The organism is Pseudomonas sp. MWU13-2517, from assembly GCF_023242545.1.
Taxonomy (GTDB): Bacteria; Pseudomonadota; Gammaproteobacteria; order Pseudomonadales; family Pseudomonadaceae; genus Aquipseudomonas.
Map to the genome: position 1 here is coordinate 1 of NZ_JALMFA010000018.1, position 55,675 is coordinate 55,675.

56 protein-coding genes and 2 pseudogenes (1 of these 58 cut by a window edge) are annotated in these 55,675 nt (G+C 60.1%); 31 read left to right on the top strand and 27 right to left on the bottom strand.

Annotated elements, in window-relative coordinates:
* Positions 1-193: 193 nt before the first annotated feature.
* From M5B97_RS23340 to xylA, 5 genes are all read right to left on the bottom strand, one after another.
* Positions 194-502, bottom strand: a complete 309-nt coding sequence (locus tag M5B97_RS23340; RefSeq protein ID WP_248732788.1) for a hypothetical protein — start codon at positions 500-502, stop codon at positions 194-196.
* 460 nt (positions 503-962) lie between these two features.
* Entirely contained in the window at positions 963-2,099 is a 1,137-nt protein-coding gene (locus M5B97_RS23345) for a sugar ABC transporter permease (RefSeq protein WP_248732789.1), read from the bottom strand.
* Complete coding sequence (xylG, locus tag M5B97_RS23350; RefSeq protein ID WP_248732790.1) at positions 2,100-3,644, bottom strand: D-xylose ABC transporter ATP-binding protein; 1,545 nt, start codon at positions 3,642-3,644, stop codon at positions 2,100-2,102.
* Positions 3,645-3,773: 129 nt separating this feature from the next.
* Positions 3,774-4,772 (bottom strand): D-xylose ABC transporter substrate-binding protein, encoded by a 999-nt coding sequence (xylF, locus tag M5B97_RS23355; RefSeq protein WP_248732791.1) that lies wholly within the window; start codon positions 4,770-4,772, stop codon positions 3,774-3,776.
* Between the two features lie 149 nt (positions 4,773-4,921).
* Positions 4,922-6,238: a xylose isomerase gene (gene xylA, locus M5B97_RS23360; protein ID WP_248732792.1), complete on the bottom strand. Its 1,317-nt coding sequence runs from the start codon at positions 6,236-6,238 to the stop codon at positions 4,922-4,924.
* Positions 6,239-6,377: 139 nt separating this feature from the next.
* On the opposite strand from xylA, the gene M5B97_RS23365 reads away from it, so the two are divergent.
* A complete protein-coding gene (locus tag M5B97_RS23365; RefSeq protein WP_248732793.1) occupies positions 6,378-7,553 on the top strand; it encodes a XylR family transcriptional regulator in 1,176 nt (391 codons plus the stop codon).
* On the opposite strand, the gene M5B97_RS23370 is transcribed toward M5B97_RS23365, so the two are convergent.
* From M5B97_RS23370 to M5B97_RS23380, 3 genes are all read right to left on the bottom strand, one after another.
* On the bottom strand, positions 7,550-8,815 hold the full coding sequence (locus tag M5B97_RS23370) for a carbohydrate porin (RefSeq protein ID WP_248732794.1): 1,266 nt from the start codon (positions 8,813-8,815) through the stop codon (positions 7,550-7,552). The genes M5B97_RS23365 and M5B97_RS23370 overlap by 4 nt on opposite strands.
* A gap of 56 nt (positions 8,816-8,871) precedes the next feature.
* A complete protein-coding gene (locus tag M5B97_RS23375; RefSeq protein WP_248732795.1) occupies positions 8,872-11,280 on the bottom strand; it encodes a glucose/quinate/shikimate family membrane-bound PQQ-dependent dehydrogenase in 2,409 nt (802 codons plus the stop codon).
* A 114-nt stretch (positions 11,281-11,394) separates the two neighbouring features.
* Positions 11,395-12,270 (bottom strand): bestrophin family ion channel, encoded by an 876-nt coding sequence (locus M5B97_RS23380; RefSeq protein ID WP_248732796.1) that lies wholly within the window; start codon positions 12,268-12,270, stop codon positions 11,395-11,397.
* A gap of 334 nt (positions 12,271-12,604) precedes the next feature.
* Between M5B97_RS23380 and M5B97_RS23385 the strand changes: the two genes are divergently transcribed.
* On the top strand, positions 12,605-13,456 hold the full coding sequence (locus M5B97_RS23385; protein WP_177421611.1) for a hypothetical protein: 852 nt from the start codon (positions 12,605-12,607) through the stop codon (positions 13,454-13,456).
* A gap of 2 nt (positions 13,457-13,458) precedes the next feature.
* Entirely contained in the window at positions 13,459-14,499 is a 1,041-nt protein-coding gene (locus M5B97_RS23390) for a GGDEF domain-containing protein (RefSeq protein ID WP_248732797.1), read from the top strand.
* Between the two features lie 2 nt (positions 14,500-14,501).
* Here M5B97_RS23390 and M5B97_RS23395 read toward each other — a convergent pair whose 3' ends face one another.
* The 3 genes and pseudogenes from M5B97_RS23395 to M5B97_RS23405 form a co-directional block, all read right to left on the bottom strand.
* Complete coding sequence (locus M5B97_RS23395; protein ID WP_248732798.1) at positions 14,502-15,104, bottom strand: glutathione S-transferase family protein; 603 nt, start codon at positions 15,102-15,104, stop codon at positions 14,502-14,504.
* Between the two features lie 30 nt (positions 15,105-15,134).
* On the bottom strand, positions 15,135-15,668 hold the full coding sequence (gene mug / locus M5B97_RS23400) for a G/U mismatch-specific DNA glycosylase (protein ID WP_248732799.1): 534 nt from the start codon (positions 15,666-15,668) through the stop codon (positions 15,135-15,137).
* Positions 15,665-15,844, bottom strand: a pseudogene (locus tag M5B97_RS23405) (LysR family transcriptional regulator); the annotation flags it as partial. The pseudogene M5B97_RS23405 and the gene mug, both read right to left, overlap by 4 nt.
* Positions 15,845-15,932: 88 nt before the next feature.
* Here M5B97_RS23405 and yghU point away from each other — a divergent pair.
* The gene (yghU, locus tag M5B97_RS23410; RefSeq protein WP_123717989.1) at positions 15,933-16,760 is read left to right on the top strand and encodes a glutathione-dependent disulfide-bond oxidoreductase; all 828 of its coding nucleotides are present in this window, start codon (positions 15,933-15,935) and stop codon (positions 16,758-16,760) included.
* Positions 16,761-16,848: 88 nt separating this feature from the next.
* Positions 16,849-17,811, top strand: a complete 963-nt coding sequence (locus M5B97_RS23415; protein WP_123717990.1) for a Dyp-type peroxidase — start codon at positions 16,849-16,851, stop codon at positions 17,809-17,811.
* 149 nt (positions 17,812-17,960) lie between these two features.
* Here M5B97_RS23415 and M5B97_RS23420 read toward each other — a convergent pair whose 3' ends face one another.
* Positions 17,961-18,833: an undecaprenyl-diphosphate phosphatase gene (locus M5B97_RS23420; protein ID WP_123717991.1), complete on the bottom strand. Its 873-nt coding sequence runs from the start codon at positions 18,831-18,833 to the stop codon at positions 17,961-17,963.
* Positions 18,834-19,207: 374 nt separating this feature from the next.
* On the opposite strand from M5B97_RS23420, the gene M5B97_RS23425 reads away from it, so the two are divergent.
* Complete coding sequence (locus M5B97_RS23425) at positions 19,208-19,714, top strand: GNAT family N-acetyltransferase (protein WP_248732800.1); 507 nt, start codon at positions 19,208-19,210, stop codon at positions 19,712-19,714.
* 29 nt (positions 19,715-19,743) lie between these two features.
* Here M5B97_RS23425 and M5B97_RS23430 read toward each other — a convergent pair whose 3' ends face one another.
* Positions 19,744-20,700, bottom strand: coding sequence for a GlxA family transcriptional regulator (locus M5B97_RS23430; RefSeq protein WP_123717993.1), 957 nt, complete (start codon positions 20,698-20,700; stop codon positions 19,744-19,746).
* 157 nt (positions 20,701-20,857) lie between these two features.
* On the opposite strand from M5B97_RS23430, the gene M5B97_RS23435 reads away from it, so the two are divergent.
* Both M5B97_RS23435 and M5B97_RS23440 read left to right on the top strand, forming a co-directional pair.
* Positions 20,858-21,535 (top strand): type 1 glutamine amidotransferase domain-containing protein, encoded by a 678-nt coding sequence (locus tag M5B97_RS23435; RefSeq protein WP_248732801.1) that lies wholly within the window; start codon positions 20,858-20,860, stop codon positions 21,533-21,535.
* Between the two features lie 80 nt (positions 21,536-21,615).
* A complete protein-coding gene (locus M5B97_RS23440; protein WP_248732802.1) occupies positions 21,616-22,740 on the top strand; it encodes an alkene reductase in 1,125 nt (374 codons plus the stop codon).
* Here M5B97_RS23440 and M5B97_RS23445 read toward each other — a convergent pair whose 3' ends face one another.
* Complete coding sequence (locus tag M5B97_RS23445; RefSeq protein ID WP_248732803.1) at positions 22,741-23,739, bottom strand: NAD(P)H-quinone oxidoreductase; 999 nt, start codon at positions 23,737-23,739, stop codon at positions 22,741-22,743.
* A 177-nt stretch (positions 23,740-23,916) separates the two neighbouring features.
* Here M5B97_RS23445 and M5B97_RS23450 point away from each other — a divergent pair, with 177 nt between their 5' ends.
* Positions 23,917-24,303 (top strand): DoxX family protein, encoded by a 387-nt coding sequence (locus M5B97_RS23450; RefSeq protein ID WP_123717997.1) that lies wholly within the window; start codon positions 23,917-23,919, stop codon positions 24,301-24,303.
* Between the two features lie 235 nt (positions 24,304-24,538).
* Here the strand turns inward: M5B97_RS23450 and M5B97_RS23455 are convergent, their stop codons facing one another.
* The 3 genes from M5B97_RS23455 to M5B97_RS23465 all read right to left on the bottom strand — a co-directional run bounded on the left by M5B97_RS23455 (position 24,539) and on the right by M5B97_RS23465 (position 26,593).
* The gene (locus tag M5B97_RS23455; RefSeq protein WP_248732804.1) at positions 24,539-25,357 is read right to left on the bottom strand and encodes an alpha/beta hydrolase; all 819 of its coding nucleotides are present in this window, start codon (positions 25,355-25,357) and stop codon (positions 24,539-24,541) included.
* A gap of 126 nt (positions 25,358-25,483) precedes the next feature.
* A complete protein-coding gene (locus tag M5B97_RS23460) occupies positions 25,484-25,621 on the bottom strand; it encodes a hypothetical protein (RefSeq protein ID WP_248732805.1) in 138 nt (45 codons plus the stop codon).
* A 15-nt stretch (positions 25,622-25,636) separates the two neighbouring features.
* Entirely contained in the window at positions 25,637-26,593 is a 957-nt protein-coding gene (locus M5B97_RS23465; protein ID WP_248732806.1) for a LysR substrate-binding domain-containing protein, read from the bottom strand.
* Positions 26,594-26,757: 164 nt separating this feature from the next.
* Here M5B97_RS23465 and M5B97_RS23470 point away from each other — a divergent pair, with 164 nt between their 5' ends.
* The 9 genes and pseudogenes from M5B97_RS23470 (at position 26,758) to M5B97_RS23510 (ending at position 35,566) form a co-directional block, all read left to right on the top strand.
* On the top strand, positions 26,758-27,807 hold the full coding sequence (locus tag M5B97_RS23470) for an aromatic ring-hydroxylating dioxygenase subunit alpha (RefSeq protein ID WP_248732807.1): 1,050 nt from the start codon (positions 26,758-26,760) through the stop codon (positions 27,805-27,807).
* Between the two features lie 4 nt (positions 27,808-27,811).
* Positions 27,812-28,936 (top strand): FAD-binding oxidoreductase, encoded by a 1,125-nt coding sequence (locus M5B97_RS23475; RefSeq protein ID WP_248732808.1) that lies wholly within the window; start codon positions 27,812-27,814, stop codon positions 28,934-28,936.
* A 137-nt stretch (positions 28,937-29,073) separates the two neighbouring features.
* The gene (locus M5B97_RS23480) at positions 29,074-29,925 is read left to right on the top strand and encodes a transporter substrate-binding domain-containing protein (RefSeq protein ID WP_248732809.1); all 852 of its coding nucleotides are present in this window, start codon (positions 29,074-29,076) and stop codon (positions 29,923-29,925) included.
* A 119-nt stretch (positions 29,926-30,044) separates the two neighbouring features.
* Positions 30,045-30,749 (top strand): ABC transporter permease subunit, encoded by a 705-nt coding sequence (locus tag M5B97_RS23485; RefSeq protein WP_248732810.1) that lies wholly within the window; start codon positions 30,045-30,047, stop codon positions 30,747-30,749.
* A 28-nt stretch (positions 30,750-30,777) separates the two neighbouring features.
* Positions 30,778-31,515 carry an ABC transporter permease subunit gene (locus M5B97_RS23490; RefSeq protein ID WP_248732811.1) on the top strand — a complete coding sequence of 246 codons (738 nt, stop codon included), beginning with the start codon at positions 30,778-30,780 and terminating at the stop codon, positions 31,513-31,515.
* Between the two features lie 4 nt (positions 31,516-31,519).
* Positions 31,520-32,296 (top strand): ATP-binding cassette domain-containing protein, encoded by a 777-nt coding sequence (locus M5B97_RS23495; protein WP_248732812.1) that lies wholly within the window; start codon positions 31,520-31,522, stop codon positions 32,294-32,296.
* A 103-nt stretch (positions 32,297-32,399) separates the two neighbouring features.
* A complete protein-coding gene (locus M5B97_RS23500; protein WP_248732813.1) occupies positions 32,400-33,947 on the top strand; it encodes a histidine ammonia-lyase in 1,548 nt (515 codons plus the stop codon).
* A 56-nt stretch (positions 33,948-34,003) separates the two neighbouring features.
* A pseudogene (locus M5B97_RS23505) lies at positions 34,004-35,115 on the top strand (S-(hydroxymethyl)glutathione dehydrogenase/class III alcohol dehydrogenase).
* A gap of 67 nt (positions 35,116-35,182) precedes the next feature.
* Positions 35,183-35,566 carry a VOC family protein gene (locus tag M5B97_RS23510; RefSeq protein ID WP_248732814.1) on the top strand — a complete coding sequence of 128 codons (384 nt, stop codon included), beginning with the start codon at positions 35,183-35,185 and terminating at the stop codon, positions 35,564-35,566.
* 127 nt (positions 35,567-35,693) lie between these two features.
* On the opposite strand, the gene M5B97_RS23515 is transcribed toward M5B97_RS23510, so the two are convergent.
* Complete coding sequence (locus M5B97_RS23515; RefSeq protein WP_248732815.1) at positions 35,694-36,056, bottom strand: helix-turn-helix domain-containing protein; 363 nt, start codon at positions 36,054-36,056, stop codon at positions 35,694-35,696.
* A 114-nt stretch (positions 36,057-36,170) separates the two neighbouring features.
* On the opposite strand from M5B97_RS23515, the gene M5B97_RS23520 reads away from it, so the two are divergent.
* Both M5B97_RS23520 and M5B97_RS23525 read left to right on the top strand, forming a co-directional pair.
* On the top strand, positions 36,171-36,905 hold the full coding sequence (locus M5B97_RS23520) for an SDR family oxidoreductase (RefSeq protein WP_248732816.1): 735 nt from the start codon (positions 36,171-36,173) through the stop codon (positions 36,903-36,905).
* A gap of 69 nt (positions 36,906-36,974) precedes the next feature.
* Entirely contained in the window at positions 36,975-37,574 is a 600-nt protein-coding gene (locus tag M5B97_RS23525; protein ID WP_248732817.1) for an NAD(P)-binding domain-containing protein, read from the top strand.
* Positions 37,575-37,643: 69 nt separating this feature from the next.
* Here the strand turns inward: M5B97_RS23525 and M5B97_RS27690 are convergent, their stop codons facing one another.
* Entirely contained in the window at positions 37,644-38,957 is a 1,314-nt protein-coding gene (locus tag M5B97_RS27690) for a PAS domain-containing methyl-accepting chemotaxis protein (protein ID WP_283101091.1), read from the bottom strand.
* 791 nt (positions 38,958-39,748) lie between these two features.
* Between M5B97_RS27690 and yiaY the strand changes: the two genes are divergently transcribed.
* Positions 39,749-40,897, top strand: a complete 1,149-nt coding sequence (yiaY, locus tag M5B97_RS23540; RefSeq protein WP_248732818.1) for an L-threonine dehydrogenase — start codon at positions 39,749-39,751, stop codon at positions 40,895-40,897.
* A gap of 148 nt (positions 40,898-41,045) precedes the next feature.
* Here yiaY and M5B97_RS23545 read toward each other — a convergent pair whose 3' ends face one another.
* A complete protein-coding gene (locus tag M5B97_RS23545) occupies positions 41,046-41,492 on the bottom strand; it encodes a GNAT family N-acetyltransferase (RefSeq protein WP_248732868.1) in 447 nt (148 codons plus the stop codon).
* Between the two features lie 355 nt (positions 41,493-41,847).
* On the opposite strand from M5B97_RS23545, the gene M5B97_RS23550 reads away from it, so the two are divergent.
* Together M5B97_RS23550 and M5B97_RS23555 are read left to right on the top strand one after the other, a co-directional pair.
* Positions 41,848-42,066, top strand: a complete 219-nt coding sequence (locus tag M5B97_RS23550) for a hypothetical protein (protein WP_248732819.1) — start codon at positions 41,848-41,850, stop codon at positions 42,064-42,066.
* A 184-nt stretch (positions 42,067-42,250) separates the two neighbouring features.
* Complete coding sequence (locus M5B97_RS23555; protein WP_248732820.1) at positions 42,251-42,967, top strand: class I SAM-dependent methyltransferase; 717 nt, start codon at positions 42,251-42,253, stop codon at positions 42,965-42,967.
* A 108-nt stretch (positions 42,968-43,075) separates the two neighbouring features.
* On the opposite strand, the gene M5B97_RS23560 is transcribed toward M5B97_RS23555, so the two are convergent.
* The 3 genes from M5B97_RS23560 to M5B97_RS23570 all read right to left on the bottom strand — a co-directional run bounded on the left by M5B97_RS23560 (position 43,076) and on the right by M5B97_RS23570 (position 46,162).
* On the bottom strand, positions 43,076-43,648 hold the full coding sequence (locus tag M5B97_RS23560; protein WP_123718028.1) for a DedA family protein: 573 nt from the start codon (positions 43,646-43,648) through the stop codon (positions 43,076-43,078).
* A 388-nt stretch (positions 43,649-44,036) separates the two neighbouring features.
* Positions 44,037-45,482, bottom strand: coding sequence for a phosphatidylserine decarboxylase family protein (locus tag M5B97_RS23565; RefSeq protein ID WP_248732821.1), 1,446 nt, complete (start codon positions 45,480-45,482; stop codon positions 44,037-44,039).
* 92 nt (positions 45,483-45,574) lie between these two features.
* Positions 45,575-46,162: a LuxR C-terminal-related transcriptional regulator gene (locus tag M5B97_RS23570; protein WP_134661178.1), complete on the bottom strand. Its 588-nt coding sequence runs from the start codon at positions 46,160-46,162 to the stop codon at positions 45,575-45,577.
* Between the two features lie 129 nt (positions 46,163-46,291).
* Between M5B97_RS23570 and M5B97_RS23575 the strand changes: the two genes are divergently transcribed.
* The 3 genes from M5B97_RS23575 to M5B97_RS23585 are packed head-to-tail and all read left to right on the top strand — an operon-like array spanning position 46,292 to position 50,370.
* Positions 46,292-47,470: an acetyl-CoA acetyltransferase gene (locus M5B97_RS23575; RefSeq protein WP_248732822.1), complete on the top strand. Its 1,179-nt coding sequence runs from the start codon at positions 46,292-46,294 to the stop codon at positions 47,468-47,470.
* Positions 47,471-47,473: 3 nt separating this feature from the next.
* Positions 47,474-49,006 carry an AMP-binding protein gene (locus M5B97_RS23580; protein ID WP_248732823.1) on the top strand — a complete coding sequence of 511 codons (1,533 nt, stop codon included), beginning with the start codon at positions 47,474-47,476 and terminating at the stop codon, positions 49,004-49,006.
* Between the two features lie 44 nt (positions 49,007-49,050).
* The gene (locus tag M5B97_RS23585; RefSeq protein WP_248732824.1) at positions 49,051-50,370 is read left to right on the top strand and encodes an MFS transporter; all 1,320 of its coding nucleotides are present in this window, start codon (positions 49,051-49,053) and stop codon (positions 50,368-50,370) included.
* A 77-nt stretch (positions 50,371-50,447) separates the two neighbouring features.
* On the opposite strand, the gene M5B97_RS23590 is transcribed toward M5B97_RS23585, so the two are convergent.
* Positions 50,448-50,759: a hypothetical protein gene (locus tag M5B97_RS23590; protein ID WP_134661174.1), complete on the bottom strand. Its 312-nt coding sequence runs from the start codon at positions 50,757-50,759 to the stop codon at positions 50,448-50,450.
* Positions 50,760-50,976: 217 nt separating this feature from the next.
* On the opposite strand from M5B97_RS23590, the gene M5B97_RS23595 reads away from it, so the two are divergent.
* From M5B97_RS23595 to M5B97_RS23605, 3 genes are read left to right on the top strand one after another with little or no spacing between them, the layout of a single operon-like run.
* A complete protein-coding gene (locus M5B97_RS23595) occupies positions 50,977-51,621 on the top strand; it encodes a secretin and TonB N-terminal domain-containing protein (RefSeq protein WP_248732869.1) in 645 nt (214 codons plus the stop codon).
* On the top strand, positions 51,618-52,163 hold the full coding sequence (locus M5B97_RS23600; protein WP_134661173.1) for an RNA polymerase sigma factor: 546 nt from the start codon (positions 51,618-51,620) through the stop codon (positions 52,161-52,163). The genes M5B97_RS23595 and M5B97_RS23600 overlap by 4 nt, the downstream gene beginning before the upstream one ends.
* Positions 52,164-52,201: 38 nt before the next feature.
* Positions 52,202-53,128, top strand: coding sequence for a FecR domain-containing protein (locus M5B97_RS23605; protein WP_248732825.1), 927 nt, complete (start codon positions 52,202-52,204; stop codon positions 53,126-53,128).
* A 31-nt stretch (positions 53,129-53,159) separates the two neighbouring features.
* On the opposite strand, the gene M5B97_RS23610 is transcribed toward M5B97_RS23605, so the two are convergent.
* Both M5B97_RS23610 and gspH read right to left on the bottom strand, forming a co-directional pair.
* Complete coding sequence (locus M5B97_RS23610) at positions 53,160-53,771, bottom strand: prepilin-type N-terminal cleavage/methylation domain-containing protein (protein ID WP_248732826.1); 612 nt, start codon at positions 53,769-53,771, stop codon at positions 53,160-53,162.
* Positions 53,768-54,220, bottom strand: a complete 453-nt coding sequence (gspH, locus tag M5B97_RS23615) for a type II secretion system minor pseudopilin GspH (RefSeq protein WP_248732827.1) — start codon at positions 54,218-54,220, stop codon at positions 53,768-53,770. The genes M5B97_RS23610 and gspH overlap by 4 nt, the downstream gene beginning before the upstream one ends.
* A gap of 93 nt (positions 54,221-54,313) precedes the next feature.
* Here gspH and M5B97_RS23620 point away from each other — a divergent pair, with 93 nt between their 5' ends.
* A complete protein-coding gene (locus M5B97_RS23620; protein WP_248732828.1) occupies positions 54,314-54,745 on the top strand; it encodes a type II secretion system protein N in 432 nt (143 codons plus the stop codon).
* Here the strand turns inward: M5B97_RS23620 and gspI are convergent.
* Entirely contained in the window at positions 54,732-55,097 is a 366-nt protein-coding gene (gspI, locus tag M5B97_RS23625) for a type II secretion system minor pseudopilin GspI (RefSeq protein ID WP_248732829.1), read from the bottom strand. The two genes, M5B97_RS23620 and gspI, sit on opposite strands and share 14 nt — an antisense overlap.
* Positions 55,098-55,245: 148 nt before the next feature.
* Here gspI and gspG point away from each other — a divergent pair, with 148 nt between their 5' ends.
* Positions 55,246-55,675: the 5' portion of a type II secretion system major pseudopilin GspG gene (gspG, locus tag M5B97_RS23630; RefSeq protein ID WP_134661167.1), read on the top strand. Its footprint extends 20 nt past the window's final position; the window shows 430 of its 450 coding nt (coding positions 1-430); it begins with the start codon at positions 55,246-55,248; its stop codon lies beyond the right edge, outside the window.

Here is a 55,675-nt window from a genome sequence, read left to right on the forward strand (position 1 = left end):
AGCATAGTCACTGTGGCGAGGGAGCTTGCTCCCGCTGGGTCGCGCAGCGGCCCCAGCTTTGGGCTTGAAAAGACTGGGCCTGCTACGCACTCCAACGGGAGCAAGCTCCCTCGCCACAGGTTACGCGTTGTCCGCTTTATCGTTTAACTGTCTGGAAAGCCACTCTCAGGAGTGGCTTTTTTACGCCTTTTTTTCAGGCAGGCGCCGTTGACGGCTTCAGGCATTCGATGGAGCGATCCACCGTGGTCCTGGCAATCTCCAGCAAATGCCACACCGCGAGGATCTTCGCCCGCTCGGGGTTTTCCAGCAGCTCGCCGCAGTCCAGCGCAGTCGCCGAAGCACTGTCGAGCAAACTGGCGGTGTAGAGCAGGGCGTCTTCGAAGCTCAGGTCGTCGTTGATGCAGTGAACGCCTTGGGTGGGCAGGTAGTGGTCGATAGCGCGGTTGAAGGCTGCGCGGGCTTTGGCGGGATCGAGAGGTGGGTCGGGTAGGACTTTGTTCATGGTGTAGTTCCTGTCTGAATATCAAGGAGCTGACACTTTTCGCGACTAAACGAAGGTGACGGCTGTACGCAGGTTAGTCGACCGGTCAGAACAGGAACCCGGCGCGCCCGAGGGCGCCCTGCGCACAGCCACCATAAAGCTTCATGGGGGCATGCGCCTGTTCCGAGTTCGGGCGACTAAACCCGATCACTGAATTGGCAGTGACGGACCGCAGACTAGCCACCGATTCCAACAGGCACAAGGCGGCAGGGATTGTCTAGGAAACGTCCCGCAATTAAAAGCGACCCGCCTTGCTGGCCCTTTACAAACCATGACCAACTGCCACTCACCCGCCGATCAAACAATCGAATGCGCTCGATGTAGCAGGGGGCTTACTCCCGATAGCGACGGATCAGCCAGGCAGGTTTCACTGGCCCATCACCCTCGAGGGCAAGCCCCTTTTCCAGAGGGGATTTGTAGTTCAGCGCCGACCCGCCCGCGTGCTCACATCCACCCAAACCGCCAGCACCAGGATGCTGCCCTTCACGATCATCTGCCAGTAGCTGTCCACATCCAGCATCGACATGCCGTTGTCCAGGCTGGTAATCACCAGCGCCCCGAGCAACGCGCCATACACGGTGCCCGACCCGCCGCGCATCGACGTGCCGCCGATAAAGCACGCGGCGATGGCGTCGAGTTCGCCCATGTTGCCCGCCGACGGTGAACCGGCCGCGAGGCGGGCGGTGTTGACCAGGCCGGCGAGGGCGCACATCACGCCCATGATGCCGAAGATCCACAGTTTGACGGCCTGCACGTTGATACCCGACAGGCGCGTGGCTTCCATGTTGCTGCCCACCGCGTATACGCGGCGGCCGAACACGGTCTGGCTGGTGACGTAGCTGAACACGCCGAGCAGCACCAGCAATAACAACACCGGCACCGGGATGCCGTCGTAGCTGTTGAGGGTTGTGACGAACCCGGCCAGCACGGCGCCGATCACCCCTACGCGCAACACGTCACGCACCAGGGAATGCGCCGCCAGACCATGCAATGCCCGGTTGCGCCGCTGCTTCCAGGTGAGGAACAAGGTCAGCGCAAACAGCAGCACACCCAGGCCGACACCCACCGCATGCGGTAAATACCCCTGGCCCACGTACACCAGGGATGGCGATACCGGCGCAATGGTCGTGCCGCCGGTAATCCCCAGCAGAATCCCGCGAAACGCCAGCATCCCGCCCAGGCCCACGATAAACGACGGGATGCGCAGGTAAGCGGTCATGTAACCGTTGGCCAACCCGATCATCAACCCGCACAACGCCACCATGCTCAGGTTGGCCAGCAGTGGGATGTGGTAGACCACGTCCAGAATCGCCGCGAGCCCGCCCAGCAGCCCCAGCAACGAACCCACCGATAAATCGATCTCGCCGCTGATAATCACCAGCACCATGCCGCATGCCAGGATCCCGGTGACCGACATTTGCCGCAGCAGGTTGGACAGGTTGCGCGGCGTCACGAAGCCGCCCTCGGTCTGCCAACTGAAGAACAGCCAGATAAACGCCACGGCGATAACCAGGGCAAGCATTTTGTAGCGGGTAAAAAGGTGTTTGACCTGATTCATCTACGCGGTCTTCCGATCATTATTGTGTTGGCTGAGCGCGGCGGCGAGCACCTGTTCCTGGGTAAGGCCGTCGTTGATGAAGTCCCCCCGCAGTTGGCCGTCGCCAATCACCAGCACGCGGTTGGACACGCCCAGCACTTCGGCCAGTTCCGAGGAGACCATGATGATCGACACGCCTTCGGCCGCCAGGGCGCCCATCAGTTTGTAGATCTCATACTTGGCCCCTACGTCCACCCCGCGCGTGGGTTCATCGAGGATCAGCACCTTGGGCTTGGCCATCAGCATCTTCGCCAGCACGGCTTTTTGCTGGTTGCCACCGGACAGGCTGGTGATCGATAACGACGGGCTGGCCGTCTTGAGGTGCAAGCGTGCGATCTGCTGGTCGATGCTGCCCAGCTCGGCCTCGGCGTTGATGCGCGTCAGGTGGGAGTAGGTTTCCAGCACCGTCAGGGTGATGTTCTGGCCTACCCCGAAATCCGGAATGATGCCTTGGCGCTTGCGGTCTTCGGGCACCATGCACAGCCCGGCGCGGATCGCCTTGAGCGGCGTGCGCGTGTCGATCACGGCGCCGTCCAGCCACACTTCGGCGTTGTAGCGGCCGGGGTAGGCACCGAACAGCGCCGACACCAGTTCCGTGCGCCCGGCGCCCACCAGCCCGGCGATGCCGAGGATTTCCCCGCGCCTGAGCACAAAGGAAATATCGTCGACGCGTTTGCGCTTGGGGTTGTCGACGTCATAACAGGTGACGTTGCGCGCCTCGAAAATCACCTCGCCCACCGCGTGGGGTTCTGTGGGGTAGAGGTTGTTCATCTCGCGGCCGACCATCTGGGTGATGATCTGCGGGATGTCCATGTCGGCCATGGCGGTGGTCGCGATGTGTTTGCCATCGCGGATCACGGCGATGGTGTCGCACACCGCCGCCACTTCATCAAGCTTGTGGGAGATGTACACGCACGCCACGCCCTTGGCTTTGAGGTCTCGGATGATATCGAGCAGCACCTCGATTTCCGAACGGGTCAGGGCCGAGGAGGGTTCGTCGAGGATCAGCAGGCGTGCCTGTTTGTTGAGGGCCTTGGCGATTTCCACCAGTTGCTGGTAACCGCCGCCGTACTGCGACACCGGCAGCGCCACATTCATGTCCGGCACCTTGAGCTCGCGCATCAGGGCTTCGGCGCGGTGGAGCATGGCCGGGTAGTTCATGCGCCCGCCGGGCAATGTCAGTTCATGACCCATGAAGATGTTTTCGGCCACCGACAGGTCAGGCACCAGGGTCAGCTCCTGGTGAATGATGACGATGCCGGCGGCCTCGGTTTCGCTGATCGACTGGGCCTTGAGCGGTTGCCCGTCCCAGAGGATTTCACCCTCCCAGGTGCCGTACGGGTAGACCGCCGACAACACCTTCATCAAGGTGGATTTACCGGCGCCGTTCTCACCGCACAGGCCGACACATTCCCCCGGCCGCACGTTGATATCGATACCGTTCAGGGCGGGGACACCGCCAAAGGTTTTGACGATGCCGCGCATTTGCAGCAGGTAATCGGACATGACCATGGCTCACACAAAGGACTGACGACGTTACTGGAGGAGCGAGCGTGCTCGCGAAAAACGTCAAGTCACCGCGTTTATCCAGGCTTTTCGCGTTTTCGTTGACGATCTTCGCCGGCAAGCCGGCGCCTACAGGCCGATCTGCGCTTTGGTATAGAACCCGTCTTTTTCCAGCACGTCGATATTGGCCTTGGTCAAGGGGGTGGGCGTGAGCAGGATGGTGTCGACCTTTTTGCTGCCGTTATCGTATTGCGAGCTGTAGGTCGGTTTTTCATTGCGCGCCAGCTGTACCGAGAGTTTGGCCGCTTCGGTGGCGATCAGCTTGAGCGGCTTGTACACGGTCATGGTCTGGGTGCCGTCGAGTACGCGCTTGACGGCGGCCAGGTCGGCATCCTGGCCGGAGATGGGCACCTTGCCGGCCAGCTTCTGCGCAGCCAGGGCCTGGATCGCACCACCGGCGGTGGCGTCGTTGGAGGCAACGATGGCATCGATCTTGTTGTCGTTCCGGGTCAAGGCGTTTTCCACGATGCTCAGGGCTTCGATGGGGTTCCATTCCTTGACCCACTGCTGGCCGACGATCTTGATATCGCCCTTGTCGATGGCCGGTTGCAGCACCTTCATCTGACCTTCGCGCAGCACTTTGGCGTTGTTGTCGGTGGGCGCGCCGCCGAGCAGGAAGTAATTGCCCTTGGGCGCCGCTTGCAGCACGCCGCCGGCCTGCATCTCGCCGACTTTTTCGTTATCGAAGGAGATGTACGCGTCGATATCGGCATTGAGGATCAGGCGGTCATAGGACACGACCTTGATCCCGGCCTTCTTGGCTTCGGCGACGGCGTTGGTGAGCACGGTGGCGTTGAACGGTACGATGACGATCACATCGACGCCACGGGAGATCAGGTTTTCAATCTGGGAAATCTGCTTCTGCTCGTTGGCGTCGGCCGATTGCACGAAGACTTTGGCGTCGAGTTTTTCCGCTGCCGCAACGAAGTAGTCGCGGTCGCGGGACCAGCGTTCCAGGCGCAGGTCGTCGATGGAAAAACCGATTTTCGGGTGCGCGGAGTCGGCCATCACCGGCAGGGCGAGCAGGGCCAGGGCGGTGGCGAGCAGGGTACGTTTGAATGACTTCATGGTAGCGCGTCCTTTTATTGTTGTTGGAAGACTCTAGACAAACATAGTACGCGTGGCGAGCGAGCTTGCTCGCGTTGGGCTGCGCAGCGGCCCCACAAAACAGGGAGCGCTGCGCACTCCAGCGCGAGCAAGCTCGCTCGCCACAGGGGTCAGCGATAGATGAAGCGGTTGACCACGCCCTCCAGCATTTCTTGCCGCCCGCTCACGGCCTGCGGGTTCAGCGCGTTGGCAAACGCGTGCTCGGCCAGCGATTCCAGGCTGAACTCACCGGCCAGTACGGCCTGGCCCAGCGGCTGCCGCCAACCGGCATAACGCTGGTCCTTGAATTGCTGCAAGCGGTCGTTCTGCACCATGGCGGCTGCGCGTTCCAAGGCCAGGGCCAGTACATCCATGGCCTCCACGTGCCCATGGAACAGGTCCACTTCGTCCAGGCTTTGCCGACGGACCTTGGAGTCGAAGTTATAGCCGCCGTTCTTGAAACCGCCGGCCTTGAGGATTTCATAGGTGGCCAGGGTCATCTCCTCGACGCTGTTGGGGAACTGGTCGGTGTCCCAGCCGTTCTGCGGGTCGCCGCGGTTGGCGTCGATGCTGCCGAAAATACCGAGGGACACGGCGGTGGCAATTTCATGATGAAAGCTGTGCCCGGCCAATGTCGCATGGTTGGCCTCGATGTTCACCTTGATCTCCTGTTCCAGGCCGTACTCATGCAGGAAGCCGAACACCGTGGCGCTGTCGTAATCATACTGGTGCTTGGTCGGCTCCTGGGGCTTGGGCTCGATCAGCAGGTCGCCCTTGAAGCCGATCTTGTGTTTGTGCTCAACCACCATGCGCATGAACCGGCCGAGCTGTTCACGCTCGCGCTTGAGGTCGGTATTGAGCAGGGTTTCATAGCCTTCACGGCCGCCCCACAGCACGTAATTGGAGCCCTTGAGCCGCAGCGTGGCATTCATTGCGCTGAACACCTGGGCGGCTGCATAGGCAAACACCTCCGGGTCGGGGTTGCTGGCGGCGCCGGCGGCAAAGCGCGGGTTGCTGAAGCAGTTGGCGGTGCCCCACAGCAACTGGATACCGGTTGCTTCCTGATGGCGCTCCAGGTGATCGACCATCTGCGCAAAGTTGTGGCGATACTCCTTGAGCGAACTGCCTTCGGGGGCGACGTCCGTGTCGTGAAAGCTGTAGTAGTCGATGCCCAGTTTGGAGAAAAACTCGAAAGCGGCCTGCGCCTTGCCAATCGCCAGGTCCATCGGCTCGCCGCTGCGCTGCCACGGTCGCTTGAAGGTGCCCATGCCAAACATGTCCGCACCGGGCCACACAAAGGTGTGCCAATAACAGGCGGCCATGCGCAGGTGCTCACGCATGGGTTTACCGAGGATCAGCTTGTCGGCGTCGTAATGGCGGAAGGCGAGGGGCGCCTCACTGTCAGGGCCTTCGAAGCGAACCTTCTCGACACCGGGGAAATACTGCATGGCGTTTTCCTTATTGTTCTTGGCGGTGTCTGGATACTAGCAACGGCGTCGGGCCCGCCGATTATGAAAATCACCAAGGGAGGGTGCGATTTTGAGTGGTGAGGTTTAGTCTGTGACGACTGGCCTCAGGACAACAACAATGAAAACCCTACCGCCCGTTCACCGTATCGCCCTGCTGTTCAATGGCAGCAAAATCTACGACCGCGGCATCATCGCCGGCATTGGCAATTACCTGAGCAGTACCCGTGCGTCCTGGGACCTGTTTCTGGAGGAAGACTTCCTGTGCCGCCTCAGAGGCATCGAGCGTTGGCAGGGCGACGGCATCATTGCTGACTTCGATGACCCGCTGATCGGCGAAGCGCTGGCCGGGAGCCGGTTGCCGGTGGTGGCGGTGGGGGGCTCCTACGAGGATGCACACGCCTATCCCAAAGGCATTCCCTATGTGGCCACCGACAATCACGGTTTGATGAAGCTGGCGTATGAGCATTTGATTGAGGCGGGGTTGACCCGGTTTTCCTGTTTCAGCCTGCCCCAAGCCCAGGCCAACCGCTGGGCGCAGGAGCGCGAAAAGGCCTTTCGCGCGTTGTTGACGCGTGATGGTTTACCGGTGGAGATCTATCGCGGCCTGGGCACCAGTGCGCCGCTGTGGGACAGCGCGGTGGAGCAACAGATCGCCTGGCTGGAAAGCCTGCCCAAACCCATCGGCATCATCGCCGTCACCGATGCCCGTGCCCGACAACTGCTGCAAGCCTGCCTGACGGCGGGGATCGCCGTGCCGGAAGAAGTGGCGTTGATCGGTATCGACAACGACCCACTGACCCGCACCCTTACGCGGGTGCCGCTGAGTTCGGTGATCCAGGGCACCGAGACCATGGGCCGCACCGCCGCCGCCCTGTTGCACCAGATGCTGCACGGCAAACCCTGCGCCGGTACGCAGATTCTGGTGCCACCGGAGGCGATCAACGTACAAGCCTCCAGCCTGCACCAACCCTTGGGCAACCCCTACGTGATGCAGGCCCTGCTGTTTATCCGCCAATACGCGTGCCAGGGCATCAAGACCGCCCAGGTGGCGGCGTATGTGGGGGTATCGCGCTCATCCCTGGAATCGCACTTTCGCAAGGAGCGCGGCTGCAGCGTGCACGACGAGATCCTGCGCTTCAAACTGGCGGCTGCCGCCAAGGGCCTGCAGAACCACACCGTGGCGATTGCCGAGATTGCCGCGCGCTGCGGCTTCAAATCGGCGCAGTACCTGCACACGGTGTTTCGCCGGGAGTTCGGCTGCACGCCAAGGGAATATCAGCAAGGCGCGGCCTAGAACACGGCTTTGACCTGCAACCCCAGCACCAGCGCGTTGTCGATTTGCTCACCCGCAAAGGCTCCCGGCTCGATGATGTATTGCACATCCGGGCGCAGGGTCAGCCAGGGCGTGGCCTGGTAGCCATAGCTGAGTTCGATCAACTGCTCGGCATTGTTCAGGTTGGGGTACTCGGTTCCCGCGTTGAACGCCGCCAGTTCCTGTACATCACGGCTGCGCGGGTTCGGCACGGCCCGTCCATACCCCAGGGCCAGCGTGTCTCGCGGCCGGCCTTCGAACGGTTTGTACAGCACCACACCCGCGCCATACCACTTGCTGAACGGCGACGCCGCCGCGCTGGCCGCGGAGTACTGGCCGAAGGCATGCAGCGTGCGGCCGACGGAGGAGTCGGAGGCCCACACCGCTTGATCGATCAGCAGGTAATGGCCGCCGCGTCCGTTGACGTCCTTGTTGCTGCCGATGCGTTTGACAGTGGAGCTGTCGTAGTAATAACCCAGCTTGTATTCACCTGGCAGCGGGCCTGCGTGTTTGTAGACCAGCTCGACCGGCACCACGGTACCGGTGGTGTGTTTCGGGTCCAGGCGCCAGGCACGGCTGGAATTACCGTTGCTCTCGGGGTCGACATTGAACGCCGCGACGCGCAGTTGCCACGCCGGTGAAAAATCGTATTTCACTCGGGCGCCCAGGCGCGCATTCGGGTAGTTGGTCCAACCGCTGCCGCCGGACATGTTCAGCGGGTGTCCGCAGAAACCGGCGTTCATGAAGTTGCACAGAATGCCGCTGTCGAGGCCGCCGAGGTCATTGCCCATGGCCATGTAGCCCAGCTTGACGTTAAGCGCGGGGGTGAACAGCGTGCGCTCGTAGCTCAGTTCGGTGAGGCGGGTGTAGAGGCCACCGTAGTTTTCCTGGATCGGCAGGCGGTTGCCCACCAGATCCTCGGAGGCGCTGTTGCCGCGACGGTCATTGACGGTGACCTGGATGCGGTCGCCATGGTTGAAGCCGTAGAGCTTGCCCAGGTCGAACTGCACGCCGAGCTTGATGTTCTGCGAGTAGCGTGCCGAGCGGTGCAGGCCACCGTCGGCGTTGTAAGCGGTCTCGCCGCTGTAGTCGCCGGTGAAGCGGATGCCTTGTTCGTCGAGTTCACGGCGCAGGCCGTCCCAGTCGCCGGTCAGGCGGGTGTCATCGGCTTGAGCGGGCAGGGCGGCGGCAAAGGCCAGGCCCAGCAACAGGCGCCCAATGGAAATAGGAGAAACGGGGATCATGCAGGTTCTTCCAGACAGAAGGCGCGGTGCAGGAGCACCGCGCAAACAAGGGGCGGTCAGGGCAGGGCGTAGGCGATCACGTAGTCGCCACGGTCGGTGGACTGGCGTGCGCCACCCGCGGTGATGACCACGTACTGCTTGCCGGTTTTCGGCGATACGTAGGTCATCGGGCCGCCCTGGCTGCCGACGGGCAGGCGGGCTTTCCAGATTTCTTCACCGTTGCCGCTGTTGAAGGCGCGCAGGTAAAAGTCCTGGGTCCCGGCGATAAAGATCAGGCCGCCCTGGGTCGACAGCGTACCGCCGAGGGTCGGCAGGCCGATCTTGATCGGCAGGTGCATGCGGATACCCAGTGGGCCGGTGTCTTCCACGGTGCCCACGGGGACTTGCCACGCAATCTGCTGGGTCTTCATGTCGATGGCGGTCAGGGTGCCGAACGGCGGCGCCTGGCACGGAATGCCGGCCACCGACAGGAAGCGGTTTTTGTTCACCGCATACGGCGTGCCCTTGAGCGGTACGGCGCCCATGCCGGTGTTGAGTGCTTCACCGCCGGACGAGGCTTGAGCCTTGTTCTGCGACGGGATCATCTGGATCCACAGGCCCAGGCGCATGTCGTTGACGAAGATGAAGCCGTGCACCGGGTCGGTGGAAATGCTGCCCCAGTTCATGCCGCCCAGGGAGCCTGGAAAACTCAGCGATTTATCGGTGCCCGGTGCGGTGTACAGGCCGTCGTAGCGCATGCCCTTGAAGTCGATGCGGCACAGCAACTGGTCGTACGGCGTGGCGCCCCACATGTCCGACTCGGTCAGGGTTTGCGCGCCGATCTGTGGCATGCCCACCGATTTTGGCTGGGTCAGGGAGTACGGCTCGTTAGGGATGTTCGCCGCTTTGACGGGCACTTCCTTGACGTCGGTCAGTGGCTTGCCGGTGGCGCGGTCGAGCACATAGATCTGCCCGGCCTTGGTGCCGATCACGACGGCGGGTACGGCCTTGTCGCCACCCGGCGGGGTGAAGTCGATCAAGCTCGGCTGCATCGGCAGGTCGAAGTCCCACAGGTCATTGTGGACGGTCTGGTACACCCATTTTTCCGCACCGGTGGATGCATCCAGTGCCAACACCGAAGCGCCGTATTTGTGGTTGAGCTGGGTGCGTTCCACGCCGTAGATATCGGTGGAGGAACTGCCCATCGGCAGGAAGACGGTGTTCATCAACGGATCATAGGACATCGGTGCCCAGCTGTTCGGCGTGCTGCGCACATAGGTGCTACCGGCTGCGGGGGCTTGTTTGTCCTCGGGGTTGCCCGGGTCGAAGGCCCAGCGCATTTGCCCGCTGATCACATCGAAACCACGGATCACGCCGCCAGGCATGTCGGTTTGCACGTTGTCCGCCACGCGCCCGCCCACTACCACGGTGGTGCCGGCCATCAATGGCGCCGAGGACAATTGGTAGTAGCTGTCCGGTACATCACCCAGGCCGGCTTTCAGATCCACCTGGCCGTGGGTGCCGAAGTCTTCGCAGAATTTACCGGTGTCGGCATCCACCGCGATCAGGCGCGCATCAATGGTGTTGGTCAGCAGGCGACGCTGGCATTGCGCACCGGCCGGTACGCTGGCGGCGAGGATCGGCGAGCTGTTGGGCTGAGTCGGTTGGGCAATCGGCGCGGTGGCGTCGAAATAGGCCATGCCACGGCAGCGCTGCCAGACCGCCGACTTGGCGTTGACCTCGTTCTTCCACAGCTCTTTGCCGGTGTCGGCATCCAGTGCGATCAGGTTGTTGTGCGGGGTGCAGATGAACACCTTATTGCCGACCTGCAGTGGCGTCAGTTGGTCTTCGGCCCCGTTGCCGTCGCTGATGGCCACGTCGCCCGTGTGGTAGGTCCAGGCCACCTTGAGCTTATTGACGGTGTCGCGGTTGATCTGGTCCAGCGCGGCAAAGCGGCTGCCGCCTTCGGTATTGCCGTAGTGCGCCCAGTCTTTTTGTGCGTCGGCTGCGGCCACCGGCGTGATGCCGGGGCCTTTACCCGTCGGCGCCACGCTGGGGTGGGCGACAAACATATTGCCTGCCGCGACCGCCACGCCCGCTGCCAGCACGGCGGCAACGCCATAGGCGCCGCGTGCAGGCCGGTTGACCAGCAGCGGATACACCAGCGCCACCGCCACGCCGATCACCGCGAACATGAACACCCGCGAGAACAACGGCCAGAACACCAGGCCCACATCCGCTATGGCCCACACGGCCGTACCTGTCAGGAACGTCGCGAACAACCAGGCGCCGGCGGGTTTGCGCTGGGCGATCAACAGCCCGGAAACCGCCATCGCCGTGCCGCCGACCAGGAAGTACCAGGAGCCGCCAAGGCTGACCAGTTTGGCACCGCCCACGGCCAGCGCCACGCCGAGCAGGCCGATGATGATGCCCAGGCCCAGCAGGAGAAATCTTGAAGCGCCAGCGGCGCGCGATGCTCGTTTCATATCGATAAAGGCTCGAAGGTGAGAGGCAGAGGCGCGATTTTAGCAATATAAGTAACCAGTTAGTACATTGTGCTGGCGAATAGTCTGTTACCGGTTCGGCAATGATGCCCGGCATCAAGCCAGGGCATCACGCTGCATGGACTGCAGGTTTTTCTCGATGGTCTCGCAGATGGTTTCCATCTGGATCTGGTGTTCGCTGGAGCGAAACGGGCTTTGCAGGTCGGTGCCGATGCGTTCGATCGCCAGCAGCATGAAGCCCACTACCGTTGAAGCCAGCGGGGTAAACCAGCCCAGGGATTCGACCAGGCCCACCGGCACGATCAGGCAAAACAGCGTAATGAACAACCGGGGAAAGTACACGTAAGGGTAGGGCAGCGGCGTATTTGCAATCCGCTCCATGCCGCCCTGGCTGTTGGACAAATCCACCAGGGTCGACTCCAGCCGCGCCAGGCGAATGCTGTCCAGGCGCCCGGCCTGGTATTCCCGGGCCAGTAAGGTGGCCGAACCGGTGAGCAGGTCATTGGCAAAGTTATTGGTGGCGCCGTTGCGTGCAAACTCTTCCGCAGGGATAAACGCGCGCACCTCATCGGGGCATGGTCGGCCCCTGAGGTGCGCCGCCAGGCAGTTCACGTAGGCGACGTGGCGACGCAACAGGGTCGATTTGACCGGGTTCACTTCGCCTTGGGCATCATCGAGCAAGGTCAACACCTGGCGCGCGTAACTGCGCGAGTTGTTGACCATCGCGCCCCACAACGTGCGCGCTTCCCACCAACGGTTATAAGCGCTGCTGTTACGAAAACTGATCAATACCACCAGGGCCGAACCCAGCAGTGTAAGGGGCATCAGCGGCAGGTTGATCTTGGCATTGAGGAACAGCATGAAGTCCACCGTCACGGCGATATCCCATAACAGCAGCCATAACAGCGACCAGCCCACATAACCCATGGTTTTGATGATCAGACGGTATTTCTTGAGGATGGCGGCTTTCAAATCAAGACCTCGCAGGGACGGTTGATAACAGTGCTCTGATTCGGACGTGCGCAGTCCGAGAAGGTTCGCTGATCAATGTCTGGATGGAGTTATTCAATAAGTGCAAGGCGTAATTACAGGAGAAGTGTCACAAGCGTTCTCTGGGTTATGGGCGATTACCACCTTGGAACAACTTTGGTACTGATGACGTCTGGTCGGTCAATCGCTGTACATTGCGCCATCAGGCAAAGCGCTATTACCTGAAGTCTTGCGACGTGAGTTGTTTTGGGACCGGGTCACAGGAACTTCTGTGGCCGAGATCAGTGGAAGATAGTTGGTTGGTCAGGGCTCATTCATGCACGTCAGTTCGTTGAAGTTGGCTATATGTCACACGGCGCAGGAGCTCGAACGCCATGTGGATTTTGAACGTTTCATCCGGGCGCATTACACGGTGCAGTTGGGCCCCTATTCAAAACGGCCGTTTTTCTACAAGAGTGCACTCAAGTACAGCCGTTTGATGGTGTCCGTGGCTTTGTTGAGTGATTACTTCTGCAAGCCGACGCCGTTACTGTCCGATGTCAAAAGCTTTTGTGTGGCGCGGGGGTATTGCTCGCGAAACAGCCTGGAATCGATCTTTTCGCTGTTACGCGCGCTGGGCTTCATGGACGTCGCGCCGCACCCCGAAGACAGCCGCTTCCGGGTGTATGCGCCGTCGGAAGAAGCTTGCCGCGAAGTGCGTTTGATGTTGACGTCGATTACTCACTCATTGACGCTGATGTGCCCGGAACGCGCCGTCCTTCGGCAAATGCACGCGTTGGACGATCAGCAGTTCCTGGCCACCTATTTCAAAGGCTTTGGCGTCATTCTGGCCGCCGACCTCACCGTCGATGTGTTGCTGCCCGAGTGTTACTGGCTGGTCAAAAGAGATGCCGGGCATATGTTGATGCTCGCGATCTACAACGATGCTTTTGCGCCGGACAATCAACGGGCACGGTTTCGTTCGTCTTCCTACCTGGCCTTGGCCAAACAACTTTCAGTGTCGAAAACCCACGTTATCCGAGTGGTCCAGGAGGGGGTTGAAAAGGGCTATTTCAAAGTCCACTCCAAGACCCGATTGGAAGTGCTGCCGCGGTTTGCCAGCCTGGTGCGGCGGTTCATGGCTTTTTCATTTGCGGTGAGCGTGCATGCCGTTGAGATGGGAGCGTAGAGATGCCTGCTCACTTGAAGTTGAGACTCAGAATGCGCCGGTTGCTCTCGCCGGCGGTCATCCAGGCCGAAGGCATTGGAATTGTGGCCTGGGCGGCGCTGCTGCTGATTCATCCGGCCATTGAGTTCGACAGTTTCTCGTTGCTGCTCAGTGCTTGCCTGCTGGTGGTGTGCCGGCTTCATTACGTCATCGAGAACTTGCACCTGTGGCGCGTGCTGGGGGTTGTCTACGTGGTGGTGTTGTCGGCAGGTTTTGCCTATGTCATCGGCGCGCATGACGAGTTGCGCGTTTTCGTCTTGCCGTTGGCGGTCATACTGGTCATCAGCAGCGCCATCCTGTTTATCAGTGTCCAGGACTATCTGATCTGTACTGCGCTGGTATGGCTGATCCTGTGGCCTTTGATGCAGACGGATATCTACATTGAAACGCAGACCTTCCTGTGGCTTTTTTGCGCGTCGTCGGTGTCGATCGGCTTTGTCCTGAGCTTTTCCTATTTGAAGACCCTGCGCTCGGTACTGTTGGTGGAAAGCGAGTTCCGCGTGATGGCGGAGACCGATTACCTGACGTCCATCCTCAACCGACGCGCGTTCATGCAATGCTTCGACGATCTGCTTGCCGATGGCCAAAGCGGCTATTTCCTGATGCTGGATATCGACAGTTTCAAATCCAAGAATGACCTCTATGGCCACGATGTCGGCGACAAGATCCTGTGCGCCATGGCCGCCTGCCTGAGAAATGCCAAAGGCAGCCACAGTTTCGGCCGGATCGGCGGCGAAGAGTTCGGCGTGCTGTGGCTGGGCGATGACTCGGCGCTTGCCTGCGACTTTGCCCTGGACCTGTTGCAGGCGATCCGGCGCAGTGTCGCCGCGCCGCACAACTACACCTGCAGTGCGGGCATGGCGCGGTTTTCGGCGGGGGCGGATATGTCGGTGGTGCTCAAGGTCGCCGACAGGAATTTGTACAGCGCCAAGCGTAATGGCAAGGATTGCGTGTATCTGGAGGGCGAGCCGGTCGCCGCACCGTGCGGTGCGACGACTGAGTGAATTTACTCGATGGGGTAGCGTTTGAAGGCTGGGTGCTGCTCCAACTGCTCGGCGTGGCGTTGCAGGTTGGGAAATGCATCGGCCTTTACCACCGAGGGCACGGTGAACTGGCTGAAGGACCAGGCCACGGCCGCCGTCAGCGACGCTTGGGAAAGCACGTTACCAGCGGCTTGGCCCAGCTGTTTGTCGAGCAAGCCGAAGGCGGCCAGCAGTTGCCCGCTGACGCGCTCGAGCCAGGGGGCGTGTTGTTTCTCGGTTGGGCGCAGCTTTTGCTCATACACGATCTGCACGCTTTTCTCACAGGCGGCCAGGGCCAGCCCGAGCAGTTGCAGCTCGCGCGCGCGTGCAGCGGGCGATTGAGGCAGCAGCTTTTTATCAGCCGGGGCCAGGGTTTCCAGATAGTCCAGGATCAGGCTCGAATCCATCAGCACCGTGCCATCGTCCAGCACCAGGGTGGGCGCCTTGACCACCGGGTTGATCTGCGCGAATTCGCTGTAAGTGCTGAACACCGACAGCGCTTCATGGGTGAAGTCCACCCCGTACAGGTCCAGGGAAATGGCCACGCGGCGTACGTAGGGCGAGTCCAGCATGCCGATCAGTTTCATGAAGCCTCCATTGCTTTCGGGGTGTCGGGCTCAAGAGAGTAAGGGCACCGGCTCGGCGTGCGCAATGGCTTCACGCAGTGGCTGGTACGCCTGCACCAATTGTTCCAGGCTGAACGCCAGGTTGCGCCCGCTGGGGTTGGGCAGCACCCACACATTCGCCCCAGCGAAGGGTTGCGGCTGCAACCCCCAGGCAATCGTGCGCCGGCCGGACAGTGCGCTGTAACCCGCCTTGCCGAGAAACGCCACGTAGCGCGGCCGGCAGCGGCCAATTTTGTGTTCGAGCGCCGTCGCCGCCTGCATGAATTCATGCCGGGCCAATTCCCCCGCGCTGGCGGTGGGCCGCTCCACCAGCGTGGTCAGGCCGCAGCGGTATTGCAACAACGTGGGGCCGTCCTCGGGGCGAATCTCATGGGGCGTGAAACCCGCCCGGTGCAGCGTGCGCCAGAAGCGGTTGCTGCGATTGGCAAAGTGCTGGCCGATGGCGGCGGAGCCCTTGCCGGGGTTGATGCCGCAGAACACCACGCTCAGGTGCTCGGCGAGGATGTTTTCAAGCCGCTCGTTCATGTCGTGTCCACCTGCAAATGGGTCGGCAGCCACGCGGTGAAACGGCGCGCCATGGGCTCGTATTCACTGTCACGATGGGCCAGCGACGCCCAACGGGGCCCGCGTATAGTGGATTGCGCCAGGGGCGACAGCAACCCGTCTGCCCGCGCCTGACGACTGAGCAACTGGCTGACCAGGTGGCGGCATCCATCGCGTGACCAACCACCCGCCAATGGCTTAGTCTGGAGCGCTTCGTTGATCGCAAGCGCTTCTGGAGCACTCAGCATGACCGATTACGTACCTGCGAAAGTCTGGACCTGGGACACCGAAAACGGCGGCACCTTCGCCAGCATCAACCGGCCTGTCGCCGGTGCCACCCACGATAAGGCCTTGCCCGTCGGCAAACATCCATTGCAGCTGTATTCCCTGGCTACGCCAAACGGGCAGAAGGTGACGATCCTGCTGGAAGAGCTGTTGGCGTTGGGGCATGCCGGCGCCGAGTACGACGCCTGGCTGATCAGGATCGGTGACGGCGATCAGTTCGGCAGCGGCTTTGTGTCGGTCAACCCGAACTCCAAGATCCCGGCCTTGATGGATCACAGTGGCGATACGCCGATCCGGGTGTTTGAGTCGGGGGCGATCCTGCTGTACCTGGCGCAGAAGTTTGGGGCGTTCTTGCCCACTGAGCCTGCTGCGCACGCTGAGTGCCTGTCGTGGTTGTTCTGGCAGATGGGCAGCGCGCCGTATCTGGGCGGTGGTTTCGGGCACTTTTATGCGTATGCGCCGAGCAAGATGGAATACCCCATTAACCGGTTCGCCATGGAGACCAAGCGCCAGCTCGATGTTTTGGATCAGCGCCTGGCGGTGAGCGAATACATTGCCGGGGACGCATACACCATTGCCGATATTGCCATCTGGCCTTGGTATGGTGGGTTGGTGAAAGGGCGTTTATATGGCGCGGCGGAGTTTTTGTCGGTGCATGAATACAAGCATGTGCTGCGCTGGGCCGAGGCGATCGAGGCGCGCCCTGCGGTGCAACGGGGGCGGCGGGTGAATCGCGCTTCGGCGGACGAGGGCATACTTGAGCGCCATGATGCCAGCGATTTGGACTGACCCTCAGTCAACGTGCGGGAGCGAGCCAGTCTGCTCGCTTTTTTGATCTGCCCGAATTCAACCCCTCTTTTGTTTGTGGAACACCCTCATGAAAACATGCCCTGTACAGCCGCCCCTGGAGCCGCAGTCCGTCTGCCACCCGATCACCAGCAGCGCGATTTTCATGGTCGCCACCCTTGCACCCGGCGATGTCGACGGCGTGCGTGCCTGGTGCGCCGACATCGCCGGCCTGGTGCGTTCGGTGGGCAAGCGCGTGCCGTCGGGCAACCTTACCTGTGTGTGCGGGTTCGGCTCACAGGCGTGGGACCGGCTTTTCGGCGCCCCGCGCCCGGCGGCGTTGCATCCGTTTCGCGAGTTCGGCGTGGAGGGGCGCAAGGCGGTGGCCACTCCCGGCGACATCCTGCTGCACATCCGCGCCGACCAGATGGACCTGTGCTTCGAGCTGGCCACCCAACTGATGACAGCCTTGGGCGACAGCGTGAAAGTGGTGGATGAAGTCCAGGGTTTCCGCTACTTCGATATGCGCAGCATCATCGGTTTTGTCGACGGCACCGAGAACCCGGTGGGGCGCAAGGCCGAGGCTTTCACCCTCGTCGGCGACGAAGACCCGGGCTTCAGTGGCGGCAGCTACGTGCTGGTGCAGAAATACCTGCACAACATGACGGCGTGGAACGGCCTGACAGTGGAAGCCCAGGAGAAGGTGATCGGGCGTACCAAGCTGTCGGACATCGAACTGGATGACGAGACCAAGCCGACCAACTCCCACAGTGCGTTGACCGTTATCACCGACGAGAACGGTGAAGAAGTGAAGATCCTGCGCGACAACATGCCTTTCGGCCGCCCCGGCGCCGGAGAGTTCGGCACCTACTTCATCGGCTATGCGCGTTCGCCGCAGCCACTGGAGCAGATGCTGGAAAACATGTTCGTCGGCCGCCCGGTCGGCAATTATGACCGCTTGCTGGACTTCAGCACTGCCGTCACTGGCGGTCTGTTTTTCGTGCCTTCGGCCGACCTGCTCGAAGCGCTGGCCGAGCGTACGAGCGGGCTATAAGCGTAGGAGCGGGCTTGCCCGCGAAAAACGTCAACGATAACGCGTGTTGCCTGAATGAACGCGGCGTCTGTGAGTTTTTCGCGAGCAAGCTCGCTACAAAAAGCCTTGATTGACTGGTGTCAGGCGCGAACTCCCTTCTTCATTTTGCGTCAGCTCAGCAGGCCAGTGCTGACCGCCACAATCAGGAAGATCCCCAGCAGCGCGCGGTAGATCACGAATGGCCAGGTGGAGAAGCGCTCCAGGAACTTCATCAGGCCCCAGATCGCAAAGAACGCCGATACGCTGGCAACCACCAGGCCGAACAGCAAGTGCGACCAGGCATGGGCAGGCATCTCGACGTGCAGCAGCAGCCACAGTTCCTTCAGACCGGCCAACGCAATGGCCGGCAGGCCCAGCAGGAAGGAAAAGCGTGCGGCTTCTTCACGCTTGAAGTTGAGAAACAGTGCGGCGGTCAGGGTCGAGCCCGAACGCGATACGCCCGGAATCAAGGCGCCGATCTGCGCGATACCCACGATCAACGCGTCGCGCAGGCGCATTTCGCTCACTTCCCGGGTATGCCGGGCACGGACCTCGGCCACCGCCAACAACACCGCCATCACCACGCAGGAAATGCCGACGACCATCAGGCCGCGCAACGGCGAGTTGCAGGCGTTCAGGGTGGACGACAGCGCCAGGCCGGCGATACCAATCGGGATGGTCGCCAGCACAATCGCCACCGCCAGCTTGAACCAGCGGTCGTTGTAGTCACCCCGGCGCACTGCACTGATGCTGCCGGTGGTCACCTGGCGTACGTCGTGCCAGAAGTAGCTGACCACCGCCGCCAGCGCGGCCAATTGCATGGCGGCGGAGAATGCCGAGCCGGGGTCTTGCCAGCCGAGCAGGGCGGGCACCACGCGCATGTGGGCGGTAGACGACACCGGCAAGAGTTCGGTAATGCCCTGGATCACACCCAGGATGAAGATCTGCAGGTAATCCAGGGAGGCGAAACCCACGTCCAGGCCGGCGGTACAAACGTTTGTCAAGATAGGCTTCCTTGAATAAAGGGCGGGGTGATCGGTAAATGCCAGTCAGTTAAGGAGGGCATAGTCACTGTGGCGAGGGAGCTTGCTCCCGCTGGGTCGCGAGGCGGCCCCAGCTTTGGGCTTGAAAAGGCTGGGCCTGCTACGCAGTCCAACGGGAGCAAGCTCCCTCGCCACAGGTTACTTGTTGTCCGCTCCGTCGCTTAACTGACTGGCATTAGGGGTAATCGGTAAAGTTTATTCTAAATGTTTCAGGATTTTGGCCGGGGCGGGATAAATACGCAATCGGTTCAGCCAACAGAAAGGTTGGACAATGTATTGGCCTGCCTCCGGGTTTTGTGAACAATGGCGCCCTGCGTTTTTTCACTGAGAGCCCCATGCCTGAAACCACCGTCGAACTGATCCAGACCGGCCCCGAAGCCGCCGAGCTGATCCGCAATCTCTACCAGTACTACGCCTATGAGTCTTCGGACTGGGAGCAGGAAGATGTCGAAGCGGACGGCCGTTTCTACATTCACGACGAGCACCTGGACCGTTACTGGCAAGACCCGCAGTGGAGCGCCAACCTGTTGCTGGTCGATGGCTGCATCGCCGGCTTCCTGTTGATCGAAAGCAGTGAACTGCCGGGCATCCACGCCCTGGAACTGGCCGACCTGTTCATCCTCAAGCGCTACCGCCGCAAAGGCATCGGCCGCGCCATCGCCACCCAGGTGCTGTGCAGCGGCGATACCCAGTGGCTGCTGCGTTTTTATGACCAGGACGAAGCGGCCCAGGCGTTCTGGCGCACCGTGCTGGATAACCTGCCGCGCCTGGTGCAAACCATCGAGCTGGATGATGAGCCGCAGTTGGTGAATTACCTGATCACCCGGGCTGCGCTGCACTGAGACAGGGTGGATGTCGAAATGCCCGGCGGTCAGGCGCGGGTGCTCCCCGTGCGTGTCGCGAACAGCAGCTGCTGCATCGCCTGCGGCGGTTGCCCAAAGGCGCGCAGGAAGGCCTGGCGCATGCGCTCGCGATCACCGAACCCGGTTTCGCGGGCCACCACTTCGACCGGATGCCGGCTGGTTTCCATCAAGGCCCGGGCCGCTTCCACCCGCAGTGACTCGATAGCCTTGGCGGGGGTCTGCCCGGTTTCTTCGCGAAACACCCGGCTGAACTGGCGTGGACTGAGTCGCGCCACGTCGGCCAGGGCCTCCACCGACAAGTCGTGGGTCAGGTTCTCGCGGGCATAGGCCAGGGCCAATTGCACACGGTCGGACTTGGGGTCCAGCTCCAGCAGCGCCGACAGTTGCGACTGCTCACTGCCACGGCGCTGGGCGATCACCAGTTTGCGTGCGATACGCCGAGCCAGGTCGCTGCCCAGGTCGTTCTCCACCATGGCCAGCGCCAGGTCCATACCGGCACTCATGCCGGCGCCGGTCCACACCTGGCCATCGACGACAAACAGTTTGTCCTCTTCCAGATGAATGTGGGGGTAGCGCTTGCGGAACGCCGGGGCGTGAATCCAGTGGGTGGTGGCGCGCTTGTCGTCGAGCAGCCCGGCTTCGGCCAGCACGAAGATGCCCATGCACAGCGAAGCGATCCGGCGTGATTGCGCAGAGGCGGTCTTGACCAGTGCCGGCAGGTTGGCCTCGGGTAATTGGAACTCCAGGTAACCGCTGACGATCAACGTGTCATAGCCCTCAGGCCGCATCGGCGTGGTGTTGACCGAAAATCCCTGGGACGTCATCACCGCACCGCCATGCTCCGACACCAGATGGAACGCGTAAGCCGGTTCGCCCTGGAGCAGGTTGGCGCATTCGAACACCGAAGCCAGGCTCAGGCTCAGGGATTGGAAGTTCGGGTAAACCAGCAGCGCGATGCTGTGCATCGTGTTTCTCCAGGGGCAGGGGTGAAGGATTGTCGGTGGATGGCAGGCAAACGGCAACTGCCGCGGTGGCATGTCCGAAAACCTTGCGGATATGACGTTGTGCGGCGATCACCCGGCTCATAAGCTTCAACCCACAGACATCCCGAGGCACTGAACGATGAAAGTATTAATGGTACTGACCTCTCACGACCAGCTTGGCAACACCGGCAAGAAAACCGGCTTCTGGCTTGAAGAGTTTGCTGCACCCTATTACGTATTCAAAGACGCCGGTGCCGAGTTGGTGCTGGCCTCCCCAGCCGGCGGGCAACCGCCACTGGACCCGGTGAGCGATCAACCGGATGCGCAAACCGAGCAGACGCGGCGTTTTGCGGCGGACCCGGCGGCGCAACAGGCGCTGGCGAGCACCGTCCGGTTGGACACGGTCAAGGCGGCTGACTTCGACACCGTGTTCTACCCCGGCGGCCATGGCCCGCTGTGGGACCTGGCTGAGTCGCCTACGTCCATCGCGCTGATCGAGTCTTTCGAACGTGCCGGCAAGCCCATCGGTTTTGTCTGCCATGCGCCGGGTGCGCTGCGTCATGTCAAGGCCGTGAACGGCGAACCGCTGGTCAAGGGCCGCCGAGTCACTGGCTTCTCCAATTCGGAAGAGGCGGCCGTGGGCCTGACCGAGGTGGTACCGTTTCTGATTGAAGATGATTTCAAGGCCCTCGGCGGCCACTATGAAAAAGGCGCCGACTGGCAGTCTTTTGTGCTCAAAGACGGTTTGCTGGTCACCGGGCAGAATCCGGCCAGCTCCAGCGACGTAGCCCAGGCCCTGCTGAAACTCACCGCGTAAATCACTAAAACCGCTGTATCGCTTGGCGACTCTACAGAGTCGCCAAGGCTTTTGTTCGCGCCAAATTTGGAATATCGCTCATGATCCACAGTGTTTTAAATGCCCCGATCAAGCTGGGCAACCATACCTTGAACAACCGTATCGTCCTGCCGCCCCTGACTCGCCAACGCAGTGCCCAACCCGGCGACATCGCCACGGCGCTGATGGCCGAGTATTACCGTCAGCGTGCCACTGCCGGCTTCATGATCAGCGAGGGCACGCAGATTGAGCCCCGAGGCCAGGGGTACGCGTGGACGCCGGGCATCTACAGCCCCGCGCAGATCGACGGCTGGCGCACAGTCACCGACGCGGTACATGGCGAAGGCGGGGTGATCTTTGCGCAGTTGTGGCACGTCGGCCGCGTTTCCCATAACGCGCTGCAACCGGAGGGCGCCGCCCCGGTCGCGCCGTCCGCCATTGCTGCCCGACAAGCGAAAGCCTTTATTGAAACCGCGCCGGGTACGGGTGAGCTGGTGCAACCGCCCGTACCGCGGGCGTTGAGCGTGCTGGAGATCGAGGAGCTTGTGGGTCATTACGCCCAGGCCGCCCGCAATGCCCTGGACGCAGGCTTTGATGGGGTGGAGATCCACGCTGCCAATGGTTACCTGGTCAACCAGTTCATCTCGGCCCATGCCAACCAGCGTGAAGACGAGTACGGCGGCTCGCTGCACAATCGCTTGCGTTTCCTGCGGGAAATTGTCGAGGCCGTGAGTGCGGTGGTCGGGCCGCAGCGCCTCGGCGTGCGTTTTTCGCCGCTGTTCAGCGGCACGGAACAGGACCGCGTGTATATCGGCCTGGTAGAAGACGACCCACATCACACCTATATCGAAGCGATCAAGGTGCTGGAGGCCTCGGGGATTGCCTATGTCTCGATCGCCGAAGCGGATTGGGACAACGCGCCTGACCTGCCCGACACATTCCGCGAAGCCGTACGCAGCACTTTCAGCGGCCGTATCCTCTACGCCGGGCGTTATACCGCTGAGCGTGGCGCACGGTTGGTCGAGGCGGGCCTGGCGGACCTGATCGCGTTCGGGCGTCCGTTCATTGCCAACCCGGACCTGCCGCAGCGGATCTTCAATGGCTGGCCACTGAATCCGCTGCGTGCCGAAGGCTTGTATGGCGGGACGCAGGTGGGGTACACCGATTACCCGGTTTACGCCGGGTAATCAGGCTACGCGCAACACAATCTTGCCGATATGGTCGCCACCTTCCATCCGCGCATGGGCCTTGTCGGCTTCGGTGTAATCGAACACCTGGTCGATCATCGGCACGCAACGTCCCGCTGACAGCACCGGCCATACGTGTTCGCGCAATTGGTCGGCGATGGCGGCTTTCTCTTCCCGGGTGCGCGGGCGCAACAGCGAGCCGGTGATGTTGGCACGCTTGGCCAGGATGGTCAGCAGGTCGACGTCATGGGCCTTGCCGCCGCCAAGGAAGCCGAGCATCACCAGGCGGCCGTCCATCGCCAGGGCCTTGAGGTTGTTGTTGAGGTAAGAGGCACCCATGATGTCGAGCACCACATCCACGCCGTGGCCGCCGGTTTTCTCGGCGATGACCTGGGCGAAATCCTGCTCGCGATAATTGATCGCCTCGGCACCCAGCTCGGTGATGGCGGCGCATTTGTCGGCACTGCCGGCCGTGGCAAAAGCCTGGATGCCGAACTCGCGACACAGCATCAACGCGGTAGTGCCGATGCCGCTGGTACCGCCGTGGATCAGGGCACGCTGGCCCTTGTGCGCGCCGCCCAGGCCGAACAGATTAGCCCAGACGGTAAAGAAGGTTTCGGGGATGGCGGCGGCATGAATCCAGTCCAGGCCGTCGGGGACCGGCAACACCTGGCCGGCAGGCGCGCTGCAATATTGCGCGTAACCGCCGCCATTGGTCAGCGCACATACTTTGTCGCCCACGGCGTACGCCGTCACACCGTCGCCCAATGCCACCACTTCACCCGCCACTTCCAGCCCCGGAATCGGGCTCATGCCGGGCTTCATCGGGTACTTGCCGGCGCGTTGCAGCGCGTCGGGGCGGTTGACCCCGGCGGCTCGCACGCGAATCAGGATTTCGCCGGCTGCCGGGGAGGGCACCGGTGCCGAGCGTGGCTTGAGCACTTCGGGGCCGCCTGGGCTGGTGATTTCGATCAAGGTCATGTCTTGGGGCAGGGACATCGTGCGATTCCTGTAGTCGTGAACATATGAAGTGGGACTACCTTACGCGGCCGTTGATTCAATCGGAACCCTTTCATGTCAGCACATGGCTGCAAGCCGCCGGCTCGTCGTTGCAAGACAATCGTACCGGGTTCCGGTGCACAGGCGCCGGTCGGTTTTCATGCACACGAGGTGCTTATGAACGAATCAAAACACCAGGATGCCGGGCTGCTGTTTTTGCGGGCCAGCGGGGCGCTGTTCCTGCTGTGGGTCCATGGTTTGCCGAAGGTGCTGAACTACGGCGCGCAACTGAAATTGATCGAAGACCCTTTTCACCTGGGCGCAAATGTCACCCTGCTGTTGGCGATCTTCGCCGAAGTGCTGTGCCCGTTGCTGATCCTCGCCGGGGTGCTGACCCGCCTGGCGTGCTTGCCGATCCTGGCCGTATTGCTGATCGCGATGCTGGTGGTGCATCCCGAGTGGACGTTGTTCGAAGGGCAGTTCGGCTGGTTGCTGTTGATCATTTTCACCAGCGTGCTGATCAGTGGGCCTGGCCGTTTTACCGTCGCTCAGCGTTGGGCCTGAAAAAAAAGGGCCGGGCAGGCCCTGATGCCAGTAAGTTAAGGGTGAACGCTGTATGTGTGGCGAGGGAGCTTGCTCCCGTTGGGCCGCGAAGCGGCCCCGCTCTTTGTTTACAAAGCATGGGACTGCTGCGCAGTCCAACGGGAGCAAGCTCCCTCGCCACAGGTTACTTTTTAGCCTTTCTCCTTCTTAACTGACTGGCGTCAGGGCAAGCCCGGCCAAATAAGGAGAGGGTGTTTCAGCGGTTCAGGAACGCCAGCAAGTCCTCATTCAACGCCTGTGCGTGCGTTGCCGCGAACCCGTGCGGCGCGTCCTTGTAGACCTTCAGCTCGGCACCTTTGATCATCTGTGCGGCGACCTTGCCGGTGGTCTCGATTGGCACGATCTGGTCGCCGTCGCCGTGGATCACCAGGGTCGGTACGTCGATCTTGGCCATGTCCGGGCGGAAGTCGGTTTGCGAGAAGGCGGTAACGCAATCCACGGTGGATTTGAGCGAGGCTTGCAGGGCGATCTGCAGGGTCTGGGTCAGTACGCCATCCGAGACCTTCTGGCCCTTGTTGAGGCCGAAGAACGGGGTATTGAAGTCGGCGATGAACTGCGCACGGTCCTTGAGCAGGCCGGCTTTGATGCCATCGAACACGTCGGTCGGCACGCCCTGCGGGTAATCCGGTTTCTGTCCGAACAGCGGCGTCACGGCGCCCAGCAGTACCAGGCCGGCCACGCGGGCGGTGCCATGGCGTGCGATGTAGCGGGCCACGTCGCCGCCCCCCATGGAGAAGCCGACCAGGGTCACGTCTTTGAGGTCCAGGTGGTTGATCAACTGGGCGATGTCGTCGGCGAAGGTGTCGTAGTCGTTGCCGGTCCACGGCTGGTCCGAGCGGCCGAAACCACGGCGGTCAAATGCGATGGTACGAAAGCCGCGGCTGCTCAGATATTCCATCTGGTATTCCCACATGTCGGCATCCAGCGGCCAACCGTGGCTGAACAGGACGGGCTTGCCGCTGCCCCAATCCTTGAAATAGATCTGTGTACCGTCTTTCGCTACGAATGTGCTCATGGAAAACTCCTTGGTCAGGGGCAAGTGGTTCATAGACACTATCGTGTGAAACGGCACGCAGGTCTTGTATGCCTGTGCTCGGTTGATGGTTCAGGTAAAGAGGCGGGGCTCGTGTGGGCTTGGTGTTCAGGTGGACAACGGCGCATCGGCACACACGCGACCAACGACGATGATGCGTTCACCGATGGGCAGGCCGCCGTGGTTGGAATTCAACAGCGGGTTACTGATCGATATCCAGGCGCAAAGCTTCTCTGTAGATATCAAACAGAAGGGACGATATCAAATGACGGGATCACATAAATTATCGGAGATCAGTTGATCAGAGAAGTTTCGCTGCTCCCGTCCGCGAGCGATCAGCCAGCGCTGAAATGCACGGCACTGGGGCTTATGAAAGGTGCTGTGATTCCAGCTCAAATAGTAGGACGACGGTAGGGGCATAGCTCGCCGGCAAGGGAGGATCAATCGACCGTTATCAATGTCGTTCTTGATCATCGAGTACTGCGCCAGCACTATTCCCTGGCTTTCAATCGCCGCTTGTATGGCCATGCTCGAAAGGGAAAAAATCCGGCTGTTATTGATGACCACACCGGATACTCCGTGGTGTGCTGACCATTCCGGCCATGAAGGTGGTGATTCGAACTTGGGTCGCCAGTCGATGGTCAGCAGGGGATAGTTAAGTATCTCAGCCACATCAATTTGAGCATCAGGATCGGCCAGCAATGCCGGACTGCAAGCCGGTATCACGCAGTCGCGGAACAGCTCCATGGTGTGGCTGTTGTCCTGCATTCCTTCGCCATAGCTGATTCTAAAGTCGATGCCATTAGCGTCAGCCTTCGACGGCTCTGTATGCGTACCATCAAGATAAACGCTCAGACCGGGGTATTCGGATTGCCACCCGGAAACAAGAGGAGCCAGCCATTTGGACAGCAAAGATGGCAAGGCGCTGATGAACAAGTTGTTAGGGTTTTTTGAGCGCTCCAGCTCCGCGGTTGCCGCTCGAAGCCGTTCGAAGGCTTCGCTGCAACCTTCATGAAAACGCTGCCCTGCAGCATTCAAGCGCAGTCGCTGTCCGTCCTTGACCGTAAGACTTTGACCAACTGATTCTTCCAGCAGTTTCATCTGCTGGCTAACGGCGCCTGGTGAAACACCTAGCCGTTTCGCTGCTTGGGAAATACCGCCACAGATCCCCACGGCCTCAAATATTTCCAGTGAGCGCAGAGGAGGGAGATAGCTCATGGTTGATCCCGATCAAGAGAAGTTCAGTTGATTTATAGTTTAGAAAATCTATAAAAAGCAATAGAAAAGCCCATCTATTCTTTTGGGTATGGCAGTTCTACGATCTCCCTCATCAAGCCCAGCGAGTAAGAGCTGGACGTGCATAATAAGAGGAGCTTCGAGCCATGTTCTTGAAAAACGCCTGGTATGTCGCTGCGTGGGATACGGAAGTAAAACATGCCTTGCATGCCGTCACCCTGCTTGGTGAGTCCATTGTCTTGTATCGCAAGACGGATGGCGTTGTCGTAGCGCTGGAAGACGCCTGCCCGCACCGCAAACTGCCGTTGTCCATGGGACGTCTGCGAGGGGATACGGTGGAGTGCGGTTACCACGGCCTGACCTTTGACGGATCGGGGGCATGTGTAAAAGCAACCTGCGTATCGCATGTGCCGCAAGCCGCTCATGTGCAAAGTTACCCGGTTGAAGAACGCTATGGACTGATCTGGGTATGGATGGGTGATCCAGCACGCGCTGACCGTTCGAAAATTCTCGATATCGCAGAGTGGCAAGACCCGCAATGGGGTCTGAACCGTGGCGACTCCATGACGATCGAGTGCAACTATCTGTTCATGACAGATAACCTGCTTGATCCCTCCCATGTCGCTTGGGTACATCAATCCACCTTTGGCAATTCGGCCTGTGAATCGCAGCCATTACAGACTGCCGTCAAACCTGACGGTGTGGTGGTCTCGCGGTGGTTGCACGACGTTGATGTAGCGCCTTTCTATACCAAATACCTCAAGTTCGAAGGTCGTTGCGACCGTCTGCAATACTACGAAGTCCGTTACCCGGCCCACGCAATCATCAAGGGTGTGCTGACGCCGGCGGGTACCGCTGGCGAAAATGGCCCAGTGCATGAAAAGGCATTCCTGATGGACTCCTATAATTTCATGACACCGGTAGACGAGAACCGGACTCGCTACTACTGGTTCCAGTTGCGCAACTTCGATGCTGATGATGAGGGCGTGTCTCAGCAATTTGCCAGCGATGTGCGCCGTGCTTTCGAAGAGGACCGAGTGATCCTCGCCGCGGTGCACGCCGGCATGAAAAAACGCACGACACCCAACATCGACCTGGCAATAGACTCCGGCCCTTTGCGTTTTCGACGTGGTATGGAGGCGCTGATTCGCGCCGAACAAGAGCCTGCTGGCTTGATACCGTTGAGAGAGGCATGAAGCCATGCATGAGTCCATCAGCCTCTCGAAGGGTTTTACGCGCGTTCTCGTGACCGAAAAGGTCCGCGAGAGCGCGTCGATAACGTCGTTCGTGCTCAGACCGACACTAAACGGCACCGGCATCGCGTTCCGTCCTGGTCAGTTCATCGTTGTACGCATTCCCCTTGCGGACGGGGCTCAGGTGTTTCGGACCTACAGCCTGTCCGGTGATCCGGACGATCATTCCCAGGTGCGTATTTCGGTCAAGCACGAAACCGCTCCAGTACATCTGCCCGACGTACCTTCGGGTGTCGGATCAAGTTTTTTGCATGAGTCATTGAACGTCGGTGAACACCTGGACATTGCCGGCCCCTCCGGTGACTTCGTCCTTGATGAAAGCAGTGGCCGCCCGATCGTGCTGTTCAGCGGTGGCGTTGGATTAACCCCCATGGTGAGTATGTTGCATCGCCTGGCGACGTGTTCCGTTCGAGCCGTGTACTTCATTCACGCTTGCGAAAATGGTGATGTGCATGCGTTACGTGAGGAGGTGCTGGCACTGGCGGCCAGACGCTCAAACATCCATGTGCATTTCTGTTATCGGGCGCCAACCATTGGTGACATTGAGAATCGCCGTCATCACAGCAGTGGGCTCGTCAACCGCGAAACCTTGCAACAACTGCTGCCGCTTGATGATTACGACGTTTATCTGTGCGGACCTCGCCCGTTTATGCAGGCTAATTGGCGCCTGCTGCGGGGGTTGGGTATCGAGAAGACGCGCATCCGTTACGAGTTTTTTGGTCCTGCGACGATTCTCGACGAAGACGAGCCGGTAACCGTATCTGTATCACCGCCGGCTGGCGTGAAGCAGGTGTCCGAGACAGAGATGAGTGTGCGCTTCGATCCGTCAGGCCCCGCTGTGATGTGGGGCGAAGGCTGCCATACATTGCTGGAACTGGCAGAACAAACCGGATTATCTGCGCAGTTCAGCTGCCGTGCCGGGCTTTGCAATACCTGCCTGACCCCACTCCTGAGCGGCAGCGTTGAATACATCGAGGACCCTTTGATAGTGCCCGATGCTGGCCAGGTATTGCTTTGCTGTGCCCGACCGACGTCGTCGGTAGTGTTGGCGCTGGGCGGTATGAAGCAGTGAAGGGACGATGTGCGAAAGCTATACCGTCAAAGATATTCCACGAACCGTGAGTACCCGTAGAACGAATAAGAGAACTGCAATATCCGTGGATCGTGTGCCCTGTGTGACCTTCAGAATTTTTGCATCGGAGAATAAAAATGAAAAACAATAAAACCGTATTCGCCGTCTCCTCGCTCTTGTTGGTGCTGTGCTCAGGTTACTTGGCCGCTCAAGCCAAGCAATGGGACAGCATTCTGATCGCCACGGAAGGGGTCTATGAGCCCTGGAACAAAACATTGCCAGACGGCAGTTTCGACGGCTTTGAACCCGAAATGGCCAAAGTACTTTGCGAGCGCATGCAGGCCCACTGCACGCTTATTGCGCAGGACTGGGACGGGTTGATTCCAGGTCTGCAGGCCGGCAAGTTCGACGTGGTGATGGACGCACTGGCTATCAGCGAGCCACGCAAACAGATCATCGATTTTTCCCGCCCCTATACCAAGGCCCCGGCCACATTCATCGCGATGGACTCCAGCAATATCAGCTTGCATCAAGGCACGCTGCGCTTGAGCGGTAACGCGCAACAGGATGCTTCTGCCGTCGAAGACTTGCGCGCCAAGTTGAAGGGTAAGGTAATCGGCATTGTTTCCGGCACGGTGTACTCCAAGTTCATCCATGAACAGTTCGACGCCGTGGCGACCGTACGTGAATACAAGACGCCGCCGGAGACGCTCATGGATCTGAAGAGTGGGCGCGTGGATGTGGTCTTCGAGGATATGGGGTTTCTCGCCGGTGAAATGGCACTTCCAACCAGCAGTGGCGTAGTCCTGATTGGCCCTGCGATCAATGGGCCGATTTGGGGCGAAGGTGAAGCTTTCGGCATTCGCAAGGGTGAGCCGGAACTCAAGGTCAAACTCGATAAAGCCGTCGCCTCGCTGATCGATGACGGAACAATCAACCGGCTGAGCCAGAAGTGGTTCAAACACGACTTCACACCGCCTAGCCGCTGACGGACCGATTTATCGGCGCAATTGCACGATGTTGTGCCGATGAATAAAGGGCATCGCGCTTCAGGTTCGGCCGTGCTTTGCGAGCCGTTTTCCTGCCTCGGTTATCAGTGGGTGTACTCGTGATTAATTTATTGGGTTTTGACACGTCGGGCTGGGGCGCGGTCATGCTGATGGCCGCTCTGATGACGCTGCTGGTGACACTGGCCGCCCTCCTGGTCGGTGCAGTTCTTGGAACGCTCGTTGCGGCGGCGAAACTGCATGAAAGCCTGGTCTTGCGTTTGCTTGGAGACCTTTACACCACGGTGTTTCGCGGTGTACCGGAATTGCTGATCATTTATTTGTTTTTCTACGGCGGCTCGGCCCTCGTAAGTAGTGTCGGCGGGCTTTTCGGCGTAGAGGGTTTTATCAGTATGCCGGCCTTTCTCGTTGGCGCGCTGGCTCTTGGCATAGTTTCGGGGGCCTACCAGGCGGAGGTTTATCGAGGTGCGTTTCAGGCGGTATCGCGTAGCGAACTGGAGGCGGCCAAGGCCATTGGTATGCCGGTTTTCATGCGGCTGCGAAGGGTCATCGTCCCGCAGGTTCTGCGTTTTGCTTTGCCTGGCCTTGGCGGCGTCTGGCAAATCAGCTTAAAGGACTCGGCGTTGATCTCCGTCACCGGGTTGGTCGAGTTGATGCGTGCCAGCCGTGTGGCCGCGGCATCCACAAGCCAGTATGTGCTGTTCTTTCTCACCGGGTGCGCGCTTTACCTGGTGCTGACCGGATTATCCGGCCTGGTCTTTTCCGGCGCCGAGCGGCGCGTCGGTCGAACCTTGCGCCGTGGCTGAGCAGCATGCCTAAACCCAGGAGCTAACCATGTTGATAGATATGCATTTTTTGGTGGGCACTATGTTGCAGCTGCTGCAGGCGCTGCCCATGACGCTGCTGCTGTTCGCCACATCGGTCAGCATCGGGACGTTGCTGGCCATGTTGGTAGTCTGGATACGGGTGTGTGATGTCGCTGTCCTTCGCCAGTTGGCACGGGGTTACATATTTCTGTTTCGCGGCTCTCCGCTGTTGATTCAGATGTTCCTGCTGTATTACGGCCTCAGCCAGTTCCAGGCCGTGCGCCAGAGTCTGTTCTGGCCCGTGTTGCGCGAGCCGGTCGCCTGCGCAGTGATCGGCTTGGCAATGTGTACAGCCGGGTATATGGCGGAAATTTTCCGGGGTGGCCTGCTGACTGTACCCGTACAGCAGATCGAAGCCGGTCGGGCTATAGGCATGTCCCGCGGGCTGCTGGCTTGGCGCATCATCATCCCTGTCGCATTGCGCAGTTGTCTACCAGCCTATTCGACAGAGGTTATTCTGATGATGAAGGCCACGTCACTGGCGAGTCTGGTGACGGTTTACGAAGTCTCCGGTGTGGCGCAGCGGATCATCTCCGAGACCTATCGGACGATGGAAGTGTTTCTTTGTGCCGCGCTGATCTATCTGTTGTTGAACTTCCTCATCGTTCGCACATTGGCTCTGATTGAATGGAAGTTATCCCCCAGGCCGCCAGCAGGCGGGCGCCCGACAATAAAAAGAAATGCACTTAGCACGCGAAGAGGGTAGTGGCATGGCTACGGGAAATGATCCGGTTCTGCAGATAAAACAACTGCGCAAGTCGTTCGCGAATCTGGAGGTCCTGAAAGGGATCTCACTGGATGCCCACGAAGGTGACGTGGTGTCGATCCTCGGTGCCAGCGGCTCGGGAAAGAGTACCTTTCTGCGTTGCATCAATCTGCTCGAGACCCCGAACTCAGGCGAGATTTGTGTAGCGGGAGAACAGGTGGTCTTCAAGCGCAAGCGCAACGGACTCCTGGTTCCGGCTGATCTTCGACAAATTGATCGCATACGTTCCGAGCTGGGCATGGTGTTTCAGAGCTTCGGGCTATGGTCACACATGACGGTCCTGCAAAACGTGATTGAAGGGCCGGTACGAGTGCTGAAACGTCCACGGGCGGAGTGCATCGAGGAGGCTGAGCAATTGCTGGAAAAGGTCGGAATGATCGACAAGCGCGATCACTACCCTGCTTTCTTGTCCGGGGGCCAGCAACAGCGTGTCGCCATCGCTCGAGCGCTGGCGATGCGACCGAAGGTCATCTTGTTCGATGAGCCTACCTCGGCGCTTGACCCGGAGCTGGTTGGCGAGGTGTTAAAGGTGATGCGTGCGTTGGCGGAGGAAGGTCGAACCATGTTGGTGGTCACCCATGAAATGGGCTTTGCGCGCAACGTCTCCAATCGTGTGGTGTTCATGAATCAAGGGATGATTGAAGCCCAGGGGACACCCGACGAAATGTTCCGGGAGCAGAGCTGCGAACGATTCAGGAAGTTCATCCTTAGCCAGGCTTGAAGCGTCTGATAACCGCGTAATTCTTTAATTTTTTTCGCCTGTTCATTTACGGGACAGGCTTTCTACGCCCTGAAAAAGGCTATCGAGCAGAGGAAGCAAAGCAATGCGTGTTCACCCTGAAGAGATTTCCAATGTGGTGCTGGGCGATGTCGAGCCTACTATCGATCAATTCGTAGCCATCGCACGATATTCAGCGAAGGTCTCTTTTTCGCAAAAATACCGCGACCGGGTTTCACGGTCGCGAAAACTCATCGAGCGATTCCTCGATGAAAATCGCCTGGTCTATGGCGTAACGACCGGCTTTGGTGACAACGTGCGTCACGTTATTTCACCAGCAGACGCACAAGCGCTGCAGGTCAACATCGTCCGCTCGCATGCGGTTTCCATTGGCGAGCCACTTAATCGCGAACAGGTGCGAGCCGTTCAGCTGATGATTCTGATCAGCCTTGGCAAGGGCTATTCGGGTGTTCGTTTGGAACTGTTGGAACTCATCGCCAGCTTGCTCAACAATGACGTGGTGCCCTTTGCCCCCGGCGAAGGATCCGTGGGTTATCTGGGGCCTGAAGGGCATCTGGCGCTGGTGCTGATTGGTGAGGGCAAGGCCAGTGTCGCGGGTAGCGATTGGGTGGATGGCGCGACGGCACTGCGCCAGGTGGGGTTGCAGCCTATCTCGCTGCAATGCAAGGAGGGGTTGGCCATGCTCAATGGCACCACCTCGGTTACCGCTATTGCGACCCTTGCGCTGTATAACGCTATCGAAGCATCGCGAGTGGCGGATGTGGCTTCCGCACTGTCGCTTGAGGTCTTGAAAGGGACCATCCGTGCGTTCGATGAGCGCTATCACTCAGTCAAGGCACACACGGAGCAAGCGGAGACTGCACGCTTCATCAAACGCATGCTTGGCGATAGCCAACTCGTCCAGGAGAACATCGATTATCGCCTTCAGGATGTTTATAGCCTGCGTGCCATTCCTCAGGTTCACGGCGCCTCGAAGAAATTCATTGCATATGCCAAGGCATGTATCGTCAATGAAATTGATTCATCCGGCGATAACCCGGTGATCTTCCCCACCAGTGATGACGATGGCATCGCTATCTCCGGTGCGAACTTCGATGGCTCATACATCGGCATTGCAGCGGACACGCTATGCAACGCGCTGACCAACCTGGGCAAGATTTCCGAGCGCCGAACCGACCGCATGGTCAACTCGCACTTCAGTGAAATGCCGGCATTTCTGGTGCGCAATCCCGGGCTCAACAACGGCTACATGATCGTCCAGTACACGGCTGCAGGACTTCTCGGAGAAATGAAAGTGCTATCTCATCCGTCGACGGTCGATAGCGTTTCGACCTGCGGTAATCAGGAAGACCCGGTGAGTTTTGCTTTCAATGCAGCGATCAAGGCCTATCAGGTTTCGCGCAAGCTGGAATCGGTGCTGGCTATTGAAATCATGGTGGGTTGTCAGGCCCTGGATTTCCATGAAGTGGCCAAAGCCTCCAGCGCCACCCGTGCACTTTACGATCTGGTGCGTAGTCGAGTGCCAACGGTCGAGCACGACCGTGCTTTTTACCCAGACATTGTCGCGGTAACCGAGCAGGTACGATCTGGCGACGTACTCGCGGCCGTTAACCGAGTTATCAATTTTCAATAAGTGCCTGTGACCATCCCCCGCACCACAAGTTTGCGGGGGCCGGCTGGAGTCTTCACATGATCAAATCCCGTGCTGCCGTCGCCTTTTCGCCGCGTCAGCCCCTGCAGATTATCGACGTCGACGTGGCGCTACCCAAGGCCGGGGAAGTGCTGGTGCGCATTGTTGCGAGTGGCGTTTGTCACACCGATGCATACACGTTATCCGGTGCGGACCCGGAAGGGATTTTTCGAGCATTCTCGGCCATGAGGGCGCCGGTGTCGTTGAAGCTGTCGGCGCAGGCGTGACGTCTTTGGTGGTCGGAGACCACGTTATTCCGCTGTACACCCCTGAGTGCGGACTCTGCAAATTTTGCCGTTCCGGCAAAACAAACCTTTGCCAGGCTATCCGCGCAACCCAGGGCAAAGGCGTTATGCCGGATGGCACATCACGATTCACCTATCAGAGGCGCCCGCTTTATCACTACATGGGAACCTCTACGTTCTCTGAATACACCGTGCTTCCGGAAATCTCTCTGGCGAAGATTCCCGATGCCGCTCCGCTGGAGAAGGTTTGTCTACTCGGCTGTGGCGTGACTACCGGTATAGGGGCTGTGATCAACACTGCCAAGGTCCGGCCCGGGAATACCGTAGCGATCTTCGGTCTCGGGGGAATCGGCTTGTCGGCAATCATCGGAGCGGTCAAGGCGAACGCGGGTCGCATCCTGGCTATCGACATAAACCCGGCAAAATTCGAGATTGCTCGCCAGTTGGGGGCTACCGATTGCATCAATCCGAAAGACTATGCCTGTCCAATTCAGGAGGTGATTGTCGACCTTACCGAGGGTGGTGTGGACTTCTCTTTCGAGTGCATAGGCAATGTGCAGCTGATGCGTGCAGCGTTGGAGTCCTGCCACAAGGGGTGGGGCGAATCAGTGATCATCGGTGTTGCCGGTGCCGGCCAGGAAATCGCGACCCGACCATTCCAACTGGTGACCGGTCGTGTATGGCGTGGGTCAGCCTTCGGTGGTGTGCGCGGCCGGACCGAATTGCCGAGCTATGTGGATATGGCTGAACGAGGGGAGATCCCGCTGGACACCTTCATTACCCACACCATGGGCCTGGAAGATATCAATAAGGCATTTGACCTCATGCACGAAGGGAAGAGCATCCGCAGCGTCATCCATTTCTAAACCTCGTCCTTTGCGCAATGCAGTCGGGCATCACCCCTTCATCGTCGTAACAAAAAAGGAAAACAACATGGCTGTATATACACACGTTTCTATCGGTACCAATAACCTGGAAGCTGCGCGTGAGTTCTATGATTCGGTGCTTGGCGCACTTGGTCTTAAACGCCTCGCCGACTTGGGTGACAATGGCTCGATCTGGGGAGATACCGCACCATCGTTCTTCGTGCTCAAACCAGCGAACGGCCAGCCGGCGACGGTCGGCAACGGCGTAACAGTAAGCTTTGAGGCCCCTGATCGCTCAGCAGTCGACGCTAGTCACAGCGCCGCCTTGACCGCTGGGGCTGAAGACGAAGGTGCACCGGGACCACGTAGTTGGGCGGAAAACGCATATGCGGCCTACTTCCGTGATCTCGATGGTAACAAAATAGCGACTTATTGCTTCAAACCCGCCTGAGTCTAGGGTGAGCCCGGCAACTGGGCTCACCCTCTATAAACTCTTGGTTATCGACGATCCATTCAGTCCTTTCAGAATACTCTCCCAAGTATCGCGGATCGTTCGACTCAGCAGTTCTCCAGCCCCACTAACCCACCGCATCACGCTCGGCAAAGATACATGCCATCTCCGCCGCATTCTCGGTCCCCCACGTGCACAGCGGCACAATCGCGGTAGCCAGGCTGCTTCCCAGCGGGGTGAGCGCGTAGTCCACGCGTGGCGGCACTTCCTTGTAGTCGGTTCGCGCCACTACGCGATCTGCTTCCAAGTCCTTCAACTGCTGGATCAGCACTTTGTCGCTGACGCCGGGGATCAGGCGCTTCAGCTCGCCGTAGCGCTTCGGGCCGTCGCGCAGGAAAAACAAGACCAGTGGTTTCCACTTGCCCGAGATGATGCGCAGCGTGGCGTTGAGCCCGCAACCGGTGTCACAGATTTCAGAGGTCTTCGTCATTTTTTTGATACTTACCAAAAGGTGCATACTTGTCCTTAGGTTATCAGAGCCGCATCCTTGGTCTCAAGCAGGCAGTTGCCTGTATGGGTACATCGCCAACGAAGGATGCACGACATGACCAGACTGAATGGAAAGACCGCCGTGATCACCGGCGGCGCTACCGGGATCGGCCGCGCGGCGGCAAAGCGCTTCATCGAGGAGGGGGCCTTTGTCTACATTTTCGGCCGCCGACAGGAAGCGCTCGACGCCGCTGTGGCCGACCTCGGCCCGAATGCCCGCGCGGTGAAGGGCTCGGTCACCGACCTGGCCGACCTCGACCGGCTCTACGCAGCGGTGAAGGCCGAGCGCGGGACGCTCGATATCGTCTTCGCCAATGCCGGAGCGGGCAGCCCGCTTGCACTCGGCAAGCTCACCCCTGAGCACATTGATGACACCTTCGACACCAACGTGAAGGGCTTGATCTTCACGGTCCAGAAGGCGTTGCCGCTGATGGGGCAGGGGGGTTCGATCATCCTGACCGGGTCGAGCGCCGGCACTACAGGGGCCCCCGCATTCAGCGTCTACAGCGCGAGCAAAGCGGCCGTGCGCAACCTCGCGCGGACCTGGGCAGAGGACCTGAAAGGCACGGGCATCCGGGTAAATGTGCTGTCACCTGGACCGACTGCGACCGACCTCGCCAAGGAAGCGCTGGGCGAAGAAGGCATGAAGGTCTTCGCCGCGATGAATCCGCTCCAGCGCATGGCCGATCCGGCTGAAATCGGCGCCGCCGCGGCGTTTCTTGCGTCGCAGGACAGCAGCTTCATGACCGCCAGTGAGGTCGCCGTCGACGGCGGCTTGGCGCAAATCTGACTCGCTGCGCCCGGCTGCTTGCTCCACCGAAATGGGGAGCCTGTTGGGCGTGGTAATCGAGGACACTGTATGAGCTATGCAATTATCGGCTTCGGCAATCTGGGCCAGGCCCTGGCTAAAGCGTTCGCCCGCAGCGGCATTCAAGTCTCTGTTGCAACCACTCGCGATCCTGAGCGCTTTGCTTCCGATGCGGCCGCTATCGGCCCCGGGATCATGCCTGCCACATTGGCGCACGCCCTCAAGGCGGACGTAGTTTTTCTGGCCGTGCGTTTCGAGTCCCACGGGGATGTCGCGAAGGCGCTGCCGAGCTGGAACGGCAAGACCCTCATCGATGTGACCAATGCCTATGGCGTGCCGCCTGAGGAACTGCAAGGGCTGCCTTCTTCCAGCTTCATCGCTCTAGCCTTCACGGGAGCAAGACTGGTCAAGGGCTTCAACCATTTGGCTGCCGGCGTTCTTGGTCAGGACCCGGCCATACAGGGGGGCAGGCGAGTCGTTTTCCTGGCGGGCGACGATGACCAGGCCTTGGCGGAAGTCGCTGCGCTTGCGCAAAACCTCGGTTTCTCGCCGATCAAGCTTGGCGGGCTATCGGAAGGTGGGTTGCTCGTGCAGGCACGTGGAAATAGCTGGGGGCACCTGATTTTCAAGGACCTGGTCAAGTTCGACTGAGGTGATCCAGCTTGGTGGCCCAGGGGCCGTCCCGGCCTGAGCGAGGTCGGCTTCGGACCACCTCGCTCGCTAAGCCAGCTGATTCGCAAACCGGCCCACTGCGTCGACCACTTGCTTGGCGCCGTCCTGAATCTCAACAATGACCTGGCCTGCCTGTGTGGCAAGTTCAAGACCTTGCTCAGCTTGGTTCTTGCTGTTTGCCATCTCGGCGACGGTCTCATCCACCAGCTTCTGGTTTTGCAACACAACCGATGCGATTTCTTCAGTCGCCGTGCTGGTGCGTCCGGCCAGTTGTCGAACTTCATCAGCCACCACCGCAAAGCCTCGCCCTTGCTCGCCTGCGCGAGCCGCTTCAATCGCAGCATTTAAAGCCAGAAGATTGGTTTGCTGGGCAATACTGCTGATCGTCTGAATAATTGAGCTGATCAACAGTGACTGTTTGCCAAGCGCTTCGACTCCTCCAGAGGCAGCCTGCATATCAACGGCGATTTTACGCATGGTATGCATGGTGTCGTTGACGACGACGGCGCCTCGTTGAGCGCTGACATCGGTCTGCTGGGATATTTCAAATGCAGTTTGGGCCGCTCCACTGACTTCGTTTTCACGGGCGACCTGATCGGTCACCACCGTCGCAAATTTCACCACTTTGCAGAGGTTTCCTTCGGTGTCGTAAACCGGGTTGTAGGTTGCTTCCAGCCATACGGTTTGACCGTGACTGTCGATACGTTCAAAGCGGCCGGCAACAAATTCACCCCTGTTCAACGTTGCCCAAAAATCCTTGTACCCCTGGGACGAGGTTTCCTCTGGTTTACAGAAAATACGGTGATGGCTGCCTTTGGCTTGTGCCAGGCTGTAGCCCATCGCTTGTAAAAACCGATCATTTGCCTTCAGCACATGCCCTGAGAGATCGAACTCGATCACCGCGGTAGAGCGAAGTAATGCTTCAATGAAGGAGGCGTTTTCCGATGCTTTCTCCAAGCGGGAGGTGATGTTCGTAGCGTAGCAAGTGATGTGGCTCAGCTGGCCGCTCGTATCCGTGATGGGTTGCCAATGTGCGTGAAGCCACACTAACGAACCGTCTGCATGAAGGTACCGGTACTCGTCGGTGATGGACTTGCCGGCGGCCACTGCAGCTCGAAAGTTATGAAAGCACGGCAGTTTGGAAACGTACTGCGGCACAATCTCGGCCATGGGGCGACCTACAAGCCGGTCCGGGGCATAGCCCAACGCATTGGCAAAGTTGTCGTTGCATGCCGTAATTTTAAAGGTGGAATCGATACTTAGCGTCAGCATTTCACGGTTCAGGCCATCGCGCAGTTGGCGCAGTTCCGACAGCTCGCTTTCCTGGGATTCAAGCTGCTTCTTGAATTTGTTGTTGAACATGGGAAACCGCCTCTTGAGTTATACCAATCCTATCGGCCTATCAAGGTGCATATTGAGGCCATCCATGGGGCAAAACGGATTCAGCTGAACACAGCGTAGTTGAGCAAAAATTTTGTGACAGGCGAAATTGCATTACCGGTTTTCAACGGTTTGCCTATGGACAACTTTTGCGAGTGGCGCGAGCTGAAGGTCGGCATCGGCCCATAGCAAACGCTCCTACACCGACATATTTCAACCATTCGCTAAGTGATACAGCGCCTTGACATGAGATGCCGTCAGCCCAGTGCGGCGCAAATGCAACGACCTGTCCATCAGCTTTAAGGACATAGATTTATAGACGATCATTTGTCATCAGCCCTGCAAAAGACGGCACACCAAAAAACGAGGCTAGGCCAACTGCCAGTCAGTTAAGAAGGAGCATAGTCACTGTGGCGAGGGAGCTTGCTCCCGCTGGGTCGCGAAGCGGCCCCAGCTTTGGGCTTGAAAAGACTGGGCCTGCTCCGCAGTCCAACGGGAGCAAGCTCCCTCGCCACAGGTTACTCGTTGTCCGCTCTCCGTGCGGGTGTGAGTCTGCGCGAGTCAGGTTTTTCTGCCGCTGCTATGGAATGGCTGAAGCCCTGTTCCAGTACTAAAGGAGGTGCGTATGTCAGCTAAAGGAGCATTTCGGTCTGTCGCCACAGGTTTAGGCTCAACTTCGTGATCGTCAACGATGACAACCACAGGCGCCGCAACACCTGCGAGATGAGTACCTCACTGACTCCGGTGTCTCCATAATAAAAAGAGGAATTATCATGAGTAGCACCTTCTTCATTCCATCCGTGAACATGATGGGTATTGGCAGTCTCGACGAAGCGATGCTCGCAATCCGCAAGTACGGGTTCCGCAAAGCACTGATCGTCACCGATGCCGGCCTGGCCAAGGCCGGCGTGGCTGCAAAGGTCGCCGGCCTTTTGGCTCAGCAAGACATCGACTCCACCCTGTTTGATGGCGCCAAACCGAATCCGACCGTCAGCAACGTGGAGAAGGGCCTTGAACTGCTCGGCCGCAGCAACTGTGATTTCATTATCTCCTTGGGCGGTGGTTCACCCCATGACTGTGCCAAGGGCATTGCCCTTTGCGCCGCCAACGGAGGGCACATCAGTGATTACGAAGGCGTGGATCAATCCGCTAAGCCACAAATGCCGCTGATCGCGATCAACACCACTGCCGGCACGGCGAGTGAAATGACCCGTTTCTGCATCATCACCGACGAAGTCCGGCATGTGAAAATGGCCATCGTCGACCGCAACGTCACCCCTCTGTTGTCCGTCAACGACCCTTCGCTGATGGCCGCCATGCCCAAAGGCCTGACCGCCGCGACCGGCATGGATGCACTGACCCACGCGGTCGAAGCCTACGTCTCGACGGCGGCCACGCCGATCACCGATGCCTGCGCCCTCAAAGCCATCGAATTGATCTCGGCCAACTTGCGTACCGCTGTTGCCCAGGGTGACAACATGACCGCCCGTGAAAACATGGCCTACGCGCAATTCCTTGCCGGCATGGCCTTCAACAATGCTTCGCTCGGTTATGTACACGCCATGGCGCACCAACTGGGAGGGTTCTACGACCTGCCTCACGGCGTGTGCAATGCTATTCTGCTGCCTCACGTGTCGAGCTTCAACGCCAGCGTATCCCCGGCCCGGTTCAAAGATATTGCCCATGCAATGGGGGTTGATACTCAGCATCTGGATGCGGAGAGAGGCGCTGGTGCGGCTATCGCGGCCATCCGCAAGCTGTCTGCGGACGTGGGGATTCCGAGCGGACTCATCGAACTGGGTGTGAAGGCTAACGATATTCCGACCCTGGCAGCCAATGCCATGAAAGATGCCTGCGGCTTCACCAATCCGCGTCCTGCCAATCAGGATGAGATCGAGCAGATTTTTCATACGGCAATGTGATTGATGTGAAGTGATGTTGGAGAGAACGCCCCGCCTTTGGTTAAAGTACGGGGTGTTTTGGTTTTGCTCACAGAGGGTTGAATTGGCTCACTTGATTGGCCGGAAGCGATCTGTCAAGAGCGGCGACTGTCGGCCGAACGCTGCCTGATCAGGCCTTGACCAGCTCCATGATGTGGGTGGCATGGACATCTTCTGTCCTCATGAAGCCGCAGCGCAGGTAAAACGCGTCACCTCCAGACGTATCGGTGGAAAGCCGCACCTTCTGAAAGTGAAGGGCGGCGTGTGCAACCAACGCTTTTACCAGCGCTTGGCCGACGTGTTGATTCCTTGCCGCAGGTGCCACGTACACTCGCCGTAGCCTTGCGGTATCACGCTTATTATAGGGATCAACTGATAGCCCTCCGATTCCTATCACTTGCTGGTTCGAATACGCTGCCATGAGACATTCACCGGGCGCGCTGAAGCGATTCGTTCCAGAGTGCCACTCAGAAATAAGGCGCGTAAGAAACCTGAAACCTTCTGCAACTGCCTCTTTCTCCAAAGCAAGAACTTCCGCCGGCAGGTGCGTAATCTGTTGAATCTCGATTAGTTTCATCATGGTCCTTTATTCGTGTGAATCCTTTAGCTGATCGGAGATGCATCGGGCGCATGCTATGAGCGATAGCAGTCCAGGCAATCCGAGATCATTTGGGCCGCTGGTTTGAAAGCGCCTCCTGTTGGAGGCGCCTTAAAGAAATGGCCATCATCCTTTTCAGCGTGCCTCCCTGCGAGCCGACAGTAAGTGTCTGACGAACGTACTTTGAATAATCTGTCTGAAATTTGTATTGAATCGCCTTGGGTTTCCCGGACAAATCGAAGGTCTGCTAAAACGCCTCCTCTGCGCAACGGAAAGGTTGAGGGATTCGTGGCCGGTTCGTAAGCTTGAGTCTCTTAATAATGGCTGCTTGAAGATGGAAAATAATTTTTCGCTGCTGATCGAACGCGCAGCCTATGACGAGTTCATCGGGCTGTGGGGACAGGGAAACTTCAAGCATCAGCGGTTGGGCCAAGCCTTCTATAATCACTTCAGACTACACAAACTCAACGATCAAGATTCATTGCGTAAACTCTATGAGGCTGATGGTGAAAGAGCTTTGGGGTTGATTTTGCACCTTTTCCATTTTCACTGACCGCCACCAGCTTTCGGCCGCTACCCGTCCTGTGCGGAGAGCGGCCATAGATCGTTAGTCAACTATGACCCAGGTTCAACCCCGTCCAGGTTTTATTCCGTGCAGGAATGCAATCCATAAAATTAATGAATTTTTATTATCGCCATCCATGACCTAAGTTGATTCAAGGACATGGAGAACCACCTTGAACTCATCACCGCTCAACTCAGTTGAAAAGTTTGATAACACCCGTGCCAATGAGTACGCACGCCAGAGCCGTATCGCGCTGGCCGGGTATGACGCCTGTCAGGATCTGGCGGCGTGCATGCTTGCGGCAAGCCTGGGCAATGGGGGCTCGGCAAAAGTCCTGGCAGTCGGCGCGGGCGGTACGGCGCAGGAGATCGTCGCCATGGCCAGGCTTGAGCCGGGTTGGCGCTTCACCGCCGTTGATCCTTCCGAATCGATGCTTGAAACCGCGAAGCAGCAGTTAGCCGCCAATGACTTGCTCGACAGAACCGAGCTGGTGCTTGGGCACGTTGAAGCGCTGGCGCCGGATGAGTCTTACGACGCAGCCACGTTGATCGGTGTACTCCATCATCTCGATGGGGATGAGGCCAAGGGGCGCATCCTACGATCCATCCGGGCTCGTCTGAAACCGGGGGCTCCGCTGATCGTGGCGGGCAATCAATATGCCTATGCCAGTCAGCCGTTACTCCTGGCAGCCTGGGGGCAACGCTGGCGGCAGCACGGCGCCAGCCCGGATGAAGTGAAAGCCAAGCTTGGGAAAATTCTTCAAGGCGCTGACCCGCCACATTCTGAAGCGGCGGTTCAAAAGCTGTTGCATGCGGCGGGTTTCGGGGACGCTACGCGTTTTTTCAGCAGCCTGTTCTGGAGTGCCTGGTTGACGTGTAAATCAGACTGAGCGGAGAGGCGGGCGGCAGGTCTGTTGCTGCCCGTCGGCACCTCAGCTACGCGTACCGCTTGCGCAGCCGGGTCATCACATCAGCACTAAAACGCCGCTTTAGTGTGGCTAGACTTTGGATCGTCTACGCACATACCGCACCAGCGCCGTGAGGGTCACGAGTGCCACCACCGCGAGAAAGATCGGCAGGCGATAGGGCTTCAGGTCACCGAGGAAATGCTGTAATGCTTCGCCGGCCCAATATCCGGCGCTGACGAACAGGGTTGCCCAGACCGCCGCACTCAGCACATTGATAAGCGCGAAACGCCAGGGGGCCAGACCGCTGGCACCTATCACCATGGGACCCACAAGGCGCATTCCGTAGAGGAAGCGCACGGCGAATACCGACGTCTTGGGGTGGCCGTGGATAAGGCCCTCGACCCGTTTGATCGCAGCCTGGTGTCGCTTGAGTTTTGGCAGCACGCGCTCCCCGAAATAACGTCCGGTCCAGAACAGCAACTGGTCGCCCAGTATGCCGCCCAGGGTGGCCCAACCGATCACATGCAGGATTTGCAGGGTGCCCTGGTGTGCAGCCATACCGCCGAGGATCAAAACTGTTTCGCCCTCCAGCAGGCACCCGATGAAAATGACCCAGTAGCCGTAGACGGCAATCAGCGCGTTGAGGTCGATATGTTCAAACATTGGCATTCCTGAGTCCGGCCCAGGCAGGTGTGCCCGGACGACTTTCTTTAATTGAAAAAAACTGACTGATCCGAGTGCCCGTGAGCCATCTCTACGAATCGGGATAGTGGCGAGTCCTGTCGTGCATGTCGACACACGGATGAAGTCAAAGATCAACTCAAGACGTTCGCAGTGGCCAATATCGAGCGAGTGGCTTGCACAGCTGCTGGCCCTTGCGGATGGCGGCGTGGCTTTTTCGCGAGCTTGCAACAGAGGGGGCGGGGGCGTGTCGACCATCACGCGGTCGGTGATGATGGGTGGCGCAGGGGACAGTTGCAACGCCAGGTGCTCAAACGTCTGGGTCAGACCCCATTCAAAGCAATGGTGGCCTGACCCTTATTTCTCGCACCTAGTGGTTCGGCGTCGGCCCCTTGGGTTTGCGCGGCACCAGCGCCGTCGCAATCACACTGCCCATGGGTGTCGGTTTCGGTGCCTGGCGGTGCTCTACGGCGTTGAGCGCCCATTCTTCGAGGCGCACGCGGTCACGTTGGAACACCATCACGTGGGTCGAGCCGCCGAATTCGAAATGACCGATTTCGGTACCGCGCTTGATGGTGACCGGCTTGCTGCCTTCATCGACGATAAACGTCGGTTCAATGATGCAGGTCGACACTTCCACCATGCCGATGCAGATCAACGCCACGTACCCGCAGGCGGGGTGTTCGAAAATAAAGATCGCCCGCGCCGCCACATGACCCAGGTAGGGTTGTGATTCGGTGCCTTCCCAAGTGCCCGGGCCTTCCTTCTGCGCCGGGCGTTGCGCGAAATAGGTACCGGGCTGTACCCATGAGCGCACCAGGGTGCCATCCAGCGGCGCGTTCCAGCGATGGTAGTGGGTGGCCGACAGGAACCCTTGGTAAAGCTGACCGCCCTCGAACAGCTTGGCCCACTGGGGTTGGCCGGCGAACAGGTCCAGCAGCGAGTAATTGACGTCCTTGATCCAGAAGTCGCTCTCGAAGGCGATATTGTCCTGGTATTCCCAAGGCGTGGTCTCGCAACCGATATTGACCTGGGTCTTGGCATCACCCTGGAACGGCCGCGCACCGGGCACGAACTTGCGGATGAAAAACGCGTTCCACGAATCGAAGCCATAACCGGGTTTTTTCGGGTCGCACTCCATCTGGTCCCACACCCCGGCTTGCCAGGCCGCCTTGGAGATCCAGGAGCCAGGTTTCTCGGGGTTGTTAATGTCGAGTTTGTCCAGGGATTGCGGGCTCTTGAGGTAGGCGTTCCAGGTGTCGAGTACCTGCTTGAACTGTTGGTTGAAGGTCGCGTCATGAAACAGCGCAACCCCGGCTTCGGTGGCCATGGAAATCGCCAGGAAGCCATTCATCGGCGTGCCCACCTGGGCGGTGTCGTTGAAGGACGACGAGGTGCTGACGATCTCGTTGAGAATCTCGAAGAAACTGTCGTAGCCCTCGATCCATATGGCGTCGCCATCCTGGGTCTTGATCTGGTCGCGGGTATGGGGCGGCAGGGTCATCACGAAGGCGTTGGACTGCTCGATCAGCGACATCACCCACATGCGGTACACGCTGTGGCTGGTCACCCATTGCTTGAATGCCGCCAGTTGCGGCTGCAGGGGCGCGAGGGTGCCGGCTTTTTTCATCGCGGCGACATAGTCGCGCAGCGGCACCAGGTAATTGGCGGTTGCCCAGACGCGGTTGGGCACCCAGAAGCCCATCTGCACGGGGCCGCTGTTGTCCAGGGTGAGCAGGTTGGAACCACTGCTTTCGACGGGCGGTGGCGTTTTACGCGGTTGAGTGGCGGGTGAAGAACGATCGGATTGCGCCATGGTATTAGTCCTTTAAACATCGCTGCGTGGGAAAGCTCCTCTTGAGCAACGTTCAGCGTAGCCAGCGCGGGACCGGGGTTTGTAATGGTTGGCTATAACCAACTGCGCCCACCGACGAAAATCATCTTCGACACCAGCTCAACAATGTTTTTCACCTCGAGCTTTTTCATCAGGCGTGCCCGGTGCACCTCCACCGTACGGTGGGAAATCCCCAGGCGCAGGGCGATTTCCTTGGACTTGAGACCGTTGACGATCAGCATGGCGATTTCCCGCTCCCGAGGCGTGAGGTCGCCGGTGCCGGTGTGGGGGCGGTCCAGGCGCTCGAAGTGCCAGATCATCAGCTTGAACGGGTCTTCGGGGGTGAGGGTGTAGCCGTGGGACCTGGCCCAGAACACTTCGCCGTTTTTGTGCTGCATGAAGCGTTCATCGGCGTAGAAGCCGTTTTCACTGTCGAGCAACCAGTCATGGCTGCGCTTGCCGATGGCGTGGTAATCGGCCTGTGACGGATAGATCAGCAGGGTCAACTGGTTGACCAGGGCTTCGCGGGTGTAGCCGAACAGCTTCAGGAACGCTTCGTTGCAGTCGACCATCACGCGGTGGCGGGTGACGATCTGCGGCGCAGGGGACAACTGGAACGCCAGGCGCCCGAGTTCTTCGATAGGGGGTTCAAACACAGTCATTGGGCGTCCTGCCTCGTTGTACATCGCTTCGGCTACTACTTATCCATGTAAGTAGTTACACGAATTGGCGAGCGACAAAGGGTGGTTCATTGTAGGGAATGTTTACACCCACACCAGAAGAAATTGAATATGCCTGCAGATTGCGTCTCCATAGTTGCCGCTGGTCATTCGCGTTTTGGTCGCCTGGAAGGCACCACCCTCGAAGACCTGATCGTCGAGGTCACCCGCGAAGCCCTGACGGACGCGGCCATCGATGCCTCAGAGATTGACGCGCTGTTTCTCGGCCACTTCAATTCCGGGCTGGTGCCCGACGGCTTTGCCGCCTCGTTACTGTTGCAGGCCGACCCGAGGCTGCGTTTCAAGCCGGCCACCCGCTGTGAGAATGCCTGTGCATCCGGTTCGGCGGCGATCCAGGCCGGGGTCCAGGCGATCCTGTCCGGCAGCGCCGAGCTGGTATTGGTGGTGGGCGCCGAGAAGATGACCCACACCTCGACTGCCGCCGTCACCCAGGCCCTGGCCGGTGCCGGTTATCAGAATGACCCGGCCGAAGCCGGCCTGAGCTTCCCGCAATTGTTCGGCCGCGCCGCGCGGCAATATGCCGAGCGCTACCATTGCCCGCTGGGCTCGATGGCGGCCATCGCCACCAAGAACCACTCCAATGCCATGGCCAACCCGTTGGCGCAGATGCACCGGGTGATGGATTTCGAGCACTGCAACAACGTGTCCCAGAGCAACCCGTTCGTGGCCGAATCGTTGCGCCTGACCGATTGCTCGCTGATCAGCGACGGTGCTGCCGCGATCATCCTGGCGTCGCCCAAGCGTGCACAGGCGTTTCGCCGCGACGTGCAGATTCGCGCGATGACCCAGGTCAACGACACACTGCCCATCGCCCGGCGCGACATCCTCGCCTTCGAAGGCCCGCAACGGGCCATCCACTCGGCGTTGCGCGGCGCGAATATCACCCTGGCCGACCTGGGTTTTGCCGAGGTGCACGACTGCTTCACCATCGCCGAACTGTTGATCTACGAGGCCATGGGGCTGGCCCCCAAAGGTGAGGGCCACCGTGTGCTCGACAGCGGCGTGGTGCGCCCGGGCGGGCGGCTGCCGGTGAACCTCTCCGGTGGGCTCAAGGCAAAGGGGCATCCGGTGGGAGCTACCGGCGTATCAATGCACGCCTTGGCGTTTCGCCAGTTGACCGGTGAGCCGATCGGCCTGGCGGCGTCCAACCCTGAGTTCGGGCTGGTGTTCAACATGGGCGGCATGGCGGTGGCCAACTACGCCTCGGTCCTGCACGCGCGGCGCAGTTGAACCATGAACATCGCCAATTGGCTACACGACACCCAACGCCGCCATCCACAGCGGCCGGCCCTGTTCGAGGGCACCCGCCAAGTGGCCGACTACGCCACCTTTGCCGCCCATGTGCGCCAGCGTGCCGCCTGCCTGGTGGACCAGCATGGCCTGGCGCCGGGCGATACCGTCGCGGTACTGATGAAGAACAGCTGCGATTACCTGGAATTGCTCTATGCGATCTGGTGGATGGGCGCGGTGGCCGTGCCGATCAATGCCAAGCTGCATCCGGCGGAGGCCGCGTGGATCGCCGCTGACGCCGAGGCTCGCGTGATTTTTACCGACGGCGGCCGGGTGTTTTCGTCGCGGGGTTTGCACGTGGGCTGCAAAGAGCTCGACGGTCATGTGCTGCCGCCGACCCGTGGTTGGCCGACCTTGGCGCAACCGGTGTTGCGCCAGGACCAGGACACCGCCTGGCTGTTCTACACCTCGGGCACCACCGGGCGCTCCAAGGGCGTGATGTTGTCCCATGGCAACCTGGTCGCCATGTCGCTGTGTTACGCCACGGATGTCGACCCGGTCAGTGCCGATGATGCGGCGCTGTATGCGGCGCCGATGTCCCATGGCGCCGGGCTGTACAACTTCATTCATGTGCGCTGCGGTGCGCGGCACGTGGTGCCGGTTTCCCACGGCTTCGATGCGGCCGAGCTGTTTGGCCTGGCGGTCGAGTTGGGCAATGTCTCGCTGTTCGCTGCGCCGACCATGGTCAAGCGCATGGTCGGGCAGGCGCGGCTTCAGGGTTACCACGGCGAAGGCATCAAGACCATCGTCTACGGCGGTGGGCCGATGTACCTGGCCGACCTGCGTGAAGCCGTCGACAGCTTTGGCCCGCGCCTGGTGCAGATCTACGGTCAGGGCGAGAGCCCGATGACCATCAGCGTGTTGCCCCGGGCAGTGATCGCCGACCGCCAACACCCCGATTGGGCAACCCTGGCGGCGTCCGTCGGCCACGCACAGTCCTGTGTTGAAATCCGCATTCTCAATGAGCAGCACCAGCCGGTGTCGACCGGTGAGCGCGGCGAAATTGCCGTGCGTGGCGCCACGGTGATGCAAGGCTATTGGCGCAACCCTGAGGCCACCCGGCAGACCCTGGTCGATGGCTGGCTGCTGACCGGCGATATCGGCTTCCTCGATGCGGCGGGTTACCTCACGCTCACGGATCGCTCCAAGGATGTGATCATCAGTGGCGGCAGTAACGTATACCCGCGTGAAGTCGAGGAGGTGCTGGCCCAGCACCCCGAGGTGTTCGAAGTGTGCGTGGTGGGGGAGGCGGATGCGCAATGGGGTGAGTCGGTGGTCGCGTTTGTGGTGACCCGCAGCGGCCAGCCGCTCGACGAGGCTGAACTGACTGCGTGGTTTGTCGCGCGCATGGCGTCTTTCAAAAAACCCAAAAAGTACCTGTTCCGTGACGAGTTGCCCAAGAACAGCTACGGCAAAATCCTCAAGACCGACTTGCGGCAGTGGTTGAAAGACGCGAGTATCGCCGCCACTCGCTAGCCGCGTTTTTTCATGGACAGAACAACAGACAAGGAGTCCCTTCGATGGGCATTCACCCGCAAGACACGGTGCGCAAACGGCGCCGGGCGTTTCTCGGCGCCACCTCCGGCCACTTGATCGAGTGGTACGACTACGGCGTCTACGGCTTTCTCGCCGTGTACATCGGCCAGGCGTTTTTCGTCTCCGATGATCCCACCACCAGCCTGCTGGCCAGCTTTGCCGCATTCGCCCTGAGCTTCTTTATCCGGCCTTTGGGTGGGCTGTTCTTCGGCCCCTTGGCGGACAAGATCGGTCGCCGCAAAACCCTGATCATGGCGCTGGTAATGATGACCGGCTCCACCGTGTTGCTGGGTTTGCTGCCCACCTATGCGACCCTCGGCATCGCGGCGCCGATCCTGCTGATCCTGGTCCGTTGCGTACAGGGCTTCTCAGCGGGCGGCGAGATCGGCACCGTCACCAGTTTCATCTCCGAATACGCCGGCCCCGGCCGTCGCGGCTTCGCCACCTGCTGGCTGATGGTGACGGCGGTACTCGGCCTGTTGCTCGGCGGTGCGGTCGCCAACGGCATGACCTGGGTACTGGGCGCCGAGGTGATGCAGGAATGGGCCTGGCGCGTGCCGTTCCTGATCGCTGCGCCCCTGGGTTTCATCTCCATGTACATCCGCTTGAAGCTGGAAGACAGCCCGGAATTCCTGGCCTTGCAACGTGCCGGGCAAACCTCGCGCGCACCCTTGCGCGAAGTCTGGCAGTGGAAGCGGGCGATTGCCCTGGTGTTCTTTATCATCACCTTGCACAGCTCGATCTTTTACCTGGTGCTGACGTTCGCCTCGACCTACATGGCCAAGATCCTCAAGTTCGACAGCGGTACCACCTTGCTCTACGTGTTTGTCGCGAGCTTCTCGGCGGCCTTCGTGATGCCGTTCGGCGGTGCGTTCACCGATAAGTACGGGCGCAAACCGTTCCTGATGGTGATCGGGACGCTGGCGACGTTGGCGATGTTCTGGCTGTTCAAGTCGGCGCCGACCGCCACGCCGGCGACGTTCTTTGCGCCGTTGATGGCGGTCGCGATTTTGTTCGGGCTGTATGCGTCGTCGACCTATGCACTGATGAGTGAACTGTTGCCGACGCGTATTCGCTCTACCGGGATCGCGGTGGCGTACAACGTGCCGGTGGCGGTATTCGGTGGCAGTGCGCCGTTGATCTCCACATGGTTGATCAAGGTGACGGGGGATATCACTTCGCCGTGGTATTTCTACGTGGCCACCGGTGTGGTGTCGTTGATAGCGCTGGTGGTATTGCGCAAGGAGGATTTTGTGGCCAGCGGGCGTCCGGCGGCGGTGCCTACGAATGCGGCACTGGCCTGACTGATGTACGCGGTCCATATGTAGCAAGGCGGCTTGCCCCGCGCGCCGGTGCACGTTTCATCAAGTGGCCGGCGTTTTCAAGGCCGTTGCGGTTTGACCGACGTTCCAAACGTATTGCCCATGCGCACGCTGGTCGCTGCCGGCGTGGTCAGGCCCACCTGGTTTGGCGCTCGTTTATTCACCGGCACGTCCTGGGCCTCGCGGTTTTTTTGCGCGGCCTTGGAGGCGTCCGGGTCGTTGCCCATTTGTTGGCTCAAGCAGCCATAGTCGGGCGCCTTATACCCGTCCACAGTGACTTCGGTGCAGCCGGTGGCAGCGGTTTCAGCGTGGGCGACCAGTGGCAAGGTGGCGCACAGTAACCAGCTGGCGAGGGTGGGGAAACGCTTCATCGGGGCCTCCTGGCGGGCCTGTGAAAAGAGGCCGTCAACGGGGCAGAGTGTAGTTCAGCGAACTTTGCATCACAGTGATGTTTTTTTTGCTGTCACCGTAATATCAGGTTCATAAACGGGCCTCAGGATGACGGTTTTCAAGGACACGTCGGCCGTGCAGCGATGGCGAGCGGGGGATGAGCAGAAGGGCTGGAGGCGAGCTGTCGGCGCCCTGGTCTTGCTATTGCTGCTCAGCGGGCTGGAGCCCGCCCAGGCGCAACCGCAGCTGCTGACGCTGGACCTGCCGGCGCAAGATCTTGAACACGCACTGCACGCCTACAGCCGCGCCACCGGCATGGCCGTGCTGGTCGACCGCGAACTGACGCGGGGCCGGCGCTCCATCGGTGTGCGCGGGCGTTTTACTGCGCAAGAGGCGCTCGCGATGCTGCTGACGGGGAGTGGTCTGATGGCGCGCTACGCGCGTGAGGATGCGTTTACCTTGCAGGTGCCCCAAGCCGTTCAGGTGCCTTCGGCCCGCGCGGTGTCGGCGCGCAATGCGGCGTGGGTCAATCACAGCTACGCCACGGCGTTGCAGCAGGCGATTGAAGCCAGCCTGTGCCGCTCGCCGCTGACCCGCCCCGGCAGTTTTCGCGCGCTGGTGCAGGTGTGGATCAGTCCTGACGGCCTGATCGAGTACAGCCGGTTGGTCAGTTCCACCGGCGATGAACAACGCGATGAGGCGCTGGTGCGCAGCCTTGGCGCGGCACAGGTCGAACGCCCTGCGCCGAGTTCGTTGCGCCAGCCCGTGACCTTACTTTTGATGCCCGACACAACAGGAATGCGCATGGAATGCACAACAGGGAAAGGAGCCTCGGGCGCATGAAAAATCCCGGGCACAGTACCATGGTCAGTTTGTTCCTGGCGTCCTACGAGGACTTCAAGGTACGCCTGCGCAAGCGCCTGGGGTCCGAAGACCTGGCCAACGACGTGCTGCATGAGACCTTTCTGCGGGTCGACCGCATGGACGTGCCCGCGAACCTGCAACAGCCCAATGCCTACCTGTACCGCATGGCACTGAACATCGCCGCCGACCGGCGCCAGGCCGATGCACGCCTGCTCACCGGCAGCGAAGTCGAAGAGCTTTTGCAAACCGCCGACGAAGCCCAGGACCCGTCGCGGGTGGTGGGCGGTCAGCGAGAAATCCAGTCCCTGGTCAAGGCGCTCTACGAATTGCCGGCGCGCCGGCGCAAGATCCTCATCGCCGCCCGCCTGGAAGAGGCGCCGCACCTGGAAATATCCCAGCGCTTCGGCATCTCCACGCGCATGGTCGAGAAGGAAATCAAGGCTGCCCTGGGCCACTGTGCCAAGCGCCTCGAAAGAAAAGTGATTCAGCGGTTCGGTCCCGGGGCCGGCAAACCGTCTTAAGTAGCGAGTCCCTGATAAAACCGTGAGTATCTGCGCGCTTGAACATCTTTAACCTCTCCACCGCCCGGAACAAAGCTGCCGACCCCTTGCACGACGAAGCGCGCGATTGGCTGGTATTGCTGACCTCGGGGCGCGCCACCGTGGCCGATGCCAAGGCGCTGCGTGCCTGGTGCGCCCGGAGCCCCGAGCATGCCCAGGCGTTCGAGCAGGCCAAGGTGCTCTGGCAGCAATTGGGCGCGGCCGCCGAACCTGTGGAACGCCCACGGCATTTTGGCCGGCGTGCCTTCCTGGGCGGTGCGCTGGCGGCCTCGGCCGCAGTGGTGATGGTGCGCGTCGGCGTGCCGGGCGGCTTTGCCGGACTGACCGCCGACTACCGCACCGCCGTCGGCGAACAACGCCAAGTGCAACTGAACGAAGGCGTGAGCCTGGAACTCAACACCCAGACGCGTATCAGCCGAGTCGGGCAGGGCATTGAGCTGCTCGAAGGCGAAGTCGAAGTGCTCGCCCAGCTTGCACAACCGCTCAAGGTCCAGGCCGGGCAGGGCTGGATCAGCGCGGCCCAGGCGCGCTTCAATGTGCGCCACACCGGCGACAGCGTGTGCGTGACCTGCGTCGAAGGCGCGCTGTCGGTGGATGCCTCCGGCAGCAGCGTCAGCCTGGGCCGTGGCAAGCAACTGACCTACGGCCCCGACGGCATCGGGGAACCGTTGGCAGTGGACACCCAGGCAGTGGTGGCCTGGCGCGAACAGGTGCTGGTGTTCAACAACGCCACCCTGGCCACGGTCGTGGACGAGATCAACCGCTACCGGCCAGGGATGTTGGTGTTACTCAACAAGGAACTGGGGCAACGGCGGGTGCAGGCACGGTTCAGCCTGCAGCAACTGGCGGGCGTGGCGTTGTTGATTCGCGATGCGTATGGGGCCAGGTGCACGGAATTGCCGGGTGGGGTGGTGTTGTTGAGTTGAGCTGAACCGCCACCTGCTTGAGCACTGCCCCTCACCACAACGGCCCCACCACCTGCCGATACCGCTCCACCCCCTGGGGCGTCTGCCTGACCAGGCTGAACTCCAGGCCCATTAGGTCTTCCCGCCGATTGCCACTCAACTGGCGCCAGCCCTTGTCCATCTCCCATACCCGTACCTGCAGATCACTGACACCCGTCAACACCACCACGCCATCCTTCGCCGCCGGCAGCGGAAAACGGTCGCGTGCGGGCGCGGCGGCGCGATAAAGGGCGTCGCCCTTGAGCCACCAACGCACCCGTAGCAAACCCTCCCCGGCCGTTGGGGCGCTGCGGATGACGTCCAGGCGAAAGCCTTTGCTGTCGGAGCTGCGTACGGTTACGGCGGCCAGTCCGGCGGGGTTGGCGGTGCCATCTTCGGTGTTGCCCGGTGCGCTCAGCTCAACGCTGGCGCGCAGGCTGAGGTCGCGTTGCAATTGGTTCACGGCGCGCAGCAGGGCTTCGGTTTGTTCGGTGCTGGCTTGCAGGTGCTGGTCGGCGCGAGTGACGCTGTCGAGGCCGCGCCAGGCGATAAGGCTGACCACGGCCATCAGCATGATCGCCACCATGACTTCGATCAGGGTGAAGCCTTGCTGGGATGTGTTCATGGCAGGCTCACCACGCGCAGCAGCCCGGCGGCGTCACGTTGCAGGCTGAGGCTGTGTTGGCCGTCGGACAGCACCACGTGCAGCGGCGGGTTGATCCATTCGGCATTGAGTACCAGCACTTGCCTGGGCTCGATCGAGACTTGCATCGGCGTACTTTCCCATCGGCGTGGGCGCAGTTGGGCGTCACCTTTGAATGCCTCGACGGCCAGGCCGTCCTCGCTGCGGCGGTTGAAGCGAAAGCCCTTGGCATCGGTGCGCAGGGTAATCGGGCGGCCGTCGGCGTGAGCTTCTGCCTGGGCCACTTGCAGCAATTGGCTGAGGCGTTCGGCGTCTTTGCGCAGCAGGTGCAGTGGGTCGGGTTTGATCGTCAGGCTGATGGCCGCGCTGGCGATACCGATGATCACCAGCACCACCATCAACTCGATCAGGGTGAAGCCTTGCTGTTTCATCGGTGGGTACCTGGAAAGCTGGCGAGTTTGAGAAATAAAACCGTATGAATTGCCCTGTAGTCTGCACATTCGGACAAACAGGAGGTCCAGCCCATGGCATTCGCCCATCGTTTTTCGCCGGCCCACGGCGTACAAGCCCTGGCCTTGTTGGCGGGCCTGGCCGGCATCGCATACTGGACACCGTTATTGCTCACCTCCGCCGAGTCCCATACACCCCAGGCGGCGCCCCAGGTGTTGGCGGCACGCAGCGATAACCCGGCGTTGCAATGGTTTGCCAATACGCCGACCGCCCTGCAGGTCAAGGTCTCGGGTGTACTGGCGGGGGCACGGGGGGCGGTGGCGATCCTCAGCCTCAACGACGGCCCGCCGCGCAGCTTTCTGCTGGGCGAACGCTTGAGCCCGGGCGTGCGGTTGACCGCCATCGAGGGCGATGGGGTGGAGATCGAGCGCGGTGGCGAGAAGGTGCGCGTCAACCTCGACAAATTGCCGCAAGGGCCTGCGTTGCCGCTGTTCACTCGGCCATGACCTGGGTGTCGAGGCGCGCCAGCGGCGGTGCGTCGCGGCTGGCGTCGAGTACCAGCAGGTTGACCTGAAACAGGCGTCCGGCCGCGCTGATGGTTTGTTCACAACGCAGTTTCAGGCGGCCCTGGTCGCAATCGAAGGTTTTTTTGCCGCTGCTCAAATGCCCACCCAGGCGTAACTCGGCCAGGCGGCTCTGCGCTGCCAGCATCGCGATGGATTTATCCCGCAGCAGACCATTGCTCTGGGTCATCAACCCGGCCACGCGCACCGCGGCAGCCATGGCCACGGCAATGATCGCCAGCGCTACCAGCACTTCGATCAGGGTAAAACCTTGCTCATTGCGACGGCCGTTCATGGCGCTCCCGAAGCCTTGGACCAGGCCCGCAGACTAGCCTCGGCAGTTGACCGATTGGCGACTAAACCTCCCGAGGATTTTCAATACGACTGACATGTGTTCTTGCAACACTGCGCCACGAATCGAACCCAAGCCAAGGAATGTCGAGATGGATATCGCGCCCCTGAACGCCCCATTGCCAGGCCCTCGCCGCCAACGCGGCTTTACCCTGATCGAGATTATGGTGGTGGTGGTCATCCTCGGGATCCTGGCGGCGATGGTAGTGCCCAAAGTGCTCGACCGCCCGGACCAGGCACGGGCCACGGCGGCGAAACAGGACATCGCGGGGTTGATGCAGGCGCTCAAACTCTATCGCCTCGACCATGGCAGCTACCCCACTATGAACCAGGGGTTGAAGGTATTGGTGGAACGCCCGGCCGATGCGAAAAACAGCAACTGGCGCGCCTACCTCGAACGCCTGCCGAATGACCCTTGGGGCAACCCCTATCACTACCTCAACCCGGGCGCCAATGGCGAGGTGGATGTGTTCTCCCTGGGCGCCGACGGCCAACCGGATGGCGATGGCGTGAATGCCGACA

Excerpts from the sequence above, each read along its gene's own strand:
- M5B97_RS23575 (WP_248732822.1), top strand. The coding sequence starts at position 46,292 with ATGCCTGCAGATTGCGTCTCCATAGTTGCCGCTGGTCATTCGCGTTTT.
- yiaY (WP_248732818.1), top strand. The coding sequence starts at position 39,749 with ATGAGTAGCACCTTCTTCATTCCATCCGTGAACATGATGGGTATTGGC.
- M5B97_RS23395 (WP_248732798.1), bottom strand. The coding sequence starts at position 15,104 with ATGAAACTGATCGGCATGCTGGACTCGCCCTACGTACGCCGCGTGGCC.
- M5B97_RS23365 (WP_248732793.1), top strand. The coding sequence starts at position 6,378 with ATGAAAACCCTACCGCCCGTTCACCGTATCGCCCTGCTGTTCAATGGC.
- gspI (WP_248732829.1), bottom strand. The coding sequence starts at position 55,097 with ATGAACGGCCGTCGCAATGAGCAAGGTTTTACCCTGATCGAAGTGCTG.
- M5B97_RS23340 (WP_248732788.1), bottom strand. The coding sequence starts at position 502 with ATGAACAAAGTCCTACCCGACCCACCTCTCGATCCCGCCAAAGCCCGC.
- M5B97_RS23345 (WP_248732789.1), bottom strand. The coding sequence starts at position 2,099 with ATGAATCAGGTCAAACACCTTTTTACCCGCTACAAAATGCTTGCCCTG.
- M5B97_RS23465 (WP_248732806.1), bottom strand. The coding sequence starts at position 26,593 with ATGAGCTATCTCCCTCCTCTGCGCTCACTGGAAATATTTGAGGCCGTG.
- M5B97_RS23585 (WP_248732824.1), top strand. The coding sequence starts at position 49,051 with ATGGGCATTCACCCGCAAGACACGGTGCGCAAACGGCGCCGGGCGTTT.
- gspH (WP_248732827.1), bottom strand. The coding sequence starts at position 54,220 with ATGAAACAGCAAGGCTTCACCCTGATCGAGTTGATGGTGGTGCTGGTG.
- M5B97_RS23620 (WP_248732828.1), top strand. The coding sequence starts at position 54,314 with ATGGCATTCGCCCATCGTTTTTCGCCGGCCCACGGCGTACAAGCCCTG.
- M5B97_RS23415 (WP_123717990.1), top strand. The coding sequence starts at position 16,849 with ATGAAAACATGCCCTGTACAGCCGCCCCTGGAGCCGCAGTCCGTCTGC.
- M5B97_RS23445 (WP_248732803.1), bottom strand. The coding sequence starts at position 23,739 with ATGTCCCTGCCCCAAGACATGACCTTGATCGAAATCACCAGCCCAGGC.
- M5B97_RS23510 (WP_248732814.1), top strand. The coding sequence starts at position 35,183 with ATGGCTGTATATACACACGTTTCTATCGGTACCAATAACCTGGAAGCT.
- M5B97_RS23580 (WP_248732823.1), top strand. The coding sequence starts at position 47,474 with ATGAACATCGCCAATTGGCTACACGACACCCAACGCCGCCATCCACAG.
- M5B97_RS23500 (WP_248732813.1), top strand. The coding sequence starts at position 32,400 with ATGCGTGTTCACCCTGAAGAGATTTCCAATGTGGTGCTGGGCGATGTC.
- M5B97_RS23560 (WP_123718028.1), bottom strand. The coding sequence starts at position 43,648 with ATGTTTGAACATATCGACCTCAACGCGCTGATTGCCGTCTACGGCTAC.
- M5B97_RS23570 (WP_134661178.1), bottom strand. The coding sequence starts at position 46,162 with ATGACTGTGTTTGAACCCCCTATCGAAGAACTCGGGCGCCTGGCGTTC.
- M5B97_RS23520 (WP_248732816.1), top strand. The coding sequence starts at position 36,171 with ATGACCAGACTGAATGGAAAGACCGCCGTGATCACCGGCGGCGCTACC.
- M5B97_RS23435 (WP_248732801.1), top strand. The coding sequence starts at position 20,858 with ATGAAAGTATTAATGGTACTGACCTCTCACGACCAGCTTGGCAACACC.
- M5B97_RS23455 (WP_248732804.1), bottom strand. The coding sequence starts at position 25,357 with ATGAGCACATTCGTAGCGAAAGACGGTACACAGATCTATTTCAAGGAT.
- M5B97_RS23425 (WP_248732800.1), top strand. The coding sequence starts at position 19,208 with ATGCCTGAAACCACCGTCGAACTGATCCAGACCGGCCCCGAAGCCGCC.
- M5B97_RS23525 (WP_248732817.1), top strand. The coding sequence starts at position 36,975 with ATGAGCTATGCAATTATCGGCTTCGGCAATCTGGGCCAGGCCCTGGCT.
- xylG (WP_248732790.1), bottom strand. The coding sequence starts at position 3,644 with ATGTCCGATTACCTGCTGCAAATGCGCGGCATCGTCAAAACCTTTGGC.
- M5B97_RS23375 (WP_248732795.1), bottom strand. The coding sequence starts at position 11,280 with ATGAAACGAGCATCGCGCGCCGCTGGCGCTTCAAGATTTCTCCTGCTG.
- M5B97_RS23370 (WP_248732794.1), bottom strand. The coding sequence starts at position 8,815 with ATGATCCCCGTTTCTCCTATTTCCATTGGGCGCCTGTTGCTGGGCCTG.
- M5B97_RS23590 (WP_134661174.1), bottom strand. The coding sequence starts at position 50,759 with ATGAAGCGTTTCCCCACCCTCGCCAGCTGGTTACTGTGCGCCACCTTG.
- M5B97_RS23565 (WP_248732821.1), bottom strand. The coding sequence starts at position 45,482 with ATGGCGCAATCCGATCGTTCTTCACCCGCCACTCAACCGCGTAAAACG.
- M5B97_RS23515 (WP_248732815.1), bottom strand. The coding sequence starts at position 36,056 with ATGACGAAGACCTCTGAAATCTGTGACACCGGTTGCGGGCTCAACGCC.
- M5B97_RS23490 (WP_248732811.1), top strand. The coding sequence starts at position 30,778 with ATGTTGATAGATATGCATTTTTTGGTGGGCACTATGTTGCAGCTGCTG.
- xylA (WP_248732792.1), bottom strand. The coding sequence starts at position 6,238 with ATGCAGTATTTCCCCGGTGTCGAGAAGGTTCGCTTCGAAGGCCCTGAC.
- M5B97_RS23550 (WP_248732819.1), top strand. The coding sequence starts at position 41,848 with ATGGAAAATAATTTTTCGCTGCTGATCGAACGCGCAGCCTATGACGAG.
- mug (WP_248732799.1), bottom strand. The coding sequence starts at position 15,668 with ATGAACGAGCGGCTTGAAAACATCCTCGCCGAGCACCTGAGCGTGGTG.
- M5B97_RS23430 (WP_123717993.1), bottom strand. The coding sequence starts at position 20,700 with ATGCACAGCATCGCGCTGCTGGTTTACCCGAACTTCCAATCCCTGAGC.
- M5B97_RS27690 (WP_283101091.1), bottom strand. The coding sequence starts at position 38,957 with ATGTTCAACAACAAATTCAAGAAGCAGCTTGAATCCCAGGAAAGCGAG.
- M5B97_RS23475 (WP_248732808.1), top strand. The coding sequence starts at position 27,812 with ATGCATGAGTCCATCAGCCTCTCGAAGGGTTTTACGCGCGTTCTCGTG.
- M5B97_RS23495 (WP_248732812.1), top strand. The coding sequence starts at position 31,520 with ATGGCTACGGGAAATGATCCGGTTCTGCAGATAAAACAACTGCGCAAG.
- M5B97_RS23600 (WP_134661173.1), top strand. The coding sequence starts at position 51,618 with ATGAAAAATCCCGGGCACAGTACCATGGTCAGTTTGTTCCTGGCGTCC.
- M5B97_RS23450 (WP_123717997.1), top strand. The coding sequence starts at position 23,917 with ATGAACGAATCAAAACACCAGGATGCCGGGCTGCTGTTTTTGCGGGCC.
- M5B97_RS23610 (WP_248732826.1), bottom strand. The coding sequence starts at position 53,771 with ATGAACACATCCCAGCAAGGCTTCACCCTGATCGAAGTCATGGTGGCG.
- xylF (WP_248732791.1), bottom strand. The coding sequence starts at position 4,772 with ATGAAGTCATTCAAACGTACCCTGCTCGCCACCGCCCTGGCCCTGCTC.
- M5B97_RS23545 (WP_248732868.1), bottom strand. The coding sequence starts at position 41,492 with ATGAAACTAATCGAGATTCAACAGATTACGCACCTGCCGGCGGAAGTT.
- M5B97_RS23440 (WP_248732802.1), top strand. The coding sequence starts at position 21,616 with ATGATCCACAGTGTTTTAAATGCCCCGATCAAGCTGGGCAACCATACC.
- M5B97_RS23470 (WP_248732807.1), top strand. The coding sequence starts at position 26,758 with ATGTTCTTGAAAAACGCCTGGTATGTCGCTGCGTGGGATACGGAAGTA.
- yghU (WP_123717989.1), top strand. The coding sequence starts at position 15,933 with ATGACCGATTACGTACCTGCGAAAGTCTGGACCTGGGACACCGAAAAC.
- M5B97_RS23480 (WP_248732809.1), top strand. The coding sequence starts at position 29,074 with ATGAAAAACAATAAAACCGTATTCGCCGTCTCCTCGCTCTTGTTGGTG.
- M5B97_RS23385 (WP_177421611.1), top strand. The coding sequence starts at position 12,605 with ATGCACGTCAGTTCGTTGAAGTTGGCTATATGTCACACGGCGCAGGAG.
- M5B97_RS23390 (WP_248732797.1), top strand. The coding sequence starts at position 13,459 with ATGCCTGCTCACTTGAAGTTGAGACTCAGAATGCGCCGGTTGCTCTCG.